The organism is Lonsdalea britannica, from assembly GCF_002111595.1.
In the GTDB taxonomy this organism is placed as follows: Bacteria; Pseudomonadota; Gammaproteobacteria; order Enterobacterales; family Enterobacteriaceae; genus Lonsdalea; species Lonsdalea britannica.
This window is the reverse complement of sequence record NZ_LUTN01000009.1, coordinates 1-57,671: the sequence shown is the minus strand read 5'-3', so window position 1 is coordinate 57,671 and position 57,671 is coordinate 1. Positions and strand designations below refer to the sequence as shown.

At 54.9% G+C, this 57,671-nt stretch carries 47 protein-coding genes, 1 tRNA gene and 6 pseudogenes; 26 read left to right on the top strand and 28 right to left on the bottom strand.

From position 1 onward, the window contains the following. Positions 1-512 precede the first annotated feature (512 nt). The 4 genes from ompX to cspE all read left to right on the top strand — a co-directional run bounded on the left by ompX (position 513) and on the right by cspE (position 3,147). The gene (gene ompX, locus AU509_RS09275; RefSeq protein WP_094118189.1) at positions 513-1,028 is read left to right on the top strand and encodes an outer membrane protein OmpX; all 516 of its coding nucleotides are present in this window, start codon (positions 513-515) and stop codon (positions 1,026-1,028) included. 274 nt (positions 1,029-1,302) lie between these two features. Next, a complete protein-coding gene (locus AU509_RS09270) occupies positions 1,303-1,833 on the top strand; it encodes a rhodanese family protein (protein ID WP_085651444.1) in 531 nt (176 codons plus the stop codon). A 139-nt stretch (positions 1,834-1,972) separates the two neighbouring features. After that, positions 1,973-2,314 (top strand): GlpM family protein, encoded by a 342-nt coding sequence (locus tag AU509_RS09265; protein WP_094118188.1) that lies wholly within the window; start codon positions 1,973-1,975, stop codon positions 2,312-2,314. Between the two features lie 620 nt (positions 2,315-2,934). Beyond that, positions 2,935-3,147 (top strand): transcription antiterminator/RNA stability regulator CspE, encoded by a 213-nt coding sequence (gene cspE, locus AU509_RS09260; protein WP_085651442.1) that lies wholly within the window; start codon positions 2,935-2,937, stop codon positions 3,145-3,147. A 229-nt stretch (positions 3,148-3,376) separates the two neighbouring features. Here cspE and yniD read toward each other — a convergent pair whose 3' ends face one another. After that, complete coding sequence (yniD, locus tag AU509_RS18885; RefSeq protein WP_099045361.1) at positions 3,377-3,481, bottom strand: small membrane protein YniD; 105 nt, start codon at positions 3,479-3,481, stop codon at positions 3,377-3,379. 188 nt (positions 3,482-3,669) lie between these two features. Between yniD and AU509_RS09255 the strand changes: the two are divergent. Continuing rightward, positions 3,670-4,193: pseudogene (locus AU509_RS09255) on the top strand (alpha/beta fold hydrolase); the annotation flags it as partial. A 195-nt stretch (positions 4,194-4,388) separates the two neighbouring features. Here the strand turns inward: AU509_RS09255 and AU509_RS09250 are convergent. The 5 genes and pseudogenes from AU509_RS09250 to AU509_RS09230 form a co-directional block, all read right to left on the bottom strand. Beyond that, positions 4,389-4,928, bottom strand: a complete 540-nt coding sequence (locus tag AU509_RS09250; RefSeq protein WP_094118187.1) for a DUF2058 domain-containing protein — start codon at positions 4,926-4,928, stop codon at positions 4,389-4,391. Between the two features lie 331 nt (positions 4,929-5,259). Next, a pseudogene (locus tag AU509_RS09245) lies at positions 5,260-5,741 on the bottom strand (cold-shock protein). A gap of 759 nt (positions 5,742-6,500) precedes the next feature. Beyond that, positions 6,501-6,577: transfer RNA gene (locus tag AU509_RS09240), tRNA-Pro, on the bottom strand. A 78-nt stretch (positions 6,578-6,655) separates the two neighbouring features. After that, positions 6,656-8,410, bottom strand: coding sequence for an LPS biosynthesis-modulating metalloenzyme YejM (yejM, locus tag AU509_RS09235; protein WP_085652902.1), 1,755 nt, complete (start codon positions 8,408-8,410; stop codon positions 6,656-6,658). A 13-nt stretch (positions 8,411-8,423) separates the two neighbouring features. After that, a complete protein-coding gene (locus tag AU509_RS09230; protein ID WP_085652903.1) occupies positions 8,424-8,651 on the bottom strand; it encodes a YejL family protein in 228 nt (75 codons plus the stop codon). A gap of 177 nt (positions 8,652-8,828) precedes the next feature. Here AU509_RS09230 and yejK point away from each other — a divergent pair, with 177 nt between their 5' ends. The 5 genes from yejK to AU509_RS18140 all read left to right on the top strand — a co-directional run bounded on the left by yejK (position 8,829) and on the right by AU509_RS18140 (position 14,153). Beyond that, a complete protein-coding gene (yejK, locus tag AU509_RS09225; RefSeq protein WP_094118186.1) occupies positions 8,829-9,842 on the top strand; it encodes a nucleoid-associated protein YejK in 1,014 nt (337 codons plus the stop codon). A 149-nt stretch (positions 9,843-9,991) separates the two neighbouring features. Beyond that, the gene (locus tag AU509_RS09220) at positions 9,992-11,734 is read left to right on the top strand and encodes a sensor histidine kinase (protein ID WP_276330732.1); all 1,743 of its coding nucleotides are present in this window, start codon (positions 9,992-9,994) and stop codon (positions 11,732-11,734) included. Between the two features lie 22 nt (positions 11,735-11,756). Further along, positions 11,757-12,491 (top strand): LytR/AlgR family response regulator transcription factor, encoded by a 735-nt coding sequence (locus AU509_RS09215; protein WP_085652905.1) that lies wholly within the window; start codon positions 11,757-11,759, stop codon positions 12,489-12,491. Between the two features lie 136 nt (positions 12,492-12,627). After that, entirely contained in the window at positions 12,628-13,848 is a 1,221-nt protein-coding gene (locus AU509_RS09210) for an L-lactate MFS transporter (protein ID WP_085652906.1), read from the top strand. Positions 13,849-13,958: 110 nt separating this feature from the next. After that, a complete protein-coding gene (locus tag AU509_RS18140; RefSeq protein ID WP_176223468.1) occupies positions 13,959-14,153 on the top strand; it encodes a hypothetical protein in 195 nt (64 codons plus the stop codon). A gap of 25 nt (positions 14,154-14,178) precedes the next feature. On the opposite strand, the gene rplY is transcribed toward AU509_RS18140, so the two are convergent. The 3 genes from rplY to AU509_RS18135 all read right to left on the bottom strand — a co-directional run bounded on the left by rplY (position 14,179) and on the right by AU509_RS18135 (position 16,547). Beyond that, entirely contained in the window at positions 14,179-14,469 is a 291-nt protein-coding gene (gene rplY / locus AU509_RS09200) for a 50S ribosomal protein L25 (protein WP_085652907.1), read from the bottom strand. Positions 14,470-14,607: 138 nt separating this feature from the next. Next, positions 14,608-16,368 carry a DEAD/DEAH box helicase gene (locus tag AU509_RS09195; protein WP_085652908.1) on the bottom strand — a complete coding sequence of 587 codons (1,761 nt, stop codon included), beginning with the start codon at positions 16,366-16,368 and terminating at the stop codon, positions 14,608-14,610. A 2-nt stretch (positions 16,369-16,370) separates the two neighbouring features. Then, complete coding sequence (locus tag AU509_RS18135; protein ID WP_176223467.1) at positions 16,371-16,547, bottom strand: hypothetical protein; 177 nt, start codon at positions 16,545-16,547, stop codon at positions 16,371-16,373. Positions 16,548-16,788: 241 nt separating this feature from the next. On the opposite strand from AU509_RS18135, the gene rsuA reads away from it, so the two are divergent. From rsuA to AU509_RS09180, 3 genes and pseudogenes are all read left to right on the top strand, one after another. After that, positions 16,789-17,487 carry a 16S rRNA pseudouridine(516) synthase RsuA gene (rsuA, locus tag AU509_RS09190; protein WP_085652909.1) on the top strand — a complete coding sequence of 233 codons (699 nt, stop codon included), beginning with the start codon at positions 16,789-16,791 and terminating at the stop codon, positions 17,485-17,487. 208 nt (positions 17,488-17,695) lie between these two features. After that, positions 17,696-18,828, top strand: a pseudogene (locus AU509_RS09185) (Bcr/CflA family multidrug efflux MFS transporter). A 323-nt stretch (positions 18,829-19,151) separates the two neighbouring features. After that, on the top strand, positions 19,152-19,496 hold the full coding sequence (locus AU509_RS09180) for a YejG family protein (protein ID WP_085652911.1): 345 nt from the start codon (positions 19,152-19,154) through the stop codon (positions 19,494-19,496). A 26-nt stretch (positions 19,497-19,522) separates the two neighbouring features. Here the strand turns inward: AU509_RS09180 and yejF are convergent, their stop codons facing one another. The 8 genes from yejF to yeiP all read right to left on the bottom strand — a co-directional run bounded on the left by yejF (position 19,523) and on the right by yeiP (position 28,643). Further along, positions 19,523-21,115, bottom strand: coding sequence for a microcin C ABC transporter ATP-binding protein YejF (gene yejF / locus AU509_RS09175; RefSeq protein WP_094118184.1), 1,593 nt, complete (start codon positions 21,113-21,115; stop codon positions 19,523-19,525). Position 21,116: 1 nt separating this feature from the next. Beyond that, positions 21,117-22,142, bottom strand: coding sequence for an ABC transporter permease (locus AU509_RS09170; RefSeq protein WP_085652913.1), 1,026 nt, complete (start codon positions 22,140-22,142; stop codon positions 21,117-21,119). Continuing rightward, complete coding sequence (locus AU509_RS09165; protein ID WP_085652914.1) at positions 22,139-23,221, bottom strand: microcin C ABC transporter permease YejB; 1,083 nt, start codon at positions 23,219-23,221, stop codon at positions 22,139-22,141. Before AU509_RS09165 ends, AU509_RS09170 begins: the two co-directional genes overlap by 4 nt. 9 nt (positions 23,222-23,230) lie before the next feature. Beyond that, complete coding sequence (locus tag AU509_RS09160; RefSeq protein WP_085652915.1) at positions 23,231-25,039, bottom strand: extracellular solute-binding protein; 1,809 nt, start codon at positions 25,037-25,039, stop codon at positions 23,231-23,233. A gap of 232 nt (positions 25,040-25,271) precedes the next feature. Then, positions 25,272-25,850 (bottom strand): bifunctional murein DD-endopeptidase/murein LD-carboxypeptidase, encoded by a 579-nt coding sequence (mepS, locus tag AU509_RS09155; protein ID WP_085652916.1) that lies wholly within the window; start codon positions 25,848-25,850, stop codon positions 25,272-25,274. A gap of 411 nt (positions 25,851-26,261) precedes the next feature. Further along, on the bottom strand, positions 26,262-26,978 hold the full coding sequence (locus AU509_RS09150) for a phosphatase PAP2 family protein (RefSeq protein ID WP_085652917.1): 717 nt from the start codon (positions 26,976-26,978) through the stop codon (positions 26,262-26,264). 35 nt (positions 26,979-27,013) lie between these two features. Next, positions 27,014-28,003: a CobW family GTP-binding protein gene (locus tag AU509_RS09145; protein ID WP_094118183.1), complete on the bottom strand. Its 990-nt coding sequence runs from the start codon at positions 28,001-28,003 to the stop codon at positions 27,014-27,016. 67 nt (positions 28,004-28,070) lie between these two features. Continuing rightward, complete coding sequence (yeiP, locus tag AU509_RS09140) at positions 28,071-28,643, bottom strand: elongation factor P-like protein YeiP (RefSeq protein ID WP_026740510.1); 573 nt, start codon at positions 28,641-28,643, stop codon at positions 28,071-28,073. Positions 28,644-28,830: 187 nt separating this feature from the next. Here yeiP and AU509_RS09135 point away from each other — a divergent pair, with 187 nt between their 5' ends. Further along, positions 28,831-29,085 (top strand): YkgJ family cysteine cluster protein, encoded by a 255-nt coding sequence (locus AU509_RS09135; RefSeq protein ID WP_085652919.1) that lies wholly within the window; start codon positions 28,831-28,833, stop codon positions 29,083-29,085. A 14-nt stretch (positions 29,086-29,099) separates the two neighbouring features. On the opposite strand, the gene AU509_RS09130 is transcribed toward AU509_RS09135, so the two are convergent. Continuing rightward, the gene (locus tag AU509_RS09130) at positions 29,100-30,281 is read right to left on the bottom strand and encodes a sugar efflux transporter (RefSeq protein ID WP_085652920.1); all 1,182 of its coding nucleotides are present in this window, start codon (positions 30,279-30,281) and stop codon (positions 29,100-29,102) included. A gap of 325 nt (positions 30,282-30,606) precedes the next feature. On the opposite strand from AU509_RS09130, the gene fruB reads away from it, so the two are divergent. The 3 genes from fruB to fruA are packed head-to-tail and all read left to right on the top strand — an operon-like array spanning position 30,607 to position 34,401. Then, on the top strand, positions 30,607-31,737 hold the full coding sequence (gene fruB / locus AU509_RS09125; protein WP_085652921.1) for a fused PTS fructose transporter subunit IIA/HPr protein: 1,131 nt from the start codon (positions 30,607-30,609) through the stop codon (positions 31,735-31,737). Beyond that, positions 31,734-32,672 (top strand): 1-phosphofructokinase, encoded by a 939-nt coding sequence (gene fruK / locus AU509_RS09120; protein ID WP_085652922.1) that lies wholly within the window; start codon positions 31,734-31,736, stop codon positions 32,670-32,672. Before fruB ends, fruK begins: the two co-directional genes overlap by 4 nt. A gap of 16 nt (positions 32,673-32,688) precedes the next feature. Then, complete coding sequence (fruA, locus tag AU509_RS09115; protein ID WP_094118182.1) at positions 32,689-34,401, top strand: PTS fructose transporter subunit IIBC; 1,713 nt, start codon at positions 32,689-32,691, stop codon at positions 34,399-34,401. A 147-nt stretch (positions 34,402-34,548) separates the two neighbouring features. Here fruA and nfo read toward each other — a convergent pair whose 3' ends face one another. Together nfo and AU509_RS09105 are read right to left on the bottom strand one after the other, a co-directional pair. Next, the gene (gene nfo / locus AU509_RS09110) at positions 34,549-35,400 is read right to left on the bottom strand and encodes a deoxyribonuclease IV (protein ID WP_094118181.1); all 852 of its coding nucleotides are present in this window, start codon (positions 35,398-35,400) and stop codon (positions 34,549-34,551) included. A 113-nt stretch (positions 35,401-35,513) separates the two neighbouring features. Then, entirely contained in the window at positions 35,514-36,593 is a 1,080-nt protein-coding gene (locus tag AU509_RS09105; protein WP_094118180.1) for a YeiH family protein, read from the bottom strand. A gap of 111 nt (positions 36,594-36,704) precedes the next feature. On the opposite strand from AU509_RS09105, the gene yieE reads away from it, so the two are divergent. Beyond that, positions 36,705-37,589 carry a DNA-binding transcriptional regulator YeiE gene (yieE, locus tag AU509_RS09100; RefSeq protein ID WP_085652273.1) on the top strand — a complete coding sequence of 295 codons (885 nt, stop codon included), beginning with the start codon at positions 36,705-36,707 and terminating at the stop codon, positions 37,587-37,589. Between the two features lie 183 nt (positions 37,590-37,772). Then, positions 37,773-39,245, top strand: coding sequence for an amino acid permease (locus AU509_RS09095; RefSeq protein ID WP_094118179.1), 1,473 nt, complete (start codon positions 37,773-37,775; stop codon positions 39,243-39,245). 226 nt (positions 39,246-39,471) lie between these two features. Here the strand turns inward: AU509_RS09095 and AU509_RS09090 are convergent, their stop codons facing one another. The 3 genes from AU509_RS09090 to AU509_RS09080 all read right to left on the bottom strand — a co-directional run bounded on the left by AU509_RS09090 (position 39,472) and on the right by AU509_RS09080 (position 43,368). Next, on the bottom strand, positions 39,472-40,662 hold the full coding sequence (locus AU509_RS09090) for a sugar transporter (RefSeq protein ID WP_094118178.1): 1,191 nt from the start codon (positions 40,660-40,662) through the stop codon (positions 39,472-39,474). A gap of 202 nt (positions 40,663-40,864) precedes the next feature. After that, positions 40,865-41,860, bottom strand: coding sequence for an ABC transporter permease (locus AU509_RS09085; protein ID WP_085652276.1), 996 nt, complete (start codon positions 41,858-41,860; stop codon positions 40,865-40,867). Continuing rightward, positions 41,857-43,368 carry a sugar ABC transporter ATP-binding protein gene (locus AU509_RS09080; protein WP_094118177.1) on the bottom strand — a complete coding sequence of 504 codons (1,512 nt, stop codon included), beginning with the start codon at positions 43,366-43,368 and terminating at the stop codon, positions 41,857-41,859. The genes AU509_RS09085 and AU509_RS09080 overlap by 4 nt, the downstream gene beginning before the upstream one ends. A gap of 266 nt (positions 43,369-43,634) precedes the next feature. Here AU509_RS09080 and AU509_RS09075 point away from each other — a divergent pair, with 266 nt between their 5' ends. Beyond that, a complete protein-coding gene (locus AU509_RS09075) occupies positions 43,635-44,723 on the top strand; it encodes an oxidoreductase (protein WP_094118176.1) in 1,089 nt (362 codons plus the stop codon). A gap of 38 nt (positions 44,724-44,761) precedes the next feature. Here the strand turns inward: AU509_RS09075 and AU509_RS09070 are convergent, their stop codons facing one another. The 4 genes and pseudogenes from AU509_RS09070 to AU509_RS09055 form a co-directional block, all read right to left on the bottom strand. Beyond that, positions 44,762-44,974 carry a KTSC domain-containing protein gene (locus tag AU509_RS09070; protein ID WP_085652309.1) on the bottom strand — a complete coding sequence of 71 codons (213 nt, stop codon included), beginning with the start codon at positions 44,972-44,974 and terminating at the stop codon, positions 44,762-44,764. A 204-nt stretch (positions 44,975-45,178) separates the two neighbouring features. After that, positions 45,179-46,021, bottom strand: a complete 843-nt coding sequence (gene fghA / locus AU509_RS09065; protein ID WP_085652279.1) for an S-formylglutathione hydrolase — start codon at positions 46,019-46,021, stop codon at positions 45,179-45,181. A gap of 16 nt (positions 46,022-46,037) precedes the next feature. Beyond that, positions 46,038-47,157, bottom strand: a pseudogene (locus AU509_RS09060) (S-(hydroxymethyl)glutathione dehydrogenase/class III alcohol dehydrogenase). Between the two features lie 90 nt (positions 47,158-47,247). Next, positions 47,248-48,111 carry a LysR family transcriptional regulator gene (locus AU509_RS09055; RefSeq protein ID WP_085652281.1) on the bottom strand — a complete coding sequence of 288 codons (864 nt, stop codon included), beginning with the start codon at positions 48,109-48,111 and terminating at the stop codon, positions 47,248-47,250. A 214-nt stretch (positions 48,112-48,325) separates the two neighbouring features. Between AU509_RS09055 and AU509_RS09050 the strand changes: the two genes are divergently transcribed. The 6 genes and pseudogenes from AU509_RS09050 (at position 48,326) to yeiB (ending at position 56,678) form a co-directional block, all read left to right on the top strand. After that, positions 48,326-49,444, top strand: coding sequence for an alkene reductase (locus tag AU509_RS09050; protein ID WP_085652282.1), 1,119 nt, complete (start codon positions 48,326-48,328; stop codon positions 49,442-49,444). Between the two features lie 63 nt (positions 49,445-49,507). Further along, a complete protein-coding gene (locus AU509_RS09045) occupies positions 49,508-49,846 on the top strand; it encodes an ArsR/SmtB family transcription factor (RefSeq protein ID WP_085652283.1) in 339 nt (112 codons plus the stop codon). Positions 49,847-50,531: 685 nt separating this feature from the next. After that, a pseudogene (locus AU509_RS18880) lies at positions 50,532-52,219 on the top strand (methyl-accepting chemotaxis protein). Between the two features lie 436 nt (positions 52,220-52,655). After that, positions 52,656-54,326 (top strand): methyl-accepting chemotaxis protein, encoded by a 1,671-nt coding sequence (locus AU509_RS09035; protein WP_085652284.1) that lies wholly within the window; start codon positions 52,656-52,658, stop codon positions 54,324-54,326. 306 nt (positions 54,327-54,632) lie between these two features. Further along, positions 54,633-55,296, top strand: a pseudogene (folE, locus tag AU509_RS09030) (GTP cyclohydrolase I FolE). A 203-nt stretch (positions 55,297-55,499) separates the two neighbouring features. Beyond that, the gene (yeiB, locus tag AU509_RS09025; protein WP_085652286.1) at positions 55,500-56,678 is read left to right on the top strand and encodes a DUF418 domain-containing protein YeiB; all 1,179 of its coding nucleotides are present in this window, start codon (positions 55,500-55,502) and stop codon (positions 56,676-56,678) included. Positions 56,679-56,691: 13 nt separating this feature from the next. On the opposite strand, the gene sanA is transcribed toward yeiB, so the two are convergent. Beyond that, entirely contained in the window at positions 56,692-57,438 is a 747-nt protein-coding gene (gene sanA, locus AU509_RS09020; RefSeq protein WP_085652287.1) for an outer membrane permeability protein SanA, read from the bottom strand. Between the last annotated feature and the right edge of the window lie 233 nt (positions 57,439-57,671).

Sequence of the window (57,671 nt, the reverse complement as noted above, 5' to 3'; positions counted from 1 at the left end):
GCGACAGGAATTAATCACTCCGGACTAGGTTTATTTTTACTTCGGTACGGGTAGCACAAATTAAAAATCTCGCCAGCTTTGTGACTTATTTTTCTGCCATTTAATTTAGAAAAGTTGTTTTTCCCACTCGGGAAAACACTTTCGGAAAGTGATTGTACGAATAGTGAGCGCAAATAACTCAAAAAAAGAATAAAATCATTAATAGATAAATTATTTGCTAATCATTTACCATTACTGACTTTAATTTACGTATCTTTTGTGTAATGCAGTATTTTTTAGTGATGATAGTGCGAATAGGAATTTTCTGTTTTTTTGATTATCTTAAGTTTATGTTTTTATGACATGCTTTTATCCGTTAACTCAATGAATTTGAAGGGGTTGATGGGTTTAAGAAAATCCTTGTTACATGTTTAACCTAATTGAAAAGTATTTGAGGCTCAGCAACAACGTGGATTTGTTGTTATATTTATAGCGCTTTAATATTCTTTCATAAGAGTGATTCGAGGCTGTATATGAAAAAAATTGCGTGTCTTTCAGCTTTGGCTTGTGTTTTAGCCGTAAGTGCCGGTTCTGCGATGGCTGGCGAGAGTACTGTATCTGCAGGTTATGCCCAGGGTGATGCTCAAGGCGTTATGAACAAGCTGCCGGGTTTCAACCTGAAGTATCGTTATGAATTCGACAACTCCCCGGTGGGCGTAATCGGTTCATTCACCTACTTGCAAGACAGCAACACCGTTAATAATGTCTACCAGAAAGGGACTTATTACGGATTCAGCGTGGGTCCTGCTTTCCGCTTCAATGACTGGGCAAGCATCTATGGTGTTGTCGGTATGAGCAGCGCGAAGTACACCCACAATGCTGATAATGGTACTGCTAACGCCAAAAATGATGATGTTGGCGTGGTATACGGTGCTGGTCTGCAGTTCAACCCGGTTCAGAACGTTGCGCTGGACTTAGGTTACGAACAAAGCCGTATCCGCAGTGTGGATGTTGGCAGCTGGAACGTTGGCGTAGGCTACCGCTTCTAATCGTATCGAGACCTTGCCCCTTATAGGGGGTTAACTGTGTCTGTAAAATCCGCTCTTCGGAGCGGATTTTTTTATGTCTCATCACCATAGACCGTTAATCTTGTCGTCTCTTATAGTTATAGACCCCGGTATCTGCGCTTCGTTCCGTTATGTTGATGTAATCGTTTCATCTCACTTAGTCTGGGCGGGTGATATCGCCATGTCGTGTACATATCTTGCTGTCTGAACTCTCGCCTATACTTAAACTCAGACCTGTTTTTTTCTGGAGAGTTTCATGCCGTCGTCTCAATCTGTGACTCCGCAAATAGCGCAACAACTGCTGAAGATGGGGGCGGTACTGGTCGATATCCGCCTGGTTGATGAGTATGAGCGTGAACATATCCCTCACTCGGTGTCTTGCCCGATGGTATCGCTTAATGCGGATAAACTGCACGAGATCCTGTCAGGCGCGAATAGCGTGATTTTTTTGTGTCTATCAGGGATGCGATCTACTCAGCACCGCGCGCAATTGACTGAGGCGGCGGGAGCGGCTCAGGCCTATCTGCTAACCGGCGGATTACAGGCATGGAAACGTGCCGGTCTGCCCATTGTGAAAGGGAAGCGACCGGCGATGGATATCATGCGACAGGTTCAAATTGTCGCGGGGAGCACGGTATTGGTGGGGGTGATCTTAGGCCAGATACTGAATCCGGTCTTTTATTGGGTCGCCGGATTGGTCGGGGCCGGGCTGATATTTTCTGGACTAACTGGCTTTTGTGGTTTGGCTCGTTTTCTTATGCGCATGCCGTGGAACCGCGAACGCTAGGCATGACATACAGAACGATGACCGGAGCCTACTCTTCAAGTAAAGAACAGAGGCGACGGTGATGCCATTGTTTTTGTGTATTTCACGTGAAGTTATATTTGAAGTAACGTATTGGAATACAGAGAAAAAGAGAATAAAAATGGCGATCCTTTTAAAAGCCGTACTAGGCGCACTGGTTGTTGTGCTGATCGGACTGTTAGCGAAAACACGTAATTATTACATCGCCGGACTGGTGCCGCTTTTCCCGACGTTCGCTCTTATCGCTCACTATATTGTAGGTTCCGAGCGTGGATTGGAGGCGCTGCGTTCTACTATTCTGTTCGGTATCTGGTCCGTTATCCCTTACCTGATTTATCTGATTTCGCTCTACTATTTCACCGATACAATGAAGTTGGCGCAGGCGCTAGCGGCGGCCGTCGTGTGTTGGTGTGTTTCTGCGGCGGTGTTGATCAAGATTTGGAGCTGGTACCACGGGTTGTGATCCTCTGTCAGCCCGTTTAAACGGGCAGGGCATTGCATCACCATTCCCAGGGGAACCATTCAGAGGTCATCAGATACATGATGACCTCTGCAATAACGACGATAGTCAGCAAGAGAATCAATTTTTTCCTCCACAGCCAGTCGCTTAATGACATGAATCTTCACCTCTCGTTCTCATCACGATGCACTTCACTTCGCACCACACTCTGTTAGGTATAGCGTATCAGAGGATGTGCTTGGTGTAGGTCGATAATTGATGGTTTCTCCTTATCTATGCGCTATGCGCTATGCGCTCATTGCCGATTAATTGAGAAGAGAAATCGTGTGCAGATTAAAAATAAAACAGTCTCGAAAAAGATTATTTTTCCGGAATGAAATATGCCCGTTAGTATTTATTTGAAAATAACACTTGCTTAACTTTTTGGTCCATGCGTTAATGCACACATCGGTTTGGCATACAGACCTTATGTAAAGCATTTTAGTAAAGCAGTTCTCAGTTCAAGCGTTATCCTATCTAGATACCTCTTTTCCGTGAGTCTCCTCCTAAGCGCCTATAAATAATTTCTGCTAACAGACCACGTTCGTCGCTTTAATGCGACCTGGAAAATAAAGGAAGTATCTATGTCTGATAAAATGACTGGTTTAGTAAAATGGTTCAACGCTGATAAAGGCTTTGGTTTCATCACTCCGAGCAATGGTAGCAAAGATGTGTTCGTTCACTTCTCTGCCATTCAGGGCGATAACTTCAAAACGTTGTATGAAGGCCAGAAAGTTGAATTCTCCGTTGAAAACGGTGCAAAAGGTCCTTCAGCTACCAACGTTGTTGCTGAATAATCTTTTTTAAAAGTTGATGTTGTTTACGATAGCGATGAAGGGAATGCCCGGAGCAGTTAAACAACATTAACTGAAATAGTGAATAGCGTATAAATATCATTAAAAATATTCTTAGCGTTATTGACTAATTTCAAAAAAAACGCCTCACATCGTAATTGATGCGGGGCGTTTTTTATTTCTGATTCGGTAAGAAAATGGTTCATCAATTCTCGACTTAAATAACGGCAATTTATCCCCACACGATCGCCGCCCACCGGAATAGTAAAAGCACGACGACAATCAGTATTAGTGTCAGAACCATCTTCCCGTGTTTCTTGGCAAGTAATCGAGACATACGTTCTCCTGATTTTTGATGGTGAATGGAGTCTGAATTCGAGTCCTTTTCAATAATTCTCCGTTCATTTTAGTCACAATCTCAATGCTAAAGAGCGGATGGCAAAATATATTTCATGCCACTTTCTCGGTAGTACGATGTACCCACCGACACAAAAAACCGGAATGCGCTGTTCACCCGAAAGAAATCTGTTAACCGATCGCTACCTGTTATCGCGCCGGACCTACTTGGACAAGGCGATTCCGATAAACCGCAAGCTGGCTGCGATATCGAATCTCTGGCGGGGAAGGCGCAAGCTTTTATGCAAAAGCTAGCTATCGATCGCTATTACCTTGCCGCTCACAATGTGGGAGCCTGGGTGGCGTGGCCTTATGCGATATGCTATCGCGATCAGGCCATCAAACTGGCGTTGTTTGATGCAGATATTCCGGGCATTACTTTACCTGATGCATTCCCTGTAACGCCGGATAAAGCATGGAAAACCTCGTATTTTGCTTTTCATTTATTACCGGATTTGCGGGAAGCGTTAATCAACGACCGCGAAGCCCTTCGTCTGGAATGGTTCCTGCGGCGTAAAACAGCCAGTCCTATTGCTTTCAGCGACGAAAATATACTCGAGTATGTGCGGTTGTTACGGCAAAATGGCGCGCTACGGGCCGGACTGGCTCTGTATCGCGAAGTCACGAGGTCGGCTGAGCAGAATAGGGCACTGGCGCTTTATTTCCGTTAAGGCTGTCGGTTCAACGTTGATGCCTGTTGCATCGGCTGAGAACAAAGGTAATTCACTTGTGGCGCAAGGAAAGAGATTATTAGGGCTTAATTGCGGGGGGGATGGGTTTTGTATGAGTCGGGATGCACACTCCTGCGGTGTGAAAAGCCCGGAAGACCTTTCACACCATAGCATTGGTTACCACATCAAATCATCGGGCACTTTGAAATCAGCGTACGGATCTTCTTCGTCCTGCTCTTCCTGACTGAGCGCGGTGTTTAATACGATGCTGCTTGCATCCCGTTGAGCGATTTTATCGGCAACACTGGCGGGGATGATGGCATATTCGCTTTCGCTACTCGTGTCTTTTACCAAACGAGCAATGGCGAGGCGACCGCTAATCAGCTGAGATTGCGTCAGCTTATCCACTACTATTTTCTTGATTAAACTACCATCTGTGAAGTTGAAGCCAATATCGCCTCTCGAAATAGTGATTCGGTTCATTTCAATCAGCTGCTTGACCTGAGCCTTGTATTCTTTAGATAGCGCCGCCTGTTTCTGCTGTTCACTCAGCTGCTTGTCACGTTCAAGTTGGGCTTTTTTATTTTCTTCCACCGCCGCTCTGGCTTCACGAGCCTGAACCCGTGATTTTTTAGCCGTTCTTTGAACTTTGGCCATTTTTTTGCTGGTCACTAATCCCGCTTTCAGCATCTGTTCTTGTAAGGTGAGTTTGGTCATTTTCTTTTCTAAATTCGTTAAATAATGTTGGGATTATACCTGTAAATTTAGGGGCTGTATCAGGTTGCAGGCCATACATTACTTTGAGGCGTGGGTTCGAAAGGGGCGGAGATCACGAGACATCCTCCATAGAAATGTGCGCGGGAGCGCTGTATAAGCGCAGAAAGCCGTTCTGGCACCAGCTTTGAACGTTAGGCTGAGGTTAAGCAAGGAGAGGCACGCTAAAAGCATTCATCGGGCTGCGATACGACAGCAGACTCCGTTGTCACTTTAGGTATTCCCCATGCCGAAACCCAGTCTACGGATTACGCGAGATTCGGCATGGATTATTTCAGACCTTGAGCAATTTCACCGTGGCATCCACGTCAATCTCATCTTCCGTGAAGATTAACGTTGAGCCTGAAAAGTAGTGATCGCGAGTTTTCTCAGCGTACGCATTTCTCCGGGCTGTGCGGCTGATTTCGGCCTGATACATCCCATCAGCGCTCCCACAGAGAGCACGGTGTTTTCTTTATCGATGCGGGTGTCGGCAGGCACTTCTTCGCTGTAAACCAGGAAAGACTTGATCGAGGTGAGCTTCACGCGCTCGCCGGCGATATAAATATATTTACTTTCCGGGATAACCTTCACCGCATAGGCCGACAACCCTTTGTTATTCGTTGTAGGCTCGAAAGTGACAGCCGCATCTTTTTTGATCAGGTCAGGGTTGGCGACTTTGATGACATGAAAATAACGGTTATCCCCGTTCTCATCTTGGATAAATCCAAAGCCTTTATCTTTAAACCAGGTCGTTATTGTTCCATTCATCGCCATTACCGCCTACTTAATCGTTTATCTACTCTATTTTTACAGCGCGCAGTGTAAAGCACAATGCCGGCGCAGACTATGCCTTTGGCGTCAGTGTCGATGATAATTTTGAGCTAGGCCAAGAGGGGGAGATTTTCAGCAGTAGGGTGAACGGCGATGAATCGATTTCGCTTTCACCTTGTTGGCAGGGAGGCGATGCCTCAAAACGTGCTGAGCTATGCGTTTTCAATGCAGAAGCTAAGTCACCGATACGTGAAATTAGCGATGTAAACATAGAAGTCGCTAATTTAATAAATTGCGGGTTGTTCAACGACATATGAATGTATCTTTTTTTCACTTCCTCTATATCCACTGAAAGCGGTTTTTTGAACATCCGTTTGCATGAATATTAAGGATATAAGTCATAGACTGATTTAATCGTGTTGCGGCCTCACTTTTATCGGTTCTTTTCTATCTAAAAAACGGTTTACTGGAGATGACAACAAGCTTCGTTTTTACAGCGTGTCTTGCCATGATACTCATCACCTCGCAAAGCTGGCACGAAGTCAATCAGGATGAGGCGTGAACATCTTGAAGAGGCACTTTGGGGTTGGCGGCAAAGCCAGAAGAATTCCGTTAGCTAACGCTCGCAGGCGCGGTGCAAAATCAACCGCTGAGGGGTAAAACCGTCGGTGAATTTTACCATCATTTTACCATAGTTTTACCATAGGCAAATTTCAGGCGAAAAAAAACCAACCGTAAGAGGTTGGTTTTTTTAGGGATTTTTGGTCGGCACGAGAGGATTCGAACCTCCGACCCCCGACACCCCATGACGGTGCGCTACCAAGCTGCGCTACGTGCCGACGTTGTGGAGGCACATATTACCGTTTCCAGATCTGAATGCAATAGCTGAACGTCACGACTGCTTTAGATTTAGGCAGTTAGTTGGCTATGAATCGCCTTTCGTCCGTTAACACCTGCAACAGCAGACCCAATTCCGGTTTCTCTGAGGTCAGCTCGCGACCTTCCTGATCGAAGGTTCGGTAGCTGCCGTGCGTACCCAGCAAAATAATGTGTTCCGGCGTCGTAATAGACAGCAAATCGTCGCTGCCGTTAGTCAGCCAGGCGTTGCGTCTTTCTGCCGTAAACAGGTCTTCGCCTTGAGAGAAATCTTTCGCTGGGGTCTGTACGTGCAGCAAACGCTGCATCAGAGTTGTCATGACGTCCTTATGGTCCGTCATCTTGCTGATGGTCTGCGCTGGCGTACCCGGCCAGTGAACCACCAATGGCACCTGATAAAGCGAACGCGCCATTGGCATCGGCATATTATCCATCAGGTTAGCGGGCGTGCTCTGAGCGGCAGTTACGACGACGACGGTGTTATCCAGCTGGTTCTTGTCGCGTAAGCCATCGAGCATCCGCGCAATCTGTCGATCCAGCGTCGCGTTATCCTGACGATAGCGGCGCTGCTGCTCGGACGTCGATTGATTCGTGTTGACGTTATGATTCAATTCAACGTAAGAGAACCAACGGGCGCCTGACGGGTGTCCGTCCAGCCATTTCAGCCATTGAGTCGCGATCGCGTCAGTGCTTTGCGGAGCGGCTTCCGGCAACGAGAAGTCAGAGAGCAGAGCCTGTCGATAAAGCGGACTGCCGAAACCCGACGATGAGAACAGACTGAACTGGTAACCCTGCTGCCCAAGCGCACCGATCAGCGCCGATGGCTTGCTGCTGGCCAGAATGCCGTCCATATACGTACTGGAGATGCCATAAAAGAGGTTGAGCAGTCCTGCATTGGGTTCGCTGCCCGCGCTAAGATGATGGCTAAAGCGGACGTTTTCTTCCGCGAAACGCGCCAGATTAGGCATTGCCTGCGGCGTGTTCTCCGGCAAGCTGTCGACCACCACCAACAGCAGATTGTAGCCGCTGCCCGCGTCGCGGAAGGTGATGTCGTTCAGCGGATACTCGACGGACAACGCTTCGGGATTCCCCTGCTGCGTAAGTCGACGCTGGTATTCCTGCGCGTCAAGCAAGCCATGCTTCTCCAGAAAACGGCGAGCCGTCATCGGGTAAGACAGCGGCAGGTTAGAACGCTGCATGGTGATCGCCCGGTAGAAATTGGCATCGGCCCAAATGTACATCAGATGGGAGGCGCAGAAGGCGGCGATGAAGACCCCGGCAAGGGGCTTCCCAAAACTGCGCCGGTTCAGACTGCGCAGCTTCTGCCAGCTCCAGGTGCCGAACAGCATTTCGACCATGAAAATGATGGGCACGCTGATAAATAACAGCTGCCAGTCACGGGCCGTTTCGCTCTGGTCCGGGTTGGTGACCAGCTCCCATACCGTGAGATTGAGATGCAGATGGAAGCGGGTAAATACGGCGGAGTCTACGATAAGCAACGTCAATCCCGCTGTCGCCACCACCGCGGAAATCACGCGCAGCAAGCGCTGCGACATCACGAAAAACGTGAGCGGGAAGAGAATCAGCAGGTATATCGCAAACCCGATAAAGCTAAAATGGCCCAGCCAGCTCACCAGCGCATAAATGCGCCCAGTCAGCGAGGCAGGCCAGTCGGCAACAAACAGATAGCGGCTACCCAGTCCCAGACTGAGGAGAATATTGAAAAGAGCAAACCAGTGTCCCCAACTAATCATCTGGGAGACTTTTTCGCGGTAGCGCGGGCGGTTGGTTACCATAAAGAGATCGGCATCAGTGTGTGTTGTCAGCTTTTACCGAAGACTGCAGCGCTTCGGCAAAGGAACGCGCCAGCAGTTGGCGTTGGGCCGGAGCGACGCTGGTATTCAGCAGGTTTGTGACCATGTTTCCCAGCACCATCAAAGCAAGATCGGTCGGTGCGCGATGTTTTTCCAGAATATTGACCAAATCTGACAGCAGTTGTTCAACTTGTTCGTCACTATAACGGGATGATTGTGGCATAAAATGGTGATTCTCAGACGGTTAAAGTCGAACATATTACCGTATAGAGGCACCGTTTTCCGCACTTTTATTGCTTTAGACAATGTCAGTGGCGGGACGATGCGACCACGGCGGATAAGGTTGCAGCAACTACGCTGAGGTGCTTGAATACGCACCTTGCTAAGAGGAGAGTCTAACATGAGTCTGGATATCGACCAGATTGCCCTGCATCAGTTAATCAAGCGCGATGAGCAAACGTTGGATTTAGTGCTCCGCGATTCGTTGCTGACCCCCAACGACGCCGTAAATGAAATGATGGCCGAATTGCACCGGGTATACAGCGCGAAAAACAAAGCTTACGGTGTGTTTAACGAGCAAAGCGAGCTGGCGGATGCGCTGCGGGCCTGTCGCAAAGGCGATGAGGACTTCCTGGCATTTACCCGCGCGGCGACGGGCCGTTTGCGCGACGAACTGGCGAAGTATCCGTTTGCGGACGGCGGCATCGTGCTGTTTTGCCAGTACCGTTATCTGGCGGTGGAGTATCTGCTGGTAACTGTCCTGAACAGCTGCAGCAGCCTGCGCGTCAACGAGCAGCTGGACATCAGCAACACCCACTATTTGGACATCAACCACGCCGACATCGTGGCCCGCATCGATTTGACGGAATGGGATACCAACCCCGAATCCACACGCTATCTGACGTTTCTTAAAGGCAGGGTGGGACGTAAAGTCTCCGACTTCTTTATGGATTTCCTGGGCGCGGCGGAAGGGCTGGACACCAAGGCGCAGAACCGCGGTTTGCTGAAAGCGGTCGATGAGTACTGTGCTGAAGCGGCGCTGGATAAGAACGAGCGTCAGGAATACCGTCAGCAGGTTTACAGCTACTGCAACGAACAGCTCCAGGCTGGAGAAGAGATCGAACTGTCTTCCCTGTCGCAGGAACTGCCGCCTCTGGGCGACAAAACGTTGGAAGCCTTCACGACGGAACAGGGCTACGAGTTGGCGGAGAGCTTCCCGGCGGATCGCAGTACGCTGCGTCAGTTGACCAAGTTCGCCGGTAGCGGCGGCGGTCTGAGCCTCAATTTCGACGCGATGCTTTTGGGCGAACGCATCTTCTGGGATGCGGCGACCGATACGCTGACCATCAAAGGTACGCCACCCAACCTGCGTGACCAGCTGCAGCGACGACTGAGCGGCGGCGGCGATCGCTAACGTAACCGAATGACGGCGGGGCGTGTTCCGCTTTCGCCGTTGAGACTTATCGCCTTTCCTGAAAGCGCCGTTCCCCTTGGGTTCAGCGACAGGCGCGGCGTCGTGCCTGGTATTTTAATGGTATTTGTCACCCGGATGCTGACTGACTTATGATGACGATTCTGCATCCGTTTTCATGGCGTGAGATTCCCGTGCAATCTAACCTCAATATGCTGCTGGCGGTGTACGATCGTGCCGCTTTGATGCTGATTTGCCTCTTTTTCCTGACCCGAACGCGCCATTTCCGGCAGTTGTTGCAGCAGGATGAACATTCGCCGTTCGACCTGTTCGTCGTCACGGCGATTTTTTCCATGTTCGCGCTGTTCAGCACCTGGTCCGGCATTAATGTCGATGGATCGCTGGTGAATGTCCGTGTGGTGGCCGTGATGTCCGGCGGGATTTTGTTCGGCCCTTGGGTCGGCATCACCACCGGTATCATCGCCGGGTTACACCGTTATCTCATCGATATTCACGGCATCACGTCGGTGCCCTGTCTGGTGACCAGCATTGTGGCAGGATTTATGTCCGCCTGGATCCACCTGCGTATTCCCCGCAACAAGCATTGGAGCATCGGTATCGTCGGCGGCATGCTGTGCGAAACGCTGACCATGCTGCTGGTGGTGCTGTGGACGCGGCCTGTTGCGCTAGGCTTGGACATTGTGGCCCACATTGCGATCCCGATGATCCTCGGCACTGTCAGCATCGGGCTGATCGTCATGCTGGTCCGCAGCGTAGAGGGGGAGAAAGAGGCGATTGCCGCCCGGCAGGCGAAGCTGGCGCTAGATATCGCCAACAAAACGCTGCCGCTGTTCCGGCATGTGAATATCGAGTCATTACGTAAGGTGTGCGACATCATCCGCACCGACATTAACGCGGATGCGGTGGCGATGACCAACACCCAGCAGGTGCTGACTTACGTCGGCTACGGGGAGGAAAAATACCACAGCGGCGATCGCGACCTCAGCCCGACCACGCTCCAGGCGCTGAAAAGCGGAAAAATCATCATTAAAAATAACGATGAGGCGCATCGTACGCCGGAAATCCACTCGATGATCGTCATTCCGCTGCGGGAAAAGGGCAAGGTCACGGGGACGCTGAAGATTTATTACCGCCATGCCTACCGCATCACCTGGTCATTAAAAGAGATGGCGATCGGGTTGTCGCAGATTATTTCTACGCAGTTGGAGGTGTCACGCGCTGAGCAACTGAGAGAAATGGCGGATAGGGCGGAGCTGCGGGCCTTACAGAGCAAAATTAACCCGCATTTCCTGTTCAACGCGCTGAATGCCATCTCCACGTCGATTCGGCTGAACCCGGATACGGCGCGTCAGCTGATTATCAATTTGTCGCGCTATCTGCGTTACAACCTGGAACGCAACGATGACGAGCTGATCGATATCAAAAGCGAGCTTTATCAGGTCAAAGATTATATTGCCATCGAGCAGGCGCGTTTTGGGGATAAGCTGACGGTGCTTTATGACATTGATGAGGACGTGAGCTGTCATATTCCCAGTCTGCTGATTCAGCCGCTGATTGAAAACGCCATCGTACACGGCGTCCGTCCCTGTAAGGGCAACGGCGTGGTGGTGCTCAGTATTCAGGAAGTGGGCGACCGTATTCGCGTCGCGGTACGCGATACCGGCAGCGGTATCAGCGATGAAGTGATTGAACGGGTCGCCAAAAATGAAATGCCGGGGAATAAAATCGGGCTGCTCAATGTGCATCACCGTATCAAGCTGCTGTATGGTGACGGTCTGCACATTCGGCAGCTGAAACCGGGCACGGAAATCGAGTTTTACATCAGTAAAAATGGGGCGTCGCTGCCGGAAAGCGCGGTAGCCTTCCCTCCCTGAGTCGAGTCATCAGGATATTTTAGTGAAAGCGATTATTGTTGAAGATGAATTTCTTGCCCAGCAAGAACTAAGCTGGCTAATCAAAGAACACAGTCAGATTGAGGTGGAAGGGGTCTTTGATGACGGCCTCGACGTGCTGAAATACCTTCAGCACCACAAGGTGGACGTCATTTTTCTGGATATCAATATTCCGTCGCTGGACGGAGTGCTGTTGGCGAAAAATATCAGTCAATTCGCCCACAAGCCGCTGATCGTGTTTATCACCGCCTATAAAAACCATGCGGTCGAAGCATTCGAGCTGGAGGCGTTCGACTACATCCTGAAGCCGTATCACGAAACGCGCATCGTCAGTATGCTTCAAAAGCTCGAGGCGGCATGGCATCAGCAACAGACGACAACGGCGGTAGGCGGGGCGGGGCGGTCGGCGCCGATGACCATCAACTTGGTGAAGGATAAACGCATTATCGTGACGAATATTCACGATATCTACTATGCGGAATCGCACGAAAAACTGACTTTCGTCTACACCAAACGAGACGAGTATGTGATGTCGATGAACATCACCGAGTTCTGTAGTCGACTGCCCGAAGCGTACTTCTTCCGATGCCATCGCTCCTACTGCGTTAACCTGAGTAAAATTCGCGAAATCGAGCCGTGGTTCAACAATACTTACATCCTCAAACTCAGTGATTTGGATTTCCAGGTGCCTGTGAGCCGAGGCAAGGTTAAAGAGTTCCGGCAGTTAATGCGCCTTTAAAGGCAGTTCATTCCCTCCACGCAGCCGTTCATGCCCTTACTAAACTCAAGGATGAGCCTCCTCTTTATAATGGTGTCATTCAGCAGGTGCCTTTACCTGCTCATTTCAACACCAGAAAATTAATGAGGGATCCGGAATGAACGCCAAACCGGTAAATCGTGCAGTGATTGTGGCAGGGACTATCCTGGCGCAAATGGGTCTGGGAACTATTTATACCTGGAGCCTCTATAACCAGCCTCTGGTCGACAAATTTAATTGGTCACTGGGCTCTGTCGCCACGACCTTCTCCATCACCAGCTTCTTCCTCGCTTTCGCCACCCTGTTTGCCGGCCGCATTCAAGAACGCATCGGTATTCGTAAACTGACGTTGATTTCCGGTCTGGTGTTGGGGCTGGCTCTGATGTGCAGCGCCTACGTCACTTCACTGACGGCTATCTGGCTGTTGGTCGGCGTAGTCGTCGGATTCGCGGACGGTACGGCCTATATCACGACGCTGTCCAACCTGATTAAATGGTTCCCTAACCGCAAAGGCGTGATCGCTGGCGTGTCCGTCGGTGCCTACGGTACGGGGAGCTTGCTGTTCAAATACATCAACAGCGCCTTGCTGGGCCATGTCGGTATCTCCCAGACTTTCTTCTGGTGGGGCATGATGGCGATGGCGCTAATCGTGACGGGGTCTCTGCTGCTGAAAGAAGCGCAGGTACAGCCGAGCGCACCGAATGCGACCGGCGCGGGCAATATCAACTTCACCGTTAGCGAGATGTTGGCCGTCAAAGAGTCATGGATGCTGTTTGTCGTGTTCTTCACCGCCTGCATGAGCGGTCTGTATCTGATTGGTATCGCCAAAGATATCGGTGTCCGAATGGTCGGTCTGGATGCGGTCACCGCCGCTAACGCCGTCTCCGCCATCGCTATCTGCAACACGGCTGGACGTTTGATCCTGGGATCGCTGTCCGACAAAGTGGGCCGTTTGCGGGTGATTAACTTCACGTTGCTGGTCACCGCGGTCTCTGTCTCCGTCATGGCCTTCCTGCCGATGAATCATCTGACCTTCTTCCTGTGCACCGGCGCGGTCGCCTTCTGCTTCGGGGGTAACATCACGGTCTTCCCGGCGATCGTGGGCGACTTCTTCGGTCTGCGTCATCACAGCAAAAACTACGGTCTGATTTATCAGGGGTTCGGTCTGGGTGCCTTGTCAGGCTCCTTTATCGCGGCACAGCTGGGTGGTTTCCAGAGTACCTTTATCGCCATCACCGTGCTGTCGATCATCTCTCTGCTGATTACGCTGGTGATCCGCCCGCCTAAGTCGACGCCTTCTAAGTCAGCGAAGCTGGTGACCCAGAGCAGCAACGCCTAAGTCTTTCATCACCTATGCCTAAAAGCCTCCATTCGGAGGCTTTTTTGTGCCTGTCGTAAACCATCACTTGAAACGTGTTGCTGCCGCCTGATGTCAGCGGCGGAGCATTGATGTTTTTGACAGACGCTATTCCGAGTGGTGCTGGGTTCCTGCAAGGCAAGGCAAGGCAAGGCAAGGCAAGGCAAGGCAAGGCAAGGCAAGGCAAGGCAAGGCAAGGCAAGGCAAGACAAGTCGATAAAGTCGGGGAGAGGCTGTGGGATTGGGGCATAAAAAAACGCCGCGAGGCGGCGTTTTTTATCCGCTGAAACAGCGGGATGACTCGAGACGTAATTAAACGCGAACGAAGTCGATGTGAGTCAGTTTAGGTTTGAACACGTGACGCTGAACAGCCTGAACTTTCACCTTAGTTTCTTTGCCATCGATAACCAGAGTCAGAGCTTCGGTGTAGAACGGCTCACCCGTACGCTCTTCCAGGTTTTTAACCGGATCGTGATCCAGTTCGATAGCGATCGGCGCTTCCGTACCACCGTAAACGATAGCGGGGAATTTACCGGCGATGCGCAGGCGGCGGCTCGCACCCTTACCCTGCTCTTTACGAATTTCTGCGTTGATAGTAATCATTGCTTTCTCTACTTATATAAAAGTGATCCTGCTACAGGCGACCCAGCAACAGGTTGGATGATTCTGCTCATGCCGAAGCAAAAGCGGGCGGAATTCTAGCGGAATATGGCGCTCCGGGCAAATAAAACCGCCGTGTACTCAGCCGCGTAGCTCATTGGCGCGTCGGTAGCGGCCTTGATAATCGAACAGTTTTTCACGAATTTGCCAGAATTTTCCCTGCTGGCGTGCGACGACGAAGTCGGGCGCGCGCAGGCGCTCCTGTTGTTGCAGAATGTCGGCGCTGGTTTTCCAAGCGAATGGGACGCCGGGCGCGCGTTGATGAACGCGAAGGAACACATACTCAAAGGCCTTTCGTTGCGCGGGCGTGTGCAGCCGAAAGCGCTCATTGACCTCTGCGCCGTCCTCATCGTGATAGGTGACGCGCAGCCAGTCGCCTTGATTATCCGCTCCCGGCGTCAGGCTCATGCCGCTGCAACGCAGCACGAGGGCGTCACGGAGTTTCAGCGCGGCTTTGAGCATATCGTCAGGATCGACCAGTATGGCGTCGCACTGATGGCAGCGACGGGCGGCAATGTCGTTTTCGGCGCCGCAGTGCGGGCAGCTTTTAAAGCGGAAACGGTAATCGCACTGCTCGCGTCGGCCGTCATCCTCTTCGGTAAACCCCTGACAGCGGCGGCCGAAATGTTCGATGACCGTGCCGTCTTCCGTACATTTTCCCCAAAACAGATTGGCAAAGCCGCACTGTGGGCAGAACACCTGCACCGGCTGGCTGTCCGCGTGCGACTTGCTCGCGCCGACTTCCGGCGTGAAGAGGTCGAAGGGATTGCCCGCGTAGTCCAAAATCAGACAGTCGGTTTTGCCCGGAGAGAGACGCAAACCGCGCCCGACAATTTGCTGATACAGGCTGACAGATTCGGTGGGGCGCAAGATAGCGATCAGATCGACATGCGGCGCGTCAAAGCCGGTCGTCAGCACGGAAACGTTGACCAGATAGCGCAGCTTCTGTTGTTTGAACGCCGCAATCAGGGCATCGCGATCTCCGGGCGGCGTTTCACCGCTGATGAGCGCCGCTTCGCCCTCCGGCAGCAGGCGGGTGATTTCAGTGGCGTGTTCCACCGTGGCGGCGAAGATCATCACGCCTTTCCGGTCAGCTCCGTAGTCCTGAACCTGACGGATAATTTGCGGCGTGACGCGTTTCTGACGCTTCAGTTCCCGGTTCAGGTCGGCTTCGCTGAACAGCCCGTGACTCTGTACTTTCAGTTTGCTGAAGTCGTACTGAATCACCGGCATATCCAGACGGTCCGGCGGCACCAGAAAACCGTGTTTAATCATGTAACGCAGCGGCAGCTCATAGATACAGTCGCGAAACAGACAGGTTTCGTCTCCTCGCACCATCCCATGATAGTGGTATTGATAGATCCACCCCTTGCCGAGCCGATAAGGCGTCGCGGTCAGGCCCAGTAGTCGCAGCCGGGGATTGACGCTCTGCAGATGGCGCAGAATCTGACGGTATTGGCTGTCATCCGCGTCTCCGATCCGGTGACACTCATCGACAATCAGCAATGAAAAAGCCTGATCGAAGTGCGTCATATGGCGAGCGACGGATTGAACGCTGCCAAAGACCACTTTGCCCTGACTTTGACGTTGTCCCAGTCCGGCGGAAAAGATATCGGCTTCCAGTCCCAGCGCCCGATACTTTGCGTGGTTTTGCTCGACCAGCTCTTTGACGTGCGCCAGGACCAGCACGCGTCCGCGCGCCAGTCGCGCCAGCTCGGCAATCACCAGACTTTTGCCCGCGCCGGTAGGAAGAACGATCACGGCGTGCGAGGCGTGATGACGAAAATAGTTTAGCGTGGCGTCAACGGCCTCGCGCTGGTAGGGACGTAGCGTAAACGACATAGTTAGCGATAGAGCAAGGCAGTTAACGACAGGATGGACTCCGCTTTTCGCGCGTCGGCATCAAGGCGGACGCTTTGATGGAAAGCGACGGCAACGTGGGAGCGCAATGGCGTTTTCTTGGCGTGGTGCTCGGTTGGTATCATCATTTGTAGTACTTCATCACCCTGAATTGATGACATAATAAGGCTCCTTTGGAATATGCACACCACCATTGAGAAGGGTTCCGCCGCTTGGACAGCAGCGAAATTGCTTCTATTATGCCTATTACTCAGGATAGGAGCGAGCAACGGTAGGCGTTGAGCCGGTCAATCAGCAAGCATTTGCGGTCGGCGCGGCGAACATAGCGACACGATGACTCGCTCCTGCACGCAGGGCCAAGCCCTGACCAGCCACATATGCAATATAGGCAGTAAACCGTTAATGCGATTGGACAAATTTTTATCTCAGCAGTTGGGACTCAGCCGTTCTCTGGTAGCGCGTGAACTTCGCGCTCAGCGAGTCACTGTAGATGGCGAAGTCGTCAAAACCGGCTCTTTCAAGCTGTTGCCGGACCAGATCGTCGAGTTTGACGGTCGTCCCCTCGAACAACAGCATGGGCCGCGCTATTTCATGCTGCATAAGCCGCAGGGCTATGTCTGTTCTACAGACGATCCGGACCACCCAACTATTCTATACTTTATGGATGAACCAATGGCGCACAAGCTTCACGCTGCAGGCCGTCTGGATATTGATACCAGCGGACTGGTGCTGTTGACGGATGACGGGCAGTGGTCTCATCGCATCACCTCGCCCAAACACCACTGCGAGAAAACCTATCTGGTGACGCTGGAACAGCCGTTACATCCAGAGACGGCCGCGCAGTTCGCCGCCGGGATCCAGCTGAATAATGAAAAAAGTCTGACGCTGCCCGCCACATTGGAAAAGGTCGATGATCAGCAGGTACGCCTGACCATCAGCGAAGGTCGCTACCATCAGGTGAAACGCATGTTCGCCGCGGTGGGTAACCATGTCGTGGCCCTTCACCGGGAGCGTATTGGCGGTATCGTTCTGGACGACTCGCTGGAAGAGGGCGAGTATCGTCCTCTGACGCCGGAAGAAGTGGCCAGCGTCGGGCTGTAGTCGTCTCCGGGCAGGCCGTTGTCGTTATGGGCGGCGGCCCGCTCAGTTCAGCGTTTCGTCAGTCGTTGCGTCCGGGCCGTCGGTGAAAAAGTGCGGGGCCACGCGCGCCGTCGTCGTGGGATCGTGTTGTCTATCAGGAGAATGATTTTCAGTGCAAGCTCAACTACCGTCCCGCGTTGGTCTGATCGTCATTCTGGGCCTGATCTCCATGCTGATGCCGCTCGCCATCGACATGTATTTGCCTGCGCTCCCGGTTATCGCCAAAGAGTTTGACGTAGACGCCGGACGCGTGCAGATGACGCTTAGCGCCTACATTTTTGGTTTCGCCATCGGCAGATTTTCTACGGCCCGATGTCGGACAGCGTCGGACGCCGCCCGGTCATTCTCGGGGGCGTGATCATGTTCACGGTCGCCGCTGTCGCCTGCGCGCTTTCGCAATCGGTGGAACAGCTGGTGGCGATGCGTTTTCTCCACGGCCTGTCCGCAGCGTCCGCGAGTGTGGTCATCAATGCGCTGATGCGGGATATGTTCTCCAAGGAGGAGTTCTCGCGGATGATGTCGTTCGTCATTTTAGTCATGACCGTCGCCCCTCTGCTGGCGCCTATTTTAGGCGGCGCGCTGCTGTTTTGGTTGAACTGGCATGCCATTTTCTGGACGATCGCCGCCGCCTCGCTTCTGACCTCGGTGTTGGTCTGGAAATATGTGCGGGAGTCGCTGCCGCCTGAACGTCGACAGCGGTTCAATCTGCAAACGACGCTGAACAACTTTGTGCTGCTGTTCCGCCATCGTCGGGTGATGAGTTATATGCTCGCCAGCGGCCTGTCGTTCGCCGGTATGTTCTCGTTTCTCAGCGCGGGACCATTCGTGTACATCGATCTCAACGGCGTGTCGCCGCAGAATTTCGGTTACTATTTTGCGCTTAACATTATCTTCCTGTTCCTGATGACGTTGTTGAACAGCCGCATCGTGTCGAGAATGGGGGCCTTATTCATGTTCCGCCTGGGCATTCTGATTCAGTTTGTCATGGGGATCTTTCTGGTGGCGGTTTGCGCCCTGCATCTGGGGTTTCTGCCGCTGGTTGTCGGGGTGGCCGTTTATGTCGGCTGCGTGGCGACGGTCGCCTCAAATGCGCTGGCCGTGGTGCTGGGCGATTTTCCGCATATGGCGGGGACAGCCTCGTCCGTCGCAGGGACGTTGCGTTTCGGATTGGGGTCGCTGGTCGGCGTTGCGCTGTCGGTGGCGGCGTTCCATACGGCCTGGCCGATGGTGATCAGTATGGTGGTGTGTTCGGCGGGCGCATTGGCGCTTTATTTCTATGCCAACCGGCCTCGTCGAGCTTGAGTCGATCGCAACATGCCACAACAAAGAAGCATGAATGTTCCTTAAATGTGAATATTTTGCTCTAAAAAGTGAATAATATGAAAATAACGGTTGAGATATAGGGGGTAAAAGGTTACATATAACAAAAATTACCCCTCATTCGTGATCGCCTTAACAAAATATAACCGCCAGAATGGGTTATCACGAACAGGTGGCCGGGTGGTTTTACCGCCGAGAGCGCCATAGCGTAGGGCTGATGACAGGCAGGAAGCCCGCGTCAACGATGTTTTTATTATGTTGTTATTTTGTAAATTTGCATTTTTGCTTAACCGAGGAAAACAGCTGTGAATAGTCTTCAACTTTCGGTGGTTCATCGTTTGCCGCAAAGTTACCGTTGGTTAACCGGTTGCACGGGTATCCGTGTAGAACCGATCCCCCTCAACGGCAGCGAAGATGACGATAACCTCATCGGATTCAAGATGTTAAGTCATGATGAAGAAGATGCTCGTCGTATTATGCCGCAGCTGAAACGATCGCTGGACGAAATCCAGGTGGAGTGCAGCGTGCTGGAATGGGAAGGGGAGTCCTGCCTGTTTCTGCACCGTCAGGATGAAAGCGCCGCCTTATGTCGACTGAAAAATCTGGGCGTGGCGATTGCCGAGCCCATTAGCGCGCAATATCCCTTCTGAATGGCAACCCGCAGGCCGGGTTGCTCTCACATCGATAAGTGCAGTAGCTCACGCGTGTAGGGCTGCTGTGGCTGAGTAAAGACTTCCTGGCACTCTCCCTGCTCCACGACCCGACCCTGTTGCAGCACGATTACCTGATGGCAGAGCGTGCGCACTACCTGCAAGTCATGACTGATAAATACATAAGCGAGCCCATGTTTGCGTTGTAGCGCCTGCAATAACGTCAATATCTGCGCCTGTACGGTGCGGTCAAGCGACGACGTCGGTTCATCCAGAATCAGTAGTTCAGGCTGCAGGATCAGCGCGCGGGCAATGGCGATCCGCTGGCGCTGGCCGCCGGAAAACTCAGACGGGTAGCGATGACGGCTGTCCGGGTCAAGCCCCACTTCCAGAAGCGTGGCGACGACCCGCGCTTCGCGCTCTGCAGGCGTCATTTTGGCATGCACGGTGAGTCCTTCGGCAATAATCTGCTCCACATTCAGGCGCGGATTCAGGGAGGAGTTGGGGTCCTGAAAAACCACCTGAATGCGTTGACGCATCGGCAGCATTTGACGGCGGCCGAACTCATGCAGCGGCTGACCATCGAACCAAATTTCCCCTTGAGAGGCCAGCAGTCGCAGCAACGCCAATCCCGTGGTGCTTTTGCCGGAGCCGGATTCGCCGACCAATCCCAGACTTTCCCCCCGTCGCAGCGTAAAGCTAATGTCCTGCACCACCTGTTTTTTTGCCGTTTTACGCTGTAGTAGCCCGCGTTTGACCGGGAAGCTGACGCTCAGGTGCTTGACTTCCAACAGCGGCGAAGGCTCCGTCGTCAGCGTGGGGGGCGACCCGGTCGGCTCCGAGTCCAGCAGTCGGCGCGTATAAGGATGTTGAGGAGACGTCAGCAGCGCGGCCGCCTGATTCAGTTCAACGCATTGGCCGTTTTGCATCACGGCGATGTTGTCCGCCAGTCGCCGGACGATGTTCAGGTTATGGGTGATAAACAGCAAGCTCATTCCCAGCTCCTGTTTTAACTCCGCCAGCAGGGTCAGGATTTGCGCCTGCACGGTGACATCCAGCGCCGTGGTAGGCTCGTCGGCAATCAGCAAATCGGGCTGGGTGAGCAGCGCCATCGCGATCATGATGCGTTGACGCTCTCCGCCCGACAGTTGATGCGGGTAGTCCGCCAGTCGGGATTTCGCCTGCCGAATGCCGACGCGTTCCAGACACTCGACGATCTCGCCGCGCGCGGCTTCCCGACGCATTCCCCGATGTAGCGCCATCACTTCCGCCAACTGCTTTTCCACGCTTTGCAACGGATTGAGCGATACCATCGGCTCCTGAAAAATCATGGCGATACGATTGCCGCGCAACCGCCTTAGCGTTTCTTCCCGCGCATGCAGCAGGGATTGACCGTCGAACAGAATATCGCCCTCAGGATAGCGCGCCGGCGGGGAAGGCAGCAGGCGCAAAATCGACAGCGCCGTCACGCTTTTTCCAGAGCCGGACTCGCCGACCAGCGCGAGCGTTTCGCCCGCGTGAATATCGAAGGACACGCCGTCCACCACGCGCCTTTCGGCATCACCGCGCTGGAAGGCGATGCTGAGATCCTTGATCTGTAACAGCGGGGTCGTGGTCATATCAATACACCTTGCTCGGGTCGAAGGCGTCGCGCACTGCTTCGCCGATAAAGATAAGGAGTGACAGGACGATCGCCATCACCATAAAGATGGTGATCCCCAGCCACGGCGCCTGTAGATTATTTTTGCCTTCGAGCAGCAGTCCGCCCAGCGAGGGCGAGCCCATCGGCAGGCCGAAGCCCAGAAAGTCCAGCGACGTCAGCGTGATGATGGAACCGCAGAGGATAAACGGCAGGTAGGTAAGCGTCGCCACCATCGCGTTGGGCAGCATACAGCGGAAGATAATCCTGATGTCGCTGACGCCCATGGCCTGAGCCGCCCGGATGTAGTCGAAGTTGCGGGTGCGCAGGAATTCCGCTCGCACCACGCCGACCAGCGTCATCCAGCCGAATAGGACGGTAATCGCCAGCAGCCACCAGAACGTCGGTTGCAGCACGCTGGAGAGTAAAATAATTAAAAACAGCGTCGGCATGCCTGACCAGACTTCGATAAAGCGTTGCCCCCAAAGGTCGAGTCGGCCGCCGTAGTAGCCCTGCGTTGCACCGACGACAATGCCGATAACGGAGGATAACAGGGTGAGCGACAGGCCGAACAGAAGCGACAGACGAAAGCCATACAGCACCTGCGCCAACACGTCCTTCCCCTGACTGTCGGTGCCGAGCAGATTGTCCCTGGATGGCGGCGAGGGAAATGCTGTGGTCGTGGCGTAATTGATGGTGTCGTAGTGATAACGCACCGGAGGCCACAGGGCCCAGCCGTGATCTTCCAGTCGTTTGACCAGATACGGATCGCGGTAGTCGGCCGTCGTGGCGAACTGCCCGCCGAAGGTGGTTTCACTGTAGTTGGCCATAAACGGCACATAAAACTGACCGTCATAGCGCACCAATAGCGGCTTATCGTTGGCGATCAACTCCGAAAACAGCGTGACGATGAAGAAGATCAAGAATATCCACAGTGACCAGTAACCCCGGCGATTGTGTCGGAAGCGGGCCCAACGGGCCTGGTTAGGAGGGCTGAGTCGGCTCATTGGCGCTCCTCAAAATCAATACGCGGATCGACCAGCGTGTAGGTCATGTCGCTGATGATATTCAGCAGCAAGCCGACGAGCGTGAAGATATACAGCGTGCCGAACATGACCGGGTAGTCGCGCTGCAGCGTGGCATCGTAGCCTAACAGCCCCAGCCCGTTGAGCGAGAACATGACCTCGATCAGCAGCGAACCGGTAAAGAACATGCTGATAAAGGTGGCGGGGAAACCGGCGATGACCAGCAGCATGGCGTTACGGAACACATGACGGTACAGAATGCTTTTCTCATTTAATCCTTTGGCGCGAGCGGTGACGACGTATTGCTTGCGGATCTCATCCAGAAAGGCATTTTTGGTCAGCATCGTCAGCGTGGCGAAGCCGCCGATGACCAGAGCCAACACCGGCAGCGTGATATGCCACAGGTAGTCGGTGATCTTGCCGTACCAGGGCAAGGTATCGAAGTGGCTGGAGACCAACCCCCGCAGCGGGAACCAGTCCAGATAGCTGCCGCCCGCAAACAGCACGATTAGCAGGATAGCGAACAAAAATGCGGGGATGGCGTAACCGACCACGATCAGCGTGCTGCTCCAGGTATCAAAGCTCGAACCGTCGCGAACCGCCTTTTTAATACCCAGCGGTATCGAGACGAGATAGATAATCAGCGTGCTCCACAGCCCCAGCGAGATGGACACCGGCATGCGATCCTTGATAAGGCCGATCACCGACTCGCCGCGAAACAGACTATCGCCGAAATCGAAACGCACATAGTCCCACAGCATCTTGAAATAGCGTTCGTGCAGCGGTTTATCGAAGCCGTAACGTTGGGTGATTTCCTGTATCACTTCTGGGTCCAGTCCCCGACCGCCGCGATAGGTATTCTCCACCGAGGGTTTGCCGCCCGGTCCGGCGGCATGACCGCCGCCGCTGCCATAGCCGCTCATCTGCCCCATCTCAATTGCCGCGATGGCCTGATCGACCGGTCCGCCCGGCGCGATTTGAACGATAAAGAAATTGAGGGTGATGATCGCCCACAGGGTGGGGATCACGAAAAGCAGGCGTCGTAACAGGTAAGTTCCCATATCCAATCCTTATTGCCGTTCGGCCGGGAGGGTGGCGGCTTTATCCGCGTCGTACCACCAGCTGTCAAATCCCAGTGCGTACGTCGGACGCACGGCGGGGATACCGAACTTGTTCCAGTAGGCAAAGCGGTCGTGATTGCTAAACCACATGGGGATCATGAACTGTTGCCAGGTCACGACCCGATCTAGCGCGCGCCCGAGCGGCAGCAACGCCGACTTATCGCCCTGATGGCGGGTAATCTCCTCAATCAGGTGATCGATGGCGGGATCTTGCACGCCGGGGGAGTTGTAGCTGGAGTCGAGATACTGGCTGCTCCAGCTCATCGCCAGATTAGCGCTGGGATAAGGCTCGGTGACATAGGGCCGCGACAGCATATCGAAATCCCGCTTGCGCAGACGGTTGTTGAACTGCGGCACATCCACCATACGCACCGTCATCTCGATGCCCAGTCGTTTCAGGCTGTGCTGAAACGGCAGCACGAACTGAGCGTTACCGGCGTTGGAGATCAACAGCTCAAACCGAAAGGGGCGGCCGGTCTGCTGGTTGACCAGCGCGTTGTTTTTCAGCTCCCAGCCCGCCTGCTTCAGCAGGTCGAGCGCTTGCAGCAGATGCGCTCGATCGTAACCGTTGCCGTCGGATTCAGGCGGACGGTAAGCGGGACCAAAGACTTCCGCGGGTATGCGATCTTTTAACGGCATCAGCCATTGCAGCTCGCTGGCGCTGGGAAGGCCCGTCGCCGCGTACTCCGTGTTTTGAAACAGGCTATTGGCGCGCTGATAGCTGTTGAAAAACAGCGCTTTGTTCATCCAGTTGAAATCGAACGCCAGCGTCAGGGCCTGACGTACTCGCCGATCCTGAAACAGGGGGCGCGTTGTGTTGAAGACCAGCCAGCGCGTCGACTGTGCCGCCGTGTTCAGCTCGTCTTTCTTGACGATGTAACCGCGTGAAAAATTGCCGCCCTGATACAACGTCGTCCACTGTTTAGGCGAGCTTTCGATAGACATATCGAAAGCCCCGGCTTTAAAGGCTTCCAGCGCCACGCTTTCATCCAGATAGTAGTCGTAGCGGATCGTATCAAAATTATACAGCCCCTTGTTCACCGGCAGATCGGCGGCCCAGTAGTCCTGCACGCGGGAATAAACCACGTATTGACCGATATGATAGTCGGAGATCCGGTAAGGTCCGCCAGACAGAGGTGGTCGTGTCTGCGGTTCGTTAAACTTGTGATGTTGCCAGTAGGCTTCCGGGATCACGGGCAGGGTCAGTAGCCCGATCATTTTATCTTTATCCGGCGCGCCGAAGTCGAACCGCACGGTATGCGGGTTGAGCGCGCGGGCGGTCGAGCCTTTGTAGTACACGCGGAACTGCGATACGCCCTGCGTCATAAAGGTATTAAAGGTGAAAGCGACGTCTGAGGCGGTGACCGGCGATCCATCGTGAAAGCGGGCGCGAGGGTTCAGGTCGACTTCCAGCCAGCGATAGCCGCTATCGTAGCGTGCTCCGGTGGCGATCAACGGGTAGTAACTGCCGGACTCATCATCGGAATTGACGTAGAGCGAATCATAAAGGGCTTCCGTTCTGACCGCGGGCAGCCCTCTTGAGGCAAAGCGGTTAAAGTTATCGAACGAACCTAAGGCGCTGAGGGTGATGTGTCCGCCTTTTGGGGCGTCTGGATTGGCATAGCCGAAATGCGTGAAGTTTTTATCGTACTTCGGGGCGTCCAACATCGTGAAAGCAAAAGGCTGTTGCAGCGTCTCAGCTTGCGCCAGCAGGGAGGACGCAATAAACAGCAAAGTGGAAACGACGGATTTAAACATCGGGCAACTGACTCCTGAATAACGTCGACCAAGTCATGCTGGCCAACGAATCATTGTGGCGCGTTGCATGGTCATATAAAAAATCGGAAGCGCTAAGTACAGGCACGAAAAGGCATTTTAACGTATTCCCGCCGTATTAGCAGGCGTCTACGTATGCACCAATAAAAAACGCCGCGATAACTCGGCGGCGTTTCGGATTTCGTTTGGTCGGCATGACAGGGAATAAAGAGGATCAGCTATGCGGACCCTGCGCGAGTACCCGACGCCCTTCCTGATAACGGTGTTTCCAGTAGGTTTCGTCCAGATTGGAGATGGTGACGCCGCTGCTGGTTGACGCATGGACAAATTGCTGGCCGCCGAGATAGATCCCGACGTGGCGTCCTGTCGAACCGGCGCGGAATAGGACCAAATCGCCAGGGCGTAGTTTATTGCGTTGGATTTTCTGACCGACTTCCTGTTGCTCGTAGCTTGAGCGGGGGAGGTCCATGCCGAATTGTTCGCGGAAGGTGCGCTGAACAAAGGCGGAGCAGTCAATGCCTTTCTTGGTCTGACCGCCTAAGCGGTAACGAACGCCTTTCCAACTTGCGTACTGGTCCAGCAACTTGGTTTTGACTTCTACGTTCTGGACCATCGCTTCGAATTCAGCCTGAGAGGCTTGTAGTGAAGGATCACCATTAACCACACGCCTATCAGTCTGAGAATTTAATGCTGTATTACTGTGATTGCTGCTGCAGGCGGTGAGCATAATTGCCACCGCGACGGCAGGCACGGCCCGCCAGATGTATCTCAGCATCGGTTGAGATTTGACCATTGTTGTTATATTCCCTTCGTGTCCTTAGCGAACGAAATGATCGCTATATGCTGTATATGCCAAACGAAATGAAGACTTAGGAATCGTTACTTAGGGACAACAACCGGATCGCCAAACCGTGCCGAGCAGCACTTTTTCTATAGCGGTACGTTCTGTCTATAGCGTTTCGCGCGTGGCGGACAATCGTTCATAAATAACAGATTTTGTCGAGACTACCGGAATGAAAAAAATATTGCGAGTACTTTCCCTCCTTTTATTTATATGAATTCGTGATGAAATTTTACAGAGAACGGATATAAATCACTGCGGAACGGAATAATGATAGCAGAACACTGTTTTTACAGACTAAAAACTGAGGGAAAGAAGGGAGAACCGCAGCCAAAAGAGAGAATATCTGGCTGCGGTGAAACATTAGTGCGAGGCGTCGGTCGGACGATATTTACCGGGAATTCGGCGGTTCAGAGCATTGAGCAGGGCATCGCTGGCTGGCGTCATCAGCCACCAGCTTAATCCCACCAGAACGACGGACAGCGAGCCGACGGCAATATCCGTAAACCAGTGCGCGCCAATCATGACTCGCGGCAGCGAAAAGACGACGGTAATTAGTACGCCGATCAAAAAGGCTTTTACGCCGAAATAGCGCAGCATAAAGGCGGTGAAGATCATCAGCATCATGCCGTGGTCGCCCGGGAAACTGTCGCGAGAGGCGTCTTTGGTCGGGATGCCGGTCAGTTCGCCGACGCGGTTGATGTTTTCAAAGAACAGCGAAGGGCTGGCATGTTGCACCGGCAGCAAATGGCCGAGCTGGTTCAGCCCCACGGCGGTAATCAGCATGACGATCCCCAGGATCAGCAGGCGACGGCGCTCGACAGGCGCGGCTTTGAAATAAAAGCTCAGATAGAGCGCGCCCATCGCCAGCAGCGAGCAGCCGTCAAATGCGCGGTTGTTGGTCATCGCTACCAGCATGAGGAATGCATGGTTGGTTGACAGGTGCTGATTAAAATAAAAGAAAATAGATTCATCAATGGCAAACCAGAAGCCGTGATTGGCCGGTAAATACCAGGAAAGAAACAACGCAATGCCGATCGCGTTGAATAAGAGGATCATAGGAATATTTCGTTTAGACATAGGAACTGCTCATTAACTTAAGAATTAAAAATAAATTACTGCATGGTGGTTAAACGGGCTTGTAACAGTGTGCGCTGTAGCGAATTCCACTCTGCTTCGGTCTCGTTGATAATCTCTATACGACTATCCGGCGGCGGTGCGGAACGCGTTTCGATATGAAGATCATTCCCCTGACGGTTGACCACCAGCGTCCCTTCCGGAATACGCAGTACCCCTTTAATACGGCTCACGGGCGACAAACGTACCCAGTCCAGCAGCCTCGGCGTGTCAAACACCGACCCCGCATCGAATATCCAGCCACAGGAATGATATCCCTGTCCGTGATTGAGCGCACGTCTCCAGGTGGTCTGTCCGTCCAGACTGAGTGCCGCCAGTCCGTGACGCGGCGGTTCATCATGATGATGGTGACGGGCAGACGGCAAGTCGGCGCCACGTTCTCCCGGCAGCGACAACAGCGCGGCATCGATGTGGCCCTGACTTACAGAGATGAGCCTGCGCGCTTGTCCAGCGTCGTCATACCAGCGACTTAACGCGGCGCGATCGTCATCATCGTAGGTATCCTGTTTGTTGGCGATGATCACATCCGCCGCCGCCAGCTGGTCGCGAAAGTTTTCGTTTTCCGTATAGCGCGGCTCCGCCAGCTGACGCGCATCCAATACGCACAGCGTTGCCTGCACGGTCAGCCAGGGTTCATAGGTCGCGGAACGCAGCAACGACAGAATTTGTTTAGGGTGCCCGAGTCCAGTAGGTTCGATCAGCAGACGATGCGGTTTTTTCTGCTGAAGCAGCATGTTCAGCCCGACCTGCATCGGTAAACCGTTGACGCAACACAGACAGCCGCCGGGGATCTCTTTCAGCACGGCCCCGCGGTCGGCCAGAAACGCGCCGTCGATACCGATCTCGCCGAATTCGTTGACCAGCACGGCCCAGACTTCATCTGCCGGTTTCTGAGACAACAGGTGAAGCAGAGTGGTGGTTTTGCCGCTGCCGAGGAAACCGGTAATCACATTGACTTGGGTTAACACAGGCATCTCCCGCAGAAATCAGTGAAACAAGACGCCCGGCATACCCCGGACGTCGAGACGACGCGTGTTATTCGGCGCGGCCCATATAACGGCGCTCCGGGATATGGATACGAATTTTTTCACCGGCGCTGAGGTATTCCGGCACCTGAATCACCAGACCGGTGTTCAGCGTGGCGGGTTTGTTGCGTGCGCTGGCAGAAGCGCCTTTGATGCCGGGCGCGGTGTCGACAATTTCCAGATCGACCGTCTGAGGCAGTTCCAGCGCCAGAATCTGCCCATCCATCGTCAGAACCTGAATACCCGGCATGCCGCCTTCAGGAATAAACAGCAGCTCATCTTCGATCTGCTCTTTTTTGAAGTTGTACGGCGTGTAGTCCTCATCATCCATAAAGACATATTCGTCGCCATCGATATAAGAGAAGGTCACCTGACGGCGAGAAAGGGTGATGGTGTCGAGGATATCATCGCCTTTAAAGCGCTCTTCGACTTTAAGTCCGGTACGCACATCGGAAAAACGCATTTTGTACAGCGTGCTGGCGCCACGGGCGCTCGGACTCTGAATATCGATATCTTTGACCAGCAGCAGCTTGCCGTTGTAGTTGACGGCCATACCGCGTTTGATTTCGTTAGCTCTTGCCATGGAAGACGTACCTTGTGAAGGGTGAGATAAATTTTTGTGGCGACAAGTTACTCGCGCGGCCGGATTCAGGCAAGCAGGATTTACGTCAGGCGGCGTCAACGCGCGGAAAAGCGGTAGTCTTTGCCGATGAGGGCTGATATGGTCCGCCTTTGTCATCCCGCACCTCATCGCCCACAGGAACTTCGTGATGGACTGTCGTCCCGACTGCGGCGCTTGCTGCATTGCACCTTCTATATCGAGTCCGATTCCCGGCATGCCTGAGGGAAAACCCGCCAATACGCCGTGTATCCACTTGGACGAGCGAATGCGCTGCGGCATTTTCCATTCGCCGTTACGGCCTGCCGTGTGTGCAAGCCTACAGCCTCAGCGAGATATGTGCGGTCAACACCGTGATGAGGCACTTATCTACCTGATTCAGCTGGAGAATGAGACCGCGCCCTGAAAGGGTGTCATAAATCAGGCATCTTTAATGCGCCACATGCAGTAGCCTGCCGCCAGACTCAGGCCGAGCGCAAAGATGAATCCCGCATGATAGCTCCAGACCTCCGCTACGAGTCCGCCCAGCGAGCCGGAAATAATCCAACCAACGCGAGATGTATTCGAAAAGAGCGTCGTGGCCGCGCCCGCCTGACCCGGCATCAGATCCTGAAAATACAGCATACCTATGCCAGCCAGAATACCGATAAATACGGCGTTCAGCAGTTGCAAGGCTAGCAACGCCCACGCGGAGTCCAGCAGACACAATCCGAGATAGAACAGCAGTCCGGCGGCGATAGCCAGCCGCATCAAGTAGCGCTTGCCAAGACGTCGGGCGAGATAACCCGAAATCAGCATCGCTGGAATCTCCAGTCCGGCCGCCGTGCCCATCATCACGCCCGCCAGCTTTTCTTCCAGCTTCAGCTCTTGCACTAGATAAAGCGGCATATTGATGAGGTAGATGCCGTTACAGGTCCACATCAGCGTACAGGCGGCGCAGAGCAGCAGCGTGTCGCGACGATTACGGCGCGGCGAAGCCACTGTTTCGGCGGTTTTCACCCGGGGATGCTTTGGCATCGACGGCAACAGCAGCCCAACCAGCAGACCGCACAGCAAGAACACGCCGGTGGCGGCCATGTACATCGCCGGGAAACCCAATCCCAGCGCTAACGCAAAGGCGATGGGCGGCCCAACGACCCAGGACAATGAAATCTGCGCGCGCATCACGGAGCTGAACATCGCGGCCTCGCGCCCGGAACGGTCGGCGTATTCACGCGCCAGCGCGAACAGTTGGGGGTTAGCTGTGGACCCGAAGCTGGAGAGCAATACGCCCACCAACAGCAGTACCGCATAGTTCCTATTCCAGGCGAACAGCAGGCAAGCCAGCGCGCCAAACAGGCAGCAGGCCACGATCAGCCGTTTGCGGTCGCCGCGATTGTCGGAGTAACTGGCCAGCAGTTGGCTGACGACAATGCCGATAACCGCATTGCCGGTATAGAACAGTCCCACCAGCACCGGACGTGCATGGACTTCCGTGGAGAGGAACAGACTCAACGTCGGGAGCTGTAAGGCTCCGGCGATACCGGAGAGAAACGCGATAAGCAAAAAAGCTGACGCGGTGATGTCGGGTAGTCTTCGCGGCGTACTGGCGGATGTATGCATGATGGTCTGGCAGAGTGAAAAATAAACAGAGCGGCGTATTCTACGCCTGCGGGATGTGAAAGGGGAAACCGTTTCATTCCTTTTTCTTCAGCACGCTTTCAGCTGGCATCGCGCTGAATCTGAACTATAACCTTGTTGATGCGAAAATGTGCGTGACCTCTAAGAATCACACTGAGTTTTATGGACAATGCTTGCATAGATATTGGGAAAGACGCAGTATTTTTGAAACGTTTCAGTTGCGTGTTTTATGAAACGATTTTGATCACTCGGCCATTTTTTTCCCATAAAAGCTGAAACGATTCAAGTTTGGCAGGAGAGAAGAGCTATGTTCCAGTTGTCACAGCAAGATATTCATATAGGGGCGACCGCCGGCGACAAGCAGGAGGCCATCAGACAAGTGGCCGCCGCGTTGACTGAAGCCGGTTGCGTCAGCGAAGGGTATGTTGAAGGAATGCTACAGCGTGAACTGCAAACCTCTACTTATCTGGGAAACGGTATCGCCATACCACATGGAACGACGGATACACGCGATCTGGTCCGCAAAACGGGCATTCAGGTGTTTCAGTTTCCTAAAGGGATCGCCTGGGGAGACAACCAAACCGCCTATGTGGTTTTGGGGATCGCGGCACGTTCTGACGAACATCTGGCGCTGCTGCGTCAGCTGACGCATGTGTTAAGCGATGACAGCGTAGCCGAACGTTTGGCGACAACCACGTCGACGGAAGAGTTGCGCAGTTTGCTGATGGGCGAACAACAGGCCGCGGAGTTTCGCTTCGACGCCTCGCTGATTTCCCTGAACGTGGCGACGGATAACCTGATCACGCTGCAGGCGCTGAACGCGGGCAAACTGCAGCAGATTGGCGCCGTCGACGCTCGCTTCGTCAGCGATGTGGTGGCCAGCAAGCCGCTGCATTTGGGCCACGGTATTTGGATCAGCGACAGTCAGGAAGGCAACCTGATTAGCGCGCTGGCGGTCAGCCGTCCGCTGGAGCCTTTTGTTTCCGATGACGAAAAAGTGGCGATGCTGCTAACGGTTTCTGCCGTCGACGATCAGGTTAATGCGCCGATTGATTACCTGAGCAAGCTGCTGAGTGCGGGGAAATCCGACAGCCTTCTCAGCGCCGATGCGCCAACGCTGCTGACTCTGTTGTCCAGCGAAGCCGCGGAAGAAAGCAACGCGCTGGTGGCGGAGTTCGTTATTCGTAACGAACACGGTCTGCATGCACGTCCCGGCGCCATGCTAGTCAACGTCGTCAAACAGTTTACGAGTGAAATCACCGTCGCCAACCTCGACGGAACGGGCAAACCGGCTAACGGCCGCAGCCTGATGAAAGTGGTGGCGCTGGGCGTGAAGTCCGGCCATCGTCTACGTTTTACGGCCAATGGCAGCGACGCTGAAGCCGCGCTGAAAGCCATTGGTGAAGCTATTGCATCCGGATTAGGGGAGGGAGCATGAGCAGGAGAGTCGCGACCATTACGCTGAATCCGGCTTACGATTTAGTGGGATACTGCCCGCAGGTCGAACGTGGGGAAGTCAACTTGGTCCAAACCGCAGGGCTGCACGCGGCGGGTAAAGGGATTAACGTCGCCAAGGTTCTGAAAGACTTGGGCATTGATGTGACGGTAGGCGGATTCCTGGGGAAAGATAACCAGGATGGATTTCAGCAGCTGTTCAGCGAGCTGGGGATCGCCAACCGTTTTCAGGTCGTCAACGGCCGCACGCGTATCAACGTCAAGCTGACGGAGCAGGACGGTGATGTGACCGACCTGAACTTCTCGGGCTTTGAAGTGACGCCGCAGGATTGGCAACGCTTCGTGAATGATTCGCTGAGCTGGCTGGGCCAGTTCGACATGGTGGCGGTCAGCGGTAGCCTGCCGGCTGGCGTCGACCCCGACGCTTTCACCGACTGGATGACTCGCCTGCGCAGCCAATGTCCGTGCATTATTTTCGACAGCAGCCGCGAAGCGCTGGTTGCCGGTCTGAAAGCATCTCCGTGGTTGGTCAAACCTAACCGTCGCGAGCTTGAAATCTGGGCGGGCCGCAAGTTGCCGACGCTGGAGGACGTCGTTGATGCCGCGCACGCGCTGCGTGAACAGGGGATTGCTCACGTCGTCATTTCTCTGGGCGCGGAAGGCGCGCTGTGGGTCAACGCTTCCGGCGCCTGGCTGGCCAAGCCGCCGGCCTGCGATGTGATCAGCACCGTCGGCGCGGGCGACTCCATGGTCGGCGGCCTGATTTATGGCCTTCTGATGCGCGAATCCAGCGAGCATACGCTGCGTCTGGCGACGGCGGTGGCGGCACTGGCGGTCAGCCAGAGCAACGTTGGCGTAACGGACCGGCCGCAGCTTGCTGCGATGATGGCCCGCGTTGATTTGAAACCTTTCAATTAACAGCAGGAGAAGCACAATGAAAACGCTGCTGATATTCGATAAATCGTTAGGAAGAGTCAAAAGCAGATTAGTGCAAAACCAGCTTGGCGCCGCAGCGCCGAAAGCGGGACTCACGCTGACGGAGCAGCCTGCCGAGGCTGAGCTGGTCATCGTGTTTGGTGGTCAACAGGCAGACAGTACGCTGAACGGAAAAAACGCGTTTTTCGCTGATGTCGGCGAAGCGCTGAGTCAGCCGGATGCGTTGCTGGAAAAAGCCAAGTCGGAAGCCACGCCTTATCAGGCGAGCGCAGCGGCAGCGGCGAAAGCATCATCTTCCGCGGCGTCGACTGGCTTAACTCGCGTTGTCGCCGTCACTGCATGCCCGACCGGCGTCGCTCACACCTTCATGGCGGCGGAAGCCATCGAAACGGAAGCGAAGAAGCGCGGCTGGTGGGTCAAAGTGGAAACGCGCGGCTCTGTCGGCGCGGGCAACCCTATCACGCCCGAAGAGGTTGAACAGGCGGATGTGGTGATCGTCGCCGCCGATATCGAAGTCGACCTCAGCAAATTCGCTGGGAAGAAAATGTACCGCACCTCAACCGGTCTGGCGCTGAAAAAAACCGCGCAGGAGCTGGATAAAGCGCTGGCGGAGGCTACCGTTTACCAGCCGTCTGGGCAGTCCAGCGCGCCAGCTTCCGGCGGTAAAAAAGGCGGAACCGGGCCATACAGCCATCTGCTGACCGGGGTGTCTTACATGCTGCCGATGGTGGTGGCCGGAGGGCTGTGTATCGCGCTTTCGTTCGTGTTCGGCATCGAGGCGTTCAAGCAGGAAGGGACGCTGGCCGCGGCGCTGATGAAGATCGGGGGAGGTTCCGCCTTCGCGCTGATGGTGCCGGTGTTGGCCGGTTATATCGCCTTTTCCATCGCGGACCGCCCGGGCCTGACGCCGGGTCTGGTCGGCGGGATGCTGGCGGTGAGTACCGGCGCAGGATTTATCGGCGGGATCATCGCAGGTTTCCTGGCAGGTTATCTGGCTCGCGCCATCAATAATCACGTCAAGCTGCCGCAAAGCCTCACCGCGCTGAAGCCCATACTGATTATTCCGCTGATCGCGACGCTGATTACCGGTCTGATCATGATTTATGTGGTGGGTACGCCGGTGGCCAAAATCCTGACCGGGCTGACCTCTTGGCTGCAGTCAATGGGAACGGCCAACGCGGTGATTCTCGGCGCGGTATTAGGCGGCATGATGTGTACGGATATGGGCGGGCCGGTGAACAAGGTGGCCTACGTCTTCGGGACGACGTTGCTCAGCAGCCAGGTTTACGCACCGATGGCGGCCGTCATGGCCGGCGGGATGGTGCCGCCGCTGGCGATGGGGCTGGCGACGCTGTTGGCCGGTAAGAAATTCACTCCGCCGGAACGCGAAGGCGGCAAGGCTGCGCTGGTGCTGGGGATGTGCTTCATTTCAGAAGGCGCAATTCCTTACGCGGCGCGTGACCCGATGCGCGTCCTGCCGTGCTGCATTATCGGTGGCGCATTGACCGGCGCGTTGTCCATGGCGGTCGGCGCTAAACTGATGGCGCCGCACGGCGGTCTGTTCGTGTTGTTGATTCCGGGTGCGATCACTCCGGTTATCGGTTACCTGCTGGCGATCATCGCGGGTACGGTAGTCAGCGGCGTGCTGTATGCCCTGCTGAAACGGCCGGAACCGACAGCGGCGGCTCCGGTGCCGAGCGAACATCTCTAAGCGATGCCTAAGTGCTAACAAGAGTATTAATGATGAACGCCAGTCTTCGGACTGGCGTTTTTTATTGGGAGAAGGTGAATGACATTCCCCGTCAGCGTGACGGATTCAGGCGCTGGGAGAATCATCCGGCGACGGTGAGGGGGTTTTTTAGCCTTCAACGCGTTGCTGAGATTTCAGCCACGCGATTTCGTCCGGCCAGATATCGGGATTCACCGTTTCCAGTATCAGAGGAATCCCGTCGAAGCGGGGATCGCGCATGATGTAGCTGAACACCGTTTTGCCGATGTTGCCTTCACCCAAGCTATGATGGCGGTCGACACGACTATTAAATTCGCTTTTCGCATCGTTGAGGTGCATGCCGCGCAGATAACGGAAGCCGACAATCTTTTCCAGTTCTTCAAAGGTGCGTTGGCAATCGTCTTCGGTCCGCAGGTCATAACCCCCGGCAAAGGCGTGGCAGGTATCAATGCAAAATCCGACTCGGCTCTTGTCTTCCACCTGATCGATGATTTCGGCCAAATGCTCGAAGCGGAAACCGAGGTTGCTGCCTTGTCCCGCTGTATTCTCAATCACCGCCGTGACGCCTTCGGTGGCATCCAGCGCCAGATTGATGGACTCGGCGATGCGCGAGAGACAGCGGCTTTCATCAATCTGCTGCAAATGGCTGCCGGGGTGAAAGTTCAGCAGCGTCAGCCCCAGTTCCTGACAGCGGCTCAGTTCGTCAATGAAAGCGGCACGGGACTTTTCCAGCGCCTCTTCCACCGGATGGCCCAGGTTTATCAGATAGCTGTCGTGCGGCAGGATCTGCGCGGGCGAATAGTGATACTGCTCACAGGCGGATTTGAAGCGGTCGATCACGTCCGGGGTTAGCGGCGCGGCACGCCATTGGCGCTGGTTTTTGGTAAACAGCGCAAATGCCGTCGCTTCGATCTCGTGTGCGCGGATGACGGCCTGATCAACGCCGCCTGCTGCGCTGACGTGAGCACCTACGTATTTCATTCTTTTCTCCTTTATGTCGGAACGCCCCGACGGGATGGAAACCGCGGGGCGTCGCCTGGCGAGCGCATTATGACATTATCGGCACCGGGGACGGCAAGTCCGGCGTGTCCGAATCAGGAAAACAGATGCATCACGCCCAGATTGATGGCGCCGCCGCCGATCATCAGCCAGATAAACAGCAGCAGGGCCAACAATACCGGTTTGAAGCCCGCCTGTCTGAGCATCTGAACGCGAGTGGCGATCCCTAGCGCGGCCATCGCCATTGTCAGCAGCACCCCGTCCAGCTTGACCAGCATGTCAACCCAGTCAGTAGGTAGCAAAGCGAGCGAATTAAACCCCGCCACCACGATAAACACGAGGGCGAACCAGGGAAACATCATCGGCGCGGTTTCTCCCACTCCGGCATCGGTGGCACGCTGCCGCTTTAGCCACAGGCCGAGCAGGAACAGGAAGGGCGCCAGCATCATCACGCGCAGCATTTTGGCGATGACCGCCATACTTTCTGCTTCGTTATTAATAGCATGACCCGCCGCGACCACCTGCGCAACCTCATGCAGCGTCGACCCGAGGTAGACGCCGAACGTCTGCGCGGTAAACAGGGCGGCGTGGCTGTATTGGAGGTGTGCGTAGATCCAGGGGTAAAGAAACATGGCCGTCGTGCCGAATATCACCACGGTGGATACCGCGACGGCGACTTTATCGGCAGAGGCTTTTAACACCGGCGCGGTCGCCAGCACCGCCGCCGCGCCGCAGATGCTGCTGCCTGCGCCGATGAGCCATACCGTTTGTTCATCCAGCTTGAACCAGCGGCGGCCCAGCCAGCAGGCCAGGAGCACCGTAGAGGTTAATGTGAGGACGTCGATTATCAGTCCGCGAGGGCCGATGGCGGTAATCTGCACGAAGCTGAGCTTGAATCCATAGAGCACGATCCCAAGACGTAACAGATGATGCTTTGCCCACTGCACGCCGGGGTCGCTCGCATCCTGCACCCACGGATAGATCGTGTTGCCCAGCACCATGCCGAGCAGAATAGCCAACGTCAGTGAGCCCAGCCCCCAACGCATTACCGTGGGGACATTAGCCAGCCACAGAACGGCCAGCGTGAGTAAGCCTATAGCGAGTATGCCCGGCAGCAGCGGCCTGAAGGTGAACGTGGCGGGAATAGCCCGAAGCCGGGCCAGGAATATCGACATAGCATGCACCTTGTGACGGTCTCTCTTGGGGCACAGCCTATGCGCGACGTGCTTAAAATAGAAATTGATTATATATTTATAACCTATGAGTATTAACGATAAGAGCTCACTATGCATATCACCCTACGTCAGCTGGAAGTGTTTACCGAAGTACTGAAAACGGGGTCGACGACGCAGGCTTCCGTCGCGCTGGCGCTCTCTCAATCCGCCGTTAGCGCGGCGTTGTCCGACCTGGAAGGCCATCTGGGCGTACAGCTTTTTGACCGCGTCGGCAAGCGGCTGGTGGTTAATGAGCACGGACGTTTACTGTTTCCCAAGGCATTAGCGTTGCTGGAACAGTCTTCGGAGATTGAACAGCTGTTTCGCCGCGACGTCGGCGCCTTACGCATCTATGCCAGCAGTACCATCGGCAATTATTTGATGCCCGCAATTATCGCGCGCTATCGCCACGACTCCCCCGATACACCGCTGGAGTTGCAGGTCGGTAACACGCAGGACGTGGTCAATGCGGTGTCGCAGTTCAGCGTCGACCTCGGATTGATCGAAGGACCTTGTCATCATCCGGACCTGATAACGCAGGCCTGGGTAGAGGATGAGCTGGTCGTGTTCTGTGCCGCAGACAGCGCGTTGGCCGGGCAGGGGCCGGTGTCTTTAGAGGCGCTGGCGAATGCGCCGTGGATCCTGCGCGAACAGGGCTCGGGGACGCGTGAAGTGCTGGATCATCTGCTGCTGGACAGGTTGCCGCATTTCCAGCTGATGATGGAGCTGGGGAACTCAGAGGCCATCAAGCACGCGGTGCGTTACGGCATGGGGATCAGCTGTCTGTCTCGACATGTGATTGCCGATCAGCTGGCGTCCGGCGCGCTGGTGGAGCTTCAGGTGCCGCTGCAAAACCTCAATCGCACGCTCTATCTGGTCCACCACCGTCAAAAGCATCTGTCCAATGTGCTGTGCCGCTTTCTGGAGTACTGTCGCCAGCCGGTCTGTGAAGCCTAAACCGTCATTATTCCCCTCTGGAATTACTGAGCGGCTAATGATTCCCCTCGTGCGGCATGGATGGCTGCTCCTAATAATCTGGGGCGGGTTATTAACCTCTCTTATGATTGGCGATTCCAGCTACCCAGCCGGGGGGTATTTGTTACAATCCGGCCTCAAATTTATCGGCCAAGCGGAATCAAGATGGCTCAACACGATACTCAGACCCCATCGCAAGGGGGCAGAACGCTACGCCGTGAACTCAAAGCACGGCATTTGACGATGATCGCCATTGGCGGCTCGATCGGCACAGGACTCTTTGTGGCCTCCGGGGCCTCCGTCGCGCAGGCCGGACCGGGCGGTGCGTTGCTGTCTTATGTGCTCATTGGTTTGATGGTCTACTTCCTGATGACCAGCCTCGGTGAGCTGGCGGCCTTTATGCCGGTCTCCGGTTCTTTCTCAACCTATGGCGCAAACTATGTGGATGAAGGATTTGGCTTCGCGTTGGGGTGGAACTACTGGTACAACTGGGCGGTGACCATCGCCGTCGAACTCGTCGCAGCACAGCTGGTCATGGGGTATTGGTACCCTGACTTCCCTGGCTGGATTTGGAGCGCCCTGTTCCTGACCGTGATCTTCCTGCTGAATTACATCTCCGTAAAAGGTTTTGGCGAAGCGGAATACTGGTTCTCCATCATCAAAGTCATTACCGTACTGGTGTTTATCGCGGTGGGCATGCTGATGATCACCGGGATCCTGAAAGGCGGCGAAAACGCGGGCCTGCATAACTGGCAAATTGGCGATGCGCCGTTTGCTGGCGGATTCTCGGCGATGATCGGTGTTGCGATGATCGCGGGTTTTTCCTTCCAGGGAACAGAACTGATTGGGATTGCCGCCGGTGAGTCCAAAGATCCAGAGAAGAATATTCCTCGCGCCATCCGTCAGGTGTTCTGGCGTATCCTGCTGTTCTATGTGTTCGCGATCCTGATTATCAGCCTGATTATTCCTTACACCGATCCGAACCTGCTGCGCACCGATGTCAAAGACATCAGCGTCAGCCCATTCACGCTGGTCTTCCAGAACGCCGGTCTGCTGTCTGCGGCGGCGATAATGAACGCCGTAATACTGACGGCGGTGCTGTCGGCGGGGAACTCTGGCATGTACGCCTCAACCCGTATGCTGTTCACGTTGGCGAGAGAAGGGAAAGCACCGGCGATTTTCGGCCGACTGTCCCGCGGCGGTGTGCCGCGCAACGCGCTGTATGCGACGACCGTTGTGGCCGCGCTGTGCTTCCTGACCTCCATGTTCGGCAATCAGACGGTTTACCTGTGGCTGCTGAATACCTCGGGAATGACCGGTTTTATTGCGTGGCTTGGCATCGCCATCAGCCACTATCGGTTCCGCCGTGGGTACGTTAAGCAGGGCGGGGATTTGACGGCGCTGCCGTACCTGTCCAGTTTCTTCCCAATGGGACCGATCTTCGCGTTTGTGCTGTGTCTGATTATCACGTTGGGTCAGAACTACCAAGCATTTTTGGCGGATCAGATTGACTGGTACGGCGTGGCGGCGACCTACATTGGTATTCCGCTGTTCCTGACGATTTGGTTTACGTACAAGCTGGTGAAACGTACGCGCTTTGTGAAATACGCCGATATGGTGTTTCCACAGGGCAAATAATCCCGCTTAGATAAGCCAATGAAAAGGCCGGTCGCACGCTTCGTGTTGACCGGCCTTTTTTATGGACGTCGTATGGTGATGGAACAGGCGAAGATGGCAGGGCGCTGCACGATGAGAGTGTGGTACACGAGCTATGGAAGAAGGCAGTCAACGGAGAGGGCAGAGCATGCGGGGGAGCGAGAAACTCCGGCCCGCGAGGGAGCCGGAGGGGATGCAGGTCAGCGTATCAGACGGCGGGATGACTTTCCGGCCGCGTACGACGGTAGTAAGCGTACAGAATCCACGCCAACGGCAGCACCGCCAACGGCGCCGCCACATACCCAATCGTGCTCATGCCTAAATACAGGCTCACTTTGCTGCCGAGCAGGGCGCCAGCGCCGATACCCAGGTTATATAGGCCCGAGAAGATAGACATCGCGATGTCGCTGGCGTCCGGTGCCAGGCTCAGGACGTTGGTCTGCATGGCCAAACCGATACCCATGACCGCCATGCCCCACACCATGCACAGGATGATCATGCTTGACTCGTAGCCCGCGGCAGGCAGCAGCAGCACCAGCGACAGCACCAGCAATCCGATGGCGCTGAGCAGAAAACCGGTCGGGTGTTTGTCGCTGTAGCGGCTGTACAGCACGCTGCCGAGGATCCCCGCCGCTCCGAACAGGAGCAGGATCAGCGTCGTGAAGTTCTCGGACTGACCGGCCACGTTCTGTATAAACGGCTCGATATAGCTGTAAGCTGTGAAGTGCGCGGTGACCAGAATCACGATCAGCACATACACCGTCACCAGCTCCGGGCGTTTGAACAGCATAGGCACGCTCGCCAGCGATCCGGAATGTTCGCTCGGCAAGCGCGGCAGCAGGCGCGCCAGTAGGATCAGCGAAATCGTTGCGCCGACCGCAATCACCATGAAGGTCATGCGCCAGCCCAGCAGCTGACCGACGACACGCCCCATCGGCAGACCCAGCACCATCGCCAGTGCCGTACCCGTGGCGAGCATACTCAGCGCTGCCGCGCGTTTCCCCGGCGGCGCCATACGGATCGCCAGCGACGCGGTGATCGACCAGAATACCGAGTGGGCCAGCGCGACCCCGGCGCGGGAGATCACCAGCACGGTGAAGTTCCAGGCCATTGCCGACAGCACGTGGCTGGCGATAAACAGGCAAAACACGCCGATCAGCAGCTTACGCCGCTCGATGCCGCTGGTCAGCAGCATGCAAATCAAGGACGCCAGGGTCACAATCCAGGCGTAGATAGTAATCATCAGCCCGACTTCTTCTGTCTTCATGGCAAAACTCTGCGCAATGCCGCTGAGAAGTCCGACTGGAATGAATTCGGTGGTGTTAAAAATAAACGCTGCGACAGATAGCGTAATGACACGCATCCAGGCTGTGGAGCGTGATGGTGCGGCGGATTCCATAAATATTTCTCGAAATTAATAAGGGCGGACGCGCTTATTTTAGACAAAGAGGTAAAGGAATACGATGTAGATCACAATTTTGTATGAACTTTTTTAAGCGAAATGTGTGCTTTATAACGAGAATTTAACCGGTTTGTGCAATAACTGGCTCTGTGACCGGCGTATCAATCGGCACATGCCGTTGAGACGCCGGTGAACATGTTTAGCGTTTTTGGAAGTAGGTCATCGCCAGCGCGGCGGCGAGCACCAGGCCTTTAATGATGTCCATCGCGTAATAAGGAACGGACAGCATGACCAGACCATTCTGCAAAACACCCAGCAGTACGGCTCCCACCAGCGTGCCCAGCGCGTTAGGTTTACCGGAGCCGGCCAGCGAGAAGCCGATATAGGCAGCGGCCACGGCATCCATCAGGTAGCCGCCACCGGCATTAACCTGAGAAGAACCGATGCGCGATGCCAGCAAGATACCGCCCAGCGCGGCCAGCAGCGAGGAGAATACGTAGGCCATCACCCGGTAACGCGCAGTGCGAATGCCCGCCAGGCGCGCGGCTTCAGGGTTACCGCCGATGGCGTACATGCGGCGTCCGTGTTGGGTCAGGGAGAGATACAGCTGTACGACCACGGTGACCACCAGCATGATCACGACAATAGTCGGCACCTGTCCGAGGGTGGAGAAAAACTCTGGGATCAGACCTTCGGCCATTTCGCCGCTGGGTAAGACCATGTTTTGAGTGATGGAGCCCCCGTAGCTGTAGGTCATCGCCACGCCCTGGATCACAAACAGGCTCGCCAGTGTCGCCAACATGTCAGGAATACGCAAAATCACGATCAGGAAGGCGTTAAATAATCCCACCAGCATGCAGAGCGCCAGCGTCAGCAAAATGGCGCCCGTCGTGCCGAAGCCATACCAGACGAACAGCGAAACCACCAATGCGTTAGCCAGCGATGCCGTGGAGCCGACGGACAGGTCGAAGCCGCCGACGGACAGCGACAGCGACACGCCGATGGCGATCACCGTCACAATGGCGATGGACCGCAGGATGTTGATGATGTTGTACGGGTCGAGGAAATTATCGGAGGCCAGTCCAAACAGCACTACCAGCGCGACAACGGTCAGCAGCATGCCCCATTTGTACAGAAAATCGAACAGACGATGAATGACAGGGAGAGCCCCGTTAGATGAATGTGGCTGACTCACGCAGGAGTTCCTCCGGTTGAATACAATAAAAGAGTTTCTTCGTCCGTCGTCGCGGCGTCCAGTTCCGCTACGATACGGCCATCCCACAGCACGCAGATGCGATCGCACAGTCCCACCAGTTCGGAGAATTCACCTGAGGCGTAAATAATCCCTTTCCCTTGTTGAGACAGTTCTCCCATCAATCCAAATAAATCCTGTTTGGCCTTGATATCCACGCCCTTGGTCGGTTCGTCGAAAATCAGCACCTGCATATCGCTGCGCATCCATTTGCCGATGGCGACCTTTTGCTGATTTCCGCCGGATAACCGGCGAATGGTCTGTTGCGGCCCACGAGTGCGGATGTTCAGTTGCTGGATCAACTTTTTTGCCCAGGCGGCGGCCTGACGTCCACTAAACACGCCCCAGCGGGAGAAGCTGTCGCTGGCGGCGATACTCAGATTCATGGATACGGTGTCATCAATGAATATCCCCTCTTTACGGCGCTCTTCCGGCACCAGCGCGATCCCAGCGGCGACGCTGTCGGCAGGGGAGCGCGGTTTCCAGGGCTTAGCCCGATATTCTCCCGCGTGAAGGCGGCTGCGGCTTGCGCCAAACAGCGCCTTGCACAGCTCCGTCTTTCCGGCGCCCGCCAGACCGGCGATACCCAGAATTTCCCCTTTGCGCAGCGTCAGTGAGATATCCCGCAGCAGGGTGTCGTCGTGCAGGCCCTCAACGCGCAACAGCGTCTCTTCATGCGATACCCGTGAGCGGGGAGGGAAGATATCGGTTAACTGATGACCGAGCATATTTTCAACGATTTGTTCGCTGCTCAGTCCCTGCATCGATGTGCGGCTGACGAATTGGCCGTCGCGAAGCACGGTCAGCGTGTCGCAAATCGCTTTCAGTTCGTGAATGCGGTGCGAAATAAACACGATCCCAATGCCTTCCGCCTGCAGGCGGCGTACGACGGCAAAGAGGCGTTCGCTTTCTTCCTGATCCAGCGGGGCCGTCGGCTCGTCGAGGATGAGAAAACGGCAGTCATGGGACAGCGCGCGCGCCAGTAACACCTGCTGTTTTTCCGCCAGCGTGCAGTGTTCCATACGGCGACGCACGTTGAGGGTAATTCCCAGTTGGTCGAGCAGCGCCGTGGCCTGACGGCGGATGTACGGCCAGTTCAGACCGTGGCCATTTTGCGCCAGCGTATCCAGCATGATGTTTTCGGCGACCGACAGCGTGGGCACCAGCGCCGCGTCGACTTCCTGCTGCACCAGATGAATGCCGTAACGTTTGGCATCACGCGGGGAGTGGATAGAAATGGCTTCGCCGTCCAGCAGAATATCGCCGGTGTAGCGGTCGTGAGACCCTGACAAAATCGCCATCAGGGTGGATTTTCCGGCGCCGTTAGCGCCCGTCAGAGCGTGAATAGAACCGCCCTCCAGGGCAAACTGCACCTGTTTTAACGCCGGGAAGCCGGCGAAGGAGATGGAAATGTCGCGCATTTCCAAGCGTGAACGGTGGGCAATGGACATAACTACGGCAACTCGTCTCGGCGGTAAGGGATAGTGGCGTTAGCCGGCTGAAAATTAACACACTTTTTTGAGATAAAGAATGCTGAATACAGGGGATTCGCGCGGCGTTTGAAAATGAAAAAGCATAACTTAAGCAAAAAAGTGATTAAGAATAGGGCCTGATGATTTTAAGATGCGTTGACGGTCTGATGACAAAACCGCAATCGGGGCGACCGCCCCAGCCGCAATAAAAAGCCAACATGTTGTCACGCAAGGAATTATCGATAATGAGTACATCACCTATCCGCGTCCAGGTTGGGCCGGCAAATTACTTTTCCTTTCCAGGGGCTATCGACAAACTGACCGATTTTTATCCTGCGCCGGTGCTCACACAGGCGCTATGGATCCACGGCGAGCGTGCGCTGAACGCCGTGAAACCTTATCTACCCGCTGAATTTTCGGCGGAAGGCGTGAAACAGGCGCTGTTTGCCGCCCACTGTAGCGAAAGCGAAGTTGAAAGACTGGTCGCTTTGGCGGGTGACGATCGTTCTGTCGTGATTGGCGTGGGCGGCGGGGCGGTGCTGGATACCGCCAAAGTGGTCGCGCGCCGTCTGGGCGTACCGCTCGTGGCGATCCCGACCATTGCCGCAACCTGCGCAGCGTGGACGCCGCTGTCCGTCTGGTATAACGATGAAGGGCAAGCCTTACGCTTCGAGATTTTCGAAGACGCGAACCATATGGTGTTGGTGGAGCCGCGCATCATCCTGTCCGCGCCGGTGGAGTATCTGCTGGCCGGGATCGGCGATACGCTCGCCAAGTGGTATGAAGCCGTGGTGCTGAGCCCTCGTCCTGAGACGCTGCCGCTGACCGTACGTCTGGGACTACAGACGGCGTTGGATATTCGCAATGTTCTGCTGCGACAAAGCGAAGCTGCGTTGAAGGCGGTTGAGTCGAGGACGATAAATCAGGATTTTCTGGACGTAGTCGAAGCGATTATCGCGGGCGGTGGTATGGTCGGCGGTCTGGGCGAGCGTTACACCCGCGTTGCGGCGGCACATGCGGTACATAACGGGTTGACGGTGTTGCCGCATACGGAGCGTTTTCTTCACGGCACCAAGGTGGCTTACGGCATTCTGGTTCAGTGCGCGCTGTTGGACGATACCGATGCGTTGCGGGAACTGAGCGCGGCATTCCGCCTCATGGGGCTGCCCACTACGCTGGCCGATCTGGCGATTGACATCAACGATTCGGCGGCGATGCAGGCCATCGTTGCCCGCACGCTCCAGCCGGGCGAGTCCATCCATTTTGTACCGGTGGAATTAGACGACGAACGCCTGCTGGCGGCCTTCCGTCGGGTCGAGTCCGTGAGCGAGTGAGCTTAGTGAAGCGCAGGGCGGGGTTCCGCCCTGAATGATCACTGCAATTTTTCGTAGGGAAATGAATTTTTGATAAAGCGGGAGTAATAGCTGCCCTTCGAGTTTGAGGCGAGCAGCTCTTCATAGATCATGCGCGCGACGCCTTGATACTGGTAAAGGCTTCCATTCAGGAATTCGATTTCGAGAATGCTGGTTTCAGCATCATAGCCGACGGCAAACAGATCGGCGGATGAAACACGCTTACGTTGCAAATTGGTCACTCCCTGTTGGCTGTGTAGCATTACCGCCTGAAACTGCGGACGTTCTGCAATGCTATGACTGTGTGTGTCTTATTTTTTCTACGGGACGGGCATGTCAGGCAGAGCGCTGAAATCCGGAAAGTCGGCCTGACGCCGCCAGACCTCAAAAAAGACAAGCTCTGCCTGTACCCATGCCGGTATTAAACCCTTCTCACCTTATTGCTGCAAGAATTTCCCGTGGAAACGCAGGTGATCTTCAATGAAACTGGCGATGAAAAAGTAGCTGTGATCATAGCCAGGCTGCATGCGCAGCGTCAGCGGCCACTCTCGCTGACGGGCAATGGCGTCCAGCGCGTGCGGCTGGAGTTGCTCCGGCAGGAACGGATCGTCCTCGCCCTGATCGATCAAGATCGGCAACGGATGGTCGCTGGCGGCCAGCAAATGACAGCTGTCGTAGTCCAGCCACCGCTGTTCGTCCTCGCCGAGATAGGCGCTGAACGCTTTGCGCCCCCAGGGCACCGCGCTGGGATTGACGATAGGGGCGAAAGCCGACGCTGAACGATACCGTCCCGGGTGACGCAGCGCGAGCATTAGCGCGCCGTGGCCGCCCATCGAATGACCGCTGATGGACTGACGGTCGCTGACGTTCACATGCTGCTGAATCAGCTGCGGCAATTCATCGCTGATATAGTCGAACATCCGATAGTGCGGCTGCCACGGCGTTTCGGTCGCATTCACGTAGAACCCCGCGCCTTGACCTAAATCGTACCCGCTGTCATCGGCGACGGTTTCGCCACGGGGGCTGGTATCTGGGATCACCAGCGCCAGACCCAACTCGGCCGCAACGCGCTGCGCCCCGGCTTTGACCGCGAAGTTTTCATCGGTGCACGTCAGCCCGGACAGCCAGTACAGAACCGGGGGCGGCGTTTGCTCCGCCGTTGGCGGCAGATAAAGGCTAAATGTCATGTCGCACTGCAACACGGCAGAGGTATGACGATAGCGCTGTTGCCAACCGCCGAAGAGGCGGTGTTGCTCCAGAAGTTCCAGTGGCGCAGTCATGTCGGGCGACCTCCGCTTAGTTAAAGTGAATCACGGTACGGATAGACTTACCTTCGTGCATCAGATCGAACGCGTCGTTGATGTCTTCCAGTTTCATGGTATGCGTGATGAAGTCGTTCAGCGGGAATTCGCCATTCAGGTAGCGCTGAACGATGTCCGGCAGCTGGCTGCGGCCTTTCACGCCGCCAAAGGCTGAACCCCGCCATACGCGACCGGTCACTAACTGGAACGGACGGGTGGAAATCTCTTCGCCCGCGCCGGCGACGCCGATGATGACCGACTCGCCCCAGCCTTTATGACAGCACTCCAGCGCCGAACGCATGACGTTTACGTTGCCGATACACTCGAAGGAGAAATCGACGCCGCCGTCAGTCATCTCGACGATCACATCCTGAATTGGCTTGTCGTACTCTTTCGGGTTCACCAGATCCGTCGCGCCCAGTTTACGCGCCAGTTCAAACTTGCTGGTGTTGATGTCGATGCCGATAATGCGTCCCGCTCCGGCCATTTTGGCGCCGATGATGGCAGAAAGGCCGATACCACCTAAGCCGAATACCGCTACCGTGTCGCCCGGCTGCACTTTTGCCGTATTGGTGACGGCGCCCATGCCGGTGGTGACGCCGCAGCCGAGCAGGCAGACTTCTTCCAGCGGAGCTTCAGGCTGATTTTCGCCAGCGAAATTTCGGGAACCACGGTGTGCTCGGCGAAGGTCGACGTGCCATATAGTGGAAAATCGGCTGGCCGTCTTTCGAGAATCGCGTGGTGCCGTCCGGCATCAGGCCTTTGCCCTGTGTCGCGCGGATCGCCTGACACAGGTTGGTTTTGCCTGAGCGGCAGAATTTACATTCGCCGCATTCCGGCGTGTAGAGCGGAATGACGTGATCGCCGACGGCGACGCTGGTGACGCCTTCGCCAATGGCTTCGACGATACCGGCGCCTTCATGACCGAGGATCGCAGGGAATACGCCTTCCGGATCTTTACCGGACAAGGTGTAGGCGTCGGTGTGGCAGACGCCGCTGGCGATGATACGCACCAGCACTTCTCCTTTCTGCGGCGGCATCAAATCGACTTCTTCAATGGACAGAGGCTGGTTGGGACCCCAGGCGACGGCGGCACGGGTTTTAATGGTTTGCATGGTGAATTCCTGTATCAATGACTCGCGATGAGGTCGCGGGTTCGTTATGGGTCACGAAGAGGTCGTCCAGCGACCTCGCGAAACGGCTTATTATGAGAATCGTTCAATCATCAGTTTTTTCAAGGCCTCGACGTTGGGACCGAATGCATCCCGACGCCAGACCAGTTCGACGGAGATGTCGGCGACCGTGTCAGGCAGCGGATGGATCTGAACCTGGTTGCCGCCGGGCAGCGCGGCCAGTACAGACTGAGGCAAAAAGGCCGCGCCCGTTCCCCCGGCGACGCTGGCCAGCAGCGTGGTGAGCGAGTTCACCGTGATCCACGGCCCCGACAACGTACTCTGCCCGCGGCTCCAGGCGCTGAGGCGAGAGCGGTAATCGCTGGCATCGGCGGCTTGCAGTATGACCGCACCCGCTAAATCTTTTGCCTGGTGCACTTTAGGGTGCTGGTGCGACGTAATGAGAACCAGGCGATCGCTAACGATCCGACAGTGGTGCAGCGCATCGTTATCGATGGGACAGCTGACCAGCGCAGCGGCCAGCGCGCCGTGACTGACTTCGTCTACTAACTGCGCGCCGTCGGCACATTTCAACGTGATCGCCACCTGCGGAAATCGGTGATGAAATTGCGCCAGGAGTTCGGGCAGCAGCAGGAGGGCCGCGGACTCTTCAGCGCCCAGTAAAAACTGTCCGCCGGGCGTGCCGCTGTGGCTCATCGTTAACGCTTCATCGCTCAACGCGAGAATTTTACGGGCATATCCCAGAAAATTGTGTCCGGCTGGCGACAGTCGTAGACGCTGTTTTTCACGGATGAACAGATCGGTGCCAAGTTCTAACTCCAATTGACGTAATCGTGTCGTCAAATTGGAAGGAACGCGTTGTAGCTGCTCGGCGGCGCGAGCCATGGAGCCGCTATCGGCCACCAGACAAAACATGCGGAGTTGGGTTAGGTCCATCTTCTCTATTCGTGAATAACTATGGCGGTTTGATTTTTAGAGAGTGAATACTATAGATTGATTTACAGGGTTGCAACGCTTCTTAACTATTTCGGATACATTGCCTAAATTCGAGGCGAGAGGCAACGGTAGTGAGCAGGATGTCATATCATTACATTTAAATCTATAAATGTGTTAGGGTGGCGAACTTCTTTCACTGATATTGGAAAAAATGATGTCTGAACACTCACTGTTTACCCCTCTGACCCTCGGTGATTTTACGCTGCGCAACCGCATTGCCCTGCCGCCGTTGACTCGTTCTCGCAGCTCACAGCCCGGTGATATCCCCAACGATCTGATGGCGACGTACTATCGCCAACGCGCCACCGCCGGTTTTATGGTGACGGAAGGCAGCCAGATTGAGCCACAGGGGCAGGGCTATGCCTGGACGCCGGGAATTTACAATGCGGAACAGGTCGCAGGCTGGCGCAAAGTGACTGACGCGGTGCATGAAGAGGGCGGCGTGATTTTTTGCCAGCTATGGCATGTCGGTCGCGTTTCCCATACCTCGCTGCAGCCGGACGACGCGGCGCCGGTCGCGCCGTCTGCGCTGCGTGCTGAAAGCGTCAAAGTCTTTATCGAAACCGGGCCGGGAACCGGCACGCTGGCCGATCCCAGCATGCCTCGCGCGCTGTCGACGGACGAAGTGAAAGCGCTGGTGCAGCAGTATCGCAAGGCGGCGGAAAATGCGCGTGACGCAGGCTTCGACGGCGTTGAACTGCATGCCGCTAACGGCTATCTGATCAATCAGTTCATTTCTCACCATACCAACCAGCGTACCGACGAGTACGGCGGTTCGCTGACAAATCGTCTGCGCTTCCTAAAAGAAGTCACCGAAGCCGTGATCGACGTTTTTGGCGCATCGCGGGTTGGCGTTCGTTTCGCGCCGCTGTTTGAAACGACCGACGAAGAGCGCGTCTATCTGGGGCTGGTGGAAAACGATCCGCACCATACCTACGTCTCTGCGGCCGCCCTGTTGCAGTCGATGGGGATCGCCTACCTGTCGATTGCGGAAGCCGACTGGGAGAACAATCCCGAGCTGCCGGAAACATTCCGTCAGGCGCTGCGTGAGACCTTCTCCGGCGTGATTATGTACGCAGGGAAATATACCCAGCAGAAAGCGGAACGCATCTTGGCGCAGGGATACGGCGATCTGTTCGGGTTCGGCCGTACCTTCATTGCTAATCCGGATTTACCGCATCGTATTCGCCATGGTCTGGCGTTAAATGCCGTTGACGCAGGCACGCTGTATGGCGGAACGGATAAAGGTTATATTGACTATCCGTCAAGCTAAGAGTAATTAAGCGGGCGGCATCCAATGAGGTGCCGCTGACTACGATAACAAGGTGAATGATTTATGGGCTTAAACGAGGCGCTCAAAGCTTTTTCTCATCCTACGCGCAGAGCCATCTTGGTCTGGTTGAAGGATCCTGACACCGCATTCGCCGATGACACGCAACTTTATGACTATCAGCGATACGGCGTGTGCGCGAGTCTGATTCAGAAAAAAGCAGGCTTATCTCAGCCAGCCACCTCTTTATGCCTGAAAAGCCTGCAGGAGCTCGGCGTGGTCGATGCCACCAAAGTGGGTATTTGGACCTACTACAAGCGCAATGAAAACCAGATTTCCGCCATCATGACCGCGTTGATCGATGATTTGGGCGTGAGCGTCGCAGACGACGAGCCTACGCGTTAACTCTCTTCGTTCCCATGCTCATGCTTTATTCTCGCGATTATAGGACACGGTCTTTATTTTGATGACCGTAGGTGAATGATTAAGTCAATGCGGCGGGTTTCAGCTTGCCGTGACTTAATTAATCAGGCGGGAAAAAATAATCATTTTAATTCGGTTTTGCGCAGAAAGTTAATCCCCAGAGAAGGAATACGAATATCGGTAACGAGAGTGATTACCTTTTCCTATTTCAAAAACAGTTCAACACGTAGATTCATCACTCCAGCAATGACGGCAAAGCATAAAATAAAATAACACTCAAAAAACGAATGGAAATTAACCCTTTTAATTCAATGAATAAAAATATTTATTTTTTCACTAAGGAATAAAAACAGTATTTAACTCGCCCCTTAAGCATCAGCAGCTCTGCAATTGCCGCGCGCTGTCATTCGTTTCCTCAGTTTTCACAATACTATCAAAAATAATAACTAACCTAATCGCGTCTCCGATATATACTAGGCCGCGACATTTGTTACTTGCGTGTTTCATTTATTGAAAAAATGGAACATCCGGCGCGATCTCGTCTGCGAGCGACAACATACAGCACTTGTTATTTCCTTTAATAAAAGAACGATTTTACAGATTTAACAGCCCATGTTGTTTATCAGCACGGGCATGAAATCGTTAGTAAAACATACGGAGTTTATTTATGAGTTTTCTGAAGAATGTCACCATCAGGACTATGATGTTAATCATACTTGGCATATTCCTCCTCCTTTGGGTCGGCGTATCTTTATTTACCGTTTCCGAATTCAATAAAATGGGGTCGCTGCTTGACGTCAATCAGTCGCAGAAAAAAAGTTATCTATTACTGGTGAAAGGGGGCGATCAATATTTTCGCGCCGTGACGCGGATGCTGAGAAGCGCCGACTATGTGCAGCTCGGTGATACGGCTACGGCGAAAACCATGCTGGACTCAGCCAACGTCGCAATTAAAAATACCAAAGACGCGCTGGAACAGTTTCGCCATAACGACTCGCTTGAGATTGACCCCGCGTTAATCACTAATACGACGTCTACCTGGTCTTCGCTGATCGAGTCGGGCATCGAGCCCATGTTCGCCGCGCTGCAAGCCGGTCGCATTGACGACTTTCGTCAGATTTACCACGTGACGTATCCGTCCCTCAGCGTGAACTTTGCTGCCAATTCAGACCAGTATGCCGAGGCGCTGCAGGCCAACCGAGCCATCGACGACGTTCACGCGATGACTTCATTGAACAAACGCCTACTGATTGTGACGATGATACTAGGTGTGATCATTCTGATTATCAGCGACCGTTATCTGGTCAACTATCTGGTTAAACCGATTAATCAGCTGAAGTCGCACCTTGAACGTCTTAGCGAAGGCCAGCTGAGCTTTGACTTGAAAGCGTTTGGCCGCAACTGCGCCGGGCAGCTGTTCCCGCACGTGACTTTCTTGCAAAACAGCCTGCGCACGACGGTGAGCACTATCCGCGACAGCGCGTTCTCCATCCATCAGGCTCCAGCGAGATTCGCCTGGGCAACAACGATCTGTCCGCGCGTACCGAACAGCAGGCCGCCGCGTTGCAGGAAACGGCGGCGAGCATGGAAGAGCTGAGTTCGACGGTGAAAATGAATGCTGAAAATGTTCATCAGGCCAGCAAACTGGCACACGAAGCGTCTATCGTCGCGCGTAAGGGCGGCGAAATTACGGATGAGGTCGTGGGTACGATGGACGACATCACGACCAGCTCTCGCAAAATCGCGGACATCACCAGCGTCATCAACGGCATCGCGTTCCAGACCAATATTCTGGCGCTGAATGCGGCGGTTGAAGCGGCCAGAGCCGGTGAACAAGGGCGTGGTTTCGCCGTGGTGGCGGGTGAAGTCCGCAATCTGGCGCAGCGCAGCGCGCAGGCGGCGAAAGAGATTGAAGGTCTGATCGCCGAATCCGTGTCGCGCGTCAATATCGGTTCCAGTCAGGTGAAAAAAGCCGGCGAAGCGATGGGCACGATCATTACTTCTATTACCCACGTCAACGACCTGATTGGCGAAATCGCCTCGGCCTCCGATGAGCAGAGCCGCGGTATCGAGCAGGTGGGTAGCGCGGTGACGCAAATGGACGGTGTCACTCAGCAGAACGCTGCGTTGGTGCAGGAAGCCTCTGCCGCCGCGGGCTCTCTGGAAGAACAGGCGCGTCATCTGACTGATGCCGTCGCTGTCTTCAAGCTGGAGAGCGAAGCGCGTCCGGCTTCCGGTCACCCCCAAAACGGTCTGGAGCTGAAACGCCCAGCGCTGAGCCAAAAACCGGCACGGGTCGCAGCACCTGCCGCCAGCAAGATGCAAAGCAGTAATGACAACTGGGAACAGTTTTAATATCCATCGTTTATGACTCCCACTAGCGCACCGGTTTCACCGGTGCGTTTCTTATTTTCCCTCCTCATTCAATTCTCGCGATATAACCCTGGCCGCCAGGATCCAGAGCGCCAACAAATAGTCGTTTTTCGCTTGCGCTGGCGCTGGTCTCATTTCTCTTTAGATAAAAACGTGGCTCTGAATACCCCTTTTTATATCCGTGCCTATACTTAGGGCATTAAAACCCGATAGGTGTTCAGGATGGCGGCTTTATCGCCGTTCACGCTTTGCTACATTCCTATGGCGGGGTTTTAAATCAGACAGTTAGGAAGCGCAGCAGGGTACGGCTCGACGCGACTGAACAGGGTTAATCATCGCTGCACATTCGTTCATCGAAAAGAAAGAATATTGTTCGCGTCAGGGCGCGGACCTATTAAAGACTCTCATGGGGTGGGATATGCATTTTCTGAAAAACATCAGCATACATGCGATGGTATTAGTCATTGTAGGCACACTGATCGTGATATGGGGTATCGCGTCGGGCTACAGTATTTATTCTCTGAATCAGGCGACGAATTTACTGACGCAGGGCGAAGCGCAGAAAAAAAATTACTCCTATTTGATTTACGGCAATGACCAGTATTTCCGCGCCGTGATCCGTCTCGAACGGGCGATGGATTATATGCAGGAGAACGATCAGGTTAACGCCAAGAAAACGATGGATATGGCGCAGGCCGCCATCCAGAATACGAAAACGGCGCTGGAAAGCTTCAAAAATTCCGAACATATCGGTATTGAGCCGACCACCGCGAACGGCGTGTATACCACCTGGGAAAAGGTGATCACGGATGCGGTAGACCCCATGAATGCCGCGTTGCAGCGTAATGATCTCCAGAGTTTCCGCACGCTGTTCCGCCAGGTTTTCCCGCCGATGGCATGGACGTTTGGCGATGAACTTAAAAAATACAGCGATGAGATGTCGGCGTCCAAAATCATCCCTTCTATTAATGAGCACAACGCCCGCAACCGCGATACGATCATCATCGTGCTGCTTGCCGGTATCGTGGTGTTGATCTTTACCGAATATTATCTGCGTAACTATCTGGTTAAACCGATCGCGGTCATTAAATCGCATCTGGCGCAGCTCACGGCGGGCCGTCTGGGTTGCGAACTGGTTGAGTTCGGCCGCAACTGCGCCGGTCGATTGATTCCGGACATCAAACTATTGCAATCGCGACTGCGCGATACGGTCACGGCCATTCGCGACACCACCCGGTCCATCGATCACGGCACGTCGGAGATCAGAGTGGGCAGCGACGACCTGTCCCGACGGACAGAGCAACAGGCTGCGGCGTTGCAGGAAACGGCCGCCAGCATGGAACAGCTGAGTTCGACCGTCAAACACAATGCGGACAATGTGCATCAGGCGCGTCTATTGGCGCAGGATGCGGCGGGCGTGGCCAAGAAAGGGGGCGAAATCAGCAGTAACGTGGCCAAGACGATGGCAAAAATTACCGCCAGCTCCAGCAAGATTTCTGACATTACCAACGTGATTAACGGCATTGCGTTCCAGACCAATATTCTGGCGCTGAACGCGGCGGTGGAAGCCGCGCGCGGCGGCGAGCAGGGACGGGGATTCGCCGTGGTGGCGAGTGAGGTTCGCAGCCTTGCGCAGCGCAGCGCCCAGGCGGCGAAGGAGATCGCTGAACTGATCGCCGAATCGGAAGTTAATGTGCAGGTGGGTGATAAACAGGTTCAGCAGTCTGCCGAGGCGATGGAAACTATCATCAACGCAATCGCGCACGTCAGCGACTTGATTAGTGAAATTAATGCCGCCACGGACGAGCAAACTCAGGGCATTACGCAGGTCGGGCAGGCCGTACACGAACTGGACGGCGTGACCCAGCAGAATGCCGCGTTGGTACAAGAGTCGTCGGCCGCCGTCGCGCAGTTGGATCAGCAGTCGCATGATCTGGCGAAGGTGGTGGACCTCTTCCAGTTGGAGGATGACAACTGTCCGATTTCCACAACGCGTATCCCGGCGGTGAAACCAAAACCGATGCCCGCCGTGAAACTACTGCCCGCCACGCGGGCGAATAACAATAATGACGGCTGGGAGAAATTCTAAACGTCTTGCCTCTCGGTTATCCGGCGATGCAAACCGCGTCGGATAACCGTCATCCCCCCTAATGGCGGTCGCCATCATTCATAACTTGCAGCGATTTCATCAATCATGACATACAATCACTGGATAATCGCCGAACTCTCCATTAGGCTGTGTCCCTCATTAAAAGGCGCTGATTCGCGCCTGGTGCATCCGTCAGTGGCACTGTATTGATTCCCTGTTTGCCGTCATCAATTCCACGGCCTGTTGCGGGCAACGCCTGAAGACGGTATGGCGCCGCATATAAGTTACACCTGCTGGAGAACGATAATGTCATCACCTTTGACCCAAGAAGCTGCCCTGGTCCATGAGGCGCTGCTGGCGCGCGGTCTGGAAACGCCGTTACGCGGGGAAATGCTCGATCGAGAGACCCGAAAAAGCCGCATTGCGGAGCACATGACGGAAATCATGAATCTGCTGAGCCTGGACCTCACGGACGACAGCCTGACGGAAACGCCGCACCGCATCGCTAAAATGTATGTCGATGAGATTTTCTCCGGCCTGGACTACACCAATTTCCCTAAAATCACCATCATTCAAAACAAAATGAAGGTGGATGAAATGGTGACGGTGCGCGACATCACTCTGACCAGTACCTGCGAGCATCACTTCGTGACCATCGACGGCAAGGCCACCGTGCTTATATCCCCAAGGATGGCGTCATCGGGCTGTCGAAGATCAACCGTATCGTGCAATTTTTCTCTCAGCGTCCGCAGGTGCAGGAGCGCCTGACCCAGCAAATTCTGGTCGCGTGCAAACGCTGCTGGGTACGAATAACGTCGCCGTTTCCATCGATGCGGTTCACTACTGCGTGAAAGCGCGCGGTATTCGCGATGCCACCAGCGCCACGACGACCACGTCGCTGGGCGGTCTGTTCAAGTCCAGCCAGAATACGCGTCAGGAGTTCCTGCGCGCGGTACGTCACCACAACTAAGGGTACGCACGATAAAATTCACCGGCGTCGGTTTCATCCACGACGCCGGTTTTTTTATGCCCGCCACGGTCGTTTTCTCCTGTGGTTTGCGCTATCTCATTGCCCGGAGAGGTAAAACCGTAGGTTTTTACGCGCTCAGTCATTACAATTTACAGACCGAACCATCCCCGTATTTACTTAGACTGCGAGCTACCCTTACGCCTATGGTCACTCCACCCCGAGTACAACCCCGCATCGCCACGTTGGATTTTGTCCGCGGCGTGGCGTTGCTTGGCATCCTGCTGATGAACGTGTCCGCCTTTGGTTTACCCGAGGCCGCCTACCTTAATCCCGCTTATAACGGCCTGCCGTCACTCCGTGATGCCTGGACCTGGGCGGTCATGGATATTCTGGTGCAGGGAAAATTTCTGACCATGTTCGCCTTGCTGTTTGGCGCGAGTTTGCAGCTGTTGCAGCCAAGAGGGCGGAGCTGGATTCACGCTCGCCTGTTCTGGCTGATGATCTTCGGCCTGATTCACAGCCTGTTCTTCTGGGATGGCGACATCCTGCTGGATTACGGGCTAATTGGTCTGGTGTGTTGCGGCATGTTGCGCATGGCCGAGAGTCCCAGACTGTTACTGCGCGCGGGTACGATCATGTATCTGGCGGGGGTCGCTATATTGGTGGTGCTGAGCCAGCTGCTGAGCCAAACCGGCGGCCGCTTTTGGCAGCCTGGCCCGGCCGATCTGGCCTATGAGGCGCACTGGCTGGTGACCGGCGGACCGGAGGCCTGGAGCCATCGGCTGTCGATGCTGAGCCAAAGTCTGTTATCGATGGGCGTACAGTACGGCTGGCTGCTCTGCGGGGCGATGCTGCTCGGCGGCGCGCTGATGCGCAGCGGGTGGCTCAAAGGAGAATTCAGCCTGAGTCACTATCGCCGAATTGCATGGGTGCTGCTGATCCCCGCATTGCTCATCAACGGTGTGGGCGTCGTGGCGCAGTGGCAGCTGAACTGGGAGTATCGCTGGTGCGGTCTGCTGTTGCAGATCCCCGGTGAACTGAGTGCGCCGTTGCAGGCGATCGGGTATCTGGCGCTGTGCTATGGCTACTGGCCGACACTGCGACGCTGGCGCCTGACGAAATGGATTAGCGATATCGGTCGGATGGCGTTAAGCAGCTATCTGCTACAAACACTCATGTGTACCACGCTGTTTTACCAGTTGGGCTGGTTCATGAAGCTGGACCGTCTGGCATTGTTAGCCTTGGTGCCGCCGATGTGGATCGTCAATCTGCTGTTCGCGCACTACTGGCTGCGGGTTTTCCGGCAGGGGCCGATGGAGTGGCTATGGCGTCGCCTGACGCGATTCGTCGCGGGCAAACCCGATGTCGTTATCAGCAAGTAACGCCGGTTTCGATTTAAGGCCGGAACGCGTCGGCTGATTTCTTGCCGGGCGTGTCCGTTGTGTCGTCCGGCAGATACTCGGGCGGCACGGCTGGATAGCCGGGCTCATCGGCGGAAATCGTATGCGGCGCGGGAATAGGGATCATCGGACCGAGAAACCGCGGCTCGCGCTTCAGCACATACAGATCGAACAGGGTGCCCAGACGGGCGCCGAACTCCCGAATCCGCACCATCCAGATATCCTTCGGCGACGGCACCGCATAACACTGCGCCTGAATTCCGAGATGTAGCGCAATAAACAGCGCACGTTCACAGTGGAAGCGCTGGGTGATGATGGTGAAGTCGTTGGTGTCGAACACTTTGCGGGTGCGAACAATCGAGTCGAGCGTGCGGAACCCCGCATAGTCGAGCACGATATCCATCGGCGGAACGCCTGCGGAAATAAGGTCGCGGCGCATCGTCATCGGTTCGTTATAGCTTTGCTGAGCGTTGTCGCCGCTGAGTAGCAGATAGCTCACTTTCCCGCTGTTATAAGCGTTCAGCGCGCCCTGAATACGAAACAGATAATATTGGTTCACGCCACCGGCGCGGTAGTATTTTGCCGTGCCCAGCACGACGCCGACGGGGCGGGCGGGAAGGTCTTTGAGATCGTCGAAAATATAGGGGGCGGTGCGCCAGCTGATACAGCGGTCAAGCAGAAATGCGCCTCCTGCCAGCACGAGGATGCTGGTGAAAAGACCAAATGTCAGGCGTTTCCACATGCGTCTGCCTTACTCAGCACGAATCAAATCATCCGGCAAGGCTACTTTACCTGCCGAGATCGCGCAAGGCGAAGCGTCCCGCAGGAAGGCTTAATGACGATTTTTAGTGCAAGGGATCAATCAAAAGGAAAAAAACACCGGGGGACGGGGGGAAATTATCCCCCGGTGTGACGTCATCAGACCCGGCTGCCCCACAGATCGTATTCGTCAGCGTGTTCGATTTTTACGGTGAC

Coding starts and splice junctions, on each gene's coding strand:
- ompX (WP_094118189.1), top strand. CDS start 513: ATGAAAAAAATTGCGTGTCTTTCAGCTTTGGCTTGTGTTTTAGCCGTA.
- AU509_RS09270 (WP_085651444.1), top strand. CDS start 1,303: ATGCCGTCGTCTCAATCTGTGACTCCGCAAATAGCGCAACAACTGCTG.
- AU509_RS09265 (WP_094118188.1), top strand. CDS start 1,973: ATGGCGATCCTTTTAAAAGCCGTACTAGGCGCACTGGTTGTTGTGCTG.
- cspE (WP_085651442.1), top strand. CDS start 2,935: ATGTCTGATAAAATGACTGGTTTAGTAAAATGGTTCAACGCTGATAAA.
- yniD (WP_099045361.1), bottom strand. CDS start 3,481: ATGTCTCGATTACTTGCCAAGAAACACGGGAAGATGGTTCTGACACTA.
- AU509_RS09250 (WP_094118187.1), bottom strand. CDS start 4,928: ATGACCAAACTCACCTTACAAGAACAGATGCTGAAAGCGGGATTAGTG.
- yejM (WP_085652902.1), bottom strand. CDS start 8,410: ATGGTAACCAACCGCCCGCGCTACCGCGAAAAAGTCTCCCAGATGATT.
- AU509_RS09230 (WP_085652903.1), bottom strand. CDS start 8,651: ATGCCACAATCATCCCGTTATAGTGACGAACAAGTTGAACAACTGCTG.
- yejK (WP_094118186.1), top strand. CDS start 8,829: ATGAGTCTGGATATCGACCAGATTGCCCTGCATCAGTTAATCAAGCGC.
- AU509_RS09220 (WP_276330732.1), top strand. CDS start 9,992: ATGATGACGATTCTGCATCCGTTTTCATGGCGTGAGATTCCCGTGCAA.
- AU509_RS09210 (WP_085652906.1), top strand. CDS start 12,628: ATGAACGCCAAACCGGTAAATCGTGCAGTGATTGTGGCAGGGACTATC.
- AU509_RS18140 (WP_176223468.1), top strand. CDS start 13,959: ATGTTTTTGACAGACGCTATTCCGAGTGGTGCTGGGTTCCTGCAAGGC.
- rplY (WP_085652907.1), bottom strand. CDS start 14,469: ATGATTACTATCAACGCAGAAATTCGTAAAGAGCAGGGTAAGGGTGCG.
- AU509_RS09195 (WP_085652908.1), bottom strand. CDS start 16,368: ATGTCGTTTACGCTACGTCCCTACCAGCGCGAGGCCGTTGACGCCACG.
- AU509_RS18135 (WP_176223467.1), bottom strand. CDS start 16,547: ATGTCATCAATTCAGGGTGATGAAGTACTACAAATGATGATACCAACC.
- rsuA (WP_085652909.1), top strand. CDS start 16,789: ATGCGATTGGACAAATTTTTATCTCAGCAGTTGGGACTCAGCCGTTCT.
- yejF (WP_094118184.1), bottom strand. CDS start 21,115: ATGACCACGACCCCGCTGTTACAGATCAAGGATCTCAGCATCGCCTTC.
- AU509_RS09170 (WP_085652913.1), bottom strand. CDS start 22,142: ATGAGCCGACTCAGCCCTCCTAACCAGGCCCGTTGGGCCCGCTTCCGA.
- AU509_RS09165 (WP_085652914.1), bottom strand. CDS start 23,221: ATGGGAACTTACCTGTTACGACGCCTGCTTTTCGTGATCCCCACCCTG.
- AU509_RS09160 (WP_085652915.1), bottom strand. CDS start 25,039: ATGTTTAAATCCGTCGTTTCCACTTTGCTGTTTATTGCGTCCTCCCTG.
- mepS (WP_085652916.1), bottom strand. CDS start 25,850: ATGGTCAAATCTCAACCGATGCTGAGATACATCTGGCGGGCCGTGCCT.
- AU509_RS09150 (WP_085652917.1), bottom strand. CDS start 26,978: ATGTCTAAACGAAATATTCCTATGATCCTCTTATTCAACGCGATCGGC.
- yeiP (WP_026740510.1), bottom strand. CDS start 28,643: ATGGCAAGAGCTAACGAAATCAAACGCGGTATGGCCGTCAACTACAAC.
- AU509_RS09135 (WP_085652919.1), top strand. CDS start 28,831: ATGGACTGTCGTCCCGACTGCGGCGCTTGCTGCATTGCACCTTCTATA.
- AU509_RS09130 (WP_085652920.1), bottom strand. CDS start 30,281: ATGCATACATCCGCCAGTACGCCGCGAAGACTACCCGACATCACCGCG.
- fruB (WP_085652921.1), top strand. CDS start 30,607: ATGTTCCAGTTGTCACAGCAAGATATTCATATAGGGGCGACCGCCGGC.
- fruK (WP_085652922.1), top strand. CDS start 31,734: ATGAGCAGGAGAGTCGCGACCATTACGCTGAATCCGGCTTACGATTTA.
- fruA (WP_094118182.1), top strand. CDS start 32,689: ATGAAAACGCTGCTGATATTCGATAAATCGTTAGGAAGAGTCAAAAGC.
- nfo (WP_094118181.1), bottom strand. CDS start 35,400: ATGAAATACGTAGGTGCTCACGTCAGCGCAGCAGGCGGCGTTGATCAG.
- AU509_RS09105 (WP_094118180.1), bottom strand. CDS start 36,593: ATGTCGATATTCCTGGCCCGGCTTCGGGCTATTCCCGCCACGTTCACC.
- yieE (WP_085652273.1), top strand. CDS start 36,705: ATGCATATCACCCTACGTCAGCTGGAAGTGTTTACCGAAGTACTGAAA.
- AU509_RS09095 (WP_094118179.1), top strand. CDS start 37,773: ATGGCTCAACACGATACTCAGACCCCATCGCAAGGGGGCAGAACGCTA.
- AU509_RS09090 (WP_094118178.1), bottom strand. CDS start 40,662: ATGGAATCCGCCGCACCATCACGCTCCACAGCCTGGATGCGTGTCATT.
- AU509_RS09080 (WP_094118177.1), bottom strand. CDS start 43,368: ATGTCCATTGCCCACCGTTCACGCTTGGAAATGCGCGACATTTCCATC.
- AU509_RS09075 (WP_094118176.1), top strand. CDS start 43,635: ATGAGTACATCACCTATCCGCGTCCAGGTTGGGCCGGCAAATTACTTT.
- fghA (WP_085652279.1), bottom strand. CDS start 46,021: ATGACTGCGCCACTGGAACTTCTGGAGCAACACCGCCTCTTCGGCGGT.
- AU509_RS09055 (WP_085652281.1), bottom strand. CDS start 48,111: ATGGACCTAACCCAACTCCGCATGTTTTGTCTGGTGGCCGATAGCGGC.
- AU509_RS09050 (WP_085652282.1), top strand. CDS start 48,326: ATGTCTGAACACTCACTGTTTACCCCTCTGACCCTCGGTGATTTTACG.
- AU509_RS09045 (WP_085652283.1), top strand. CDS start 49,508: ATGGGCTTAAACGAGGCGCTCAAAGCTTTTTCTCATCCTACGCGCAGA.
- AU509_RS09035 (WP_085652284.1), top strand. CDS start 52,656: ATGCATTTTCTGAAAAACATCAGCATACATGCGATGGTATTAGTCATT.
- yeiB (WP_085652286.1), top strand. CDS start 55,500: ATGGTCACTCCACCCCGAGTACAACCCCGCATCGCCACGTTGGATTTT.
- sanA (WP_085652287.1), bottom strand. CDS start 57,438: ATGTGGAAACGCCTGACATTTGGTCTTTTCACCAGCATCCTCGTGCTG.